Below are 57,671 nucleotides of genomic sequence, written 5' to 3'. Positions count from 1 at the left end.
CTGGAAAGCACCGTGATCGGGATCTTGTGGACCTCTGTGGTCGCCAGGATAAAGATTACATAGGACGGCGGCTCCTCCAGTGTCTTTAACAGGGCGTTGAACGCGCCTGTTGAGAGCATATGAACCTCATCGATGATGTATACGCGATATTTTCCCTCCGTCGGCGGGTACTGGACCTGCTCACGGATCTCACGGATGTTCTCAACGCCATTGTTGGACGCAGCATCGATCTCCACCACGTTTAACGAGGTTCCCGCCGCGATCTGCCTGCAGCTCGGGCATTCTCCACAGGGACTTCCGTCCACCGGATGTTCACAGTTTACCGCCCTGGCCAGGATCTTCGCCACCGTTGTCTTACCGGTTCCGCGGGTTCCGCAGAACAGATACGCATGCCCGATCCTGCCGGAACCGATCTGATTCTGTAAAGTTTTAACGATATGGTCCTGGCCTTTTACATCCGCAAAGACCTGCGGACGCCATTTCCTGTATAACGCTTGATATGACATGTTCTATCAGTCTCCGAAACTGATTCCGATAAGCTTCGCTTCTTTTACAATATCGGACTGCGGATCCACATATTTCAGTTTGCCGGCAGATTCTGCCAGCGGGATATCCGTGATCACATTGTTTTTTACAACGACCAGCTTGCCGAATTCATTATTTTTGATCATGTCGGCGGCATGAGCGCCGATCCTTGTGGAGAGAACGCGGTCATACGGGACCGGAGTGCCGCCGCGCTGCATATGGCCCGGAACGGTCACACGGATCTCCTGTCCTGTCATCTCCTGGATCTTCGCGCCGATCTCATACGCGACGGACTGGTATTTCGTTGCGCGTTCCTCCAGATACTTCTTATACTCCTTCTTGGAAAGAGCTGCCTGTTCTTTTGAGATCGCACCCTCAGCCACCGCAAGGATCGAGAAACGGCTTCCGTTCTTCGTCCGCTCTTTGATCTTCTTTACGACTTTATTTAAGTCATACGGGATCTCCGGGATCAGGATGATATCCGCTCCGCCGGCGATGCCTGCATGAAGTGTGAGCCAGCCGACTTTATGTCCCATGATTTCCACGATGAAGACACGTCCGTGGGAGGACGCGGTCGTGTGGATACAGTCGATCGCATTCGTCGCGATATCCACAGCGCTCTGGAATCCGAACGTCATATCCGTTCCCCAGAGATCGTTATCGATGGTCTTCGGAAGTCCGATCACGTTGAGTCCTTCCTGGCTTAAGAGATTTGCCGTTTTCTGGCTTCCGTTTCCGCCGAGGACGACTAAAGCGTCCAACTTCAATTTATAGTAGGTGTGCTTCATGAGCTCCACCTTGTCGAGTCCGTTCTCGTCCGGTACACGCATCAGCTTGAACGGCTGTCTGGAAGTGCCGAGCATCGTTCCGCCTTTTGTGAGGACGCCTGAAAAATCTGATTGTTTCATCATCTGATAATTTGCATACATCAGACCTTTATATCCATCTTCAAATCCGATAATTTCCACTTCATCTTTGTAGATCTGATACAGACCTTTTGCGACTCCGCGCATCGTTGCGTTTAATGCCTGGCAGTCGCCGCCGCTCGTAAGGAATCCAACTCTCTTCATCGTCTTGTCCTTTCTCCGATTTCTTTCAGTCGAAATGTGAATGCATGTATCCAAGATAAGATTATAATACAAAGAAAAGAGACGGGCAAGAAAAACTTGTCTCCTCTCTCTTTTCTAGGCATATTAGTTACTGTACACGGTAGGAATTTTCTGAACTGAAAATTCCGTACAATGCAGTTGTGGCAGCAGATTTTGCCGATTCGGAATGCGAAGCATCGGCAAAATCGTGTTACAGTGCGCGGGCATAGAGTGTCCGTGTACTGTAACACATATTATGGACAAAAATAAGGTCCTCATGCAGACCGGCAGACGGTGCGTCCTCTCTTTTTTATTGTTCCGGGCGTTTCAAACGGACCGGATTCGGGATCTCGGCATGGTTATTTGCCGACATCGTGTCGCGCATCATTCCGTCGAGCTGGCGGAACTCAACGCTCGGATCCATGTAGCGGACCCAGAGGCCGTATCCGAACTCGTTTTTCTTCTCCGAATAACTGATCGGCACTCCGGCATAGTAATCCTTGTAGATATCCGTATAAAAGTCCGCCATAACTTCTTTTAATTCTTTCGGCACATCCTCCAGGGTTTTAAAGATCTGATTCTTGATGACCGTCTGCAGATAATCCGCTGCATAGGCTGAGAACTCAAGAAGGTTCGGATCCGTCTCCCCGTTTGCGGCCGCCCAGGTGGAAACATCCACGGTCTTTGCGAGATAATCGATGCTGCCGTCCGTGTTTAACGTTACAGTCCCGTACTGACATGGCGGCAGGATCAGGGAATTGCTCACGATCTCCCAGATTCCGTAAGTGTCTGAGCCCATTCCCGGCTCTGTCAGGTGTTTCATGACCTTCTGCGTGTGGAGATGGCCGCTGAAGTACACAGGCGTCAGATAACGTTCAAAGAGTTCCCGGACCTCGTCACAGTTCTCGATCACGCATTCCTCCACATAGACACGGCTCAGGCGCTGGAGATTGTGGTGTCCAACCGGGATCACGGTGATTCCTTCGGCATACGCCTCTTTCAGGCATTCTTCCATCCATTCCAGCGTTCCCTCTTTAATCTCACCGTACACCTCATTTTCCGGCTCGCAGACCGTCGTATCAAGCATCATGAGCCAGGTGGTATCATTCAGTTCCACCAGATAACTCAGGGAATCCGGTGCTTCGCTCTTTGCCTCATTGTATCCGAAATCTCCGTAAATCTCCCGGAATTCTTCCGACGTCACGCTTTCCACATCCGTTCTCTGATCCCCGAAGTATTCTCCGGCATTCGGCTTGTTGATATCGTGATTTCCGGGGATCACATAGACCGGGATCCCTGCGTCTTTGATCTTCCGGAGTTTTTCCGCAAATTCCAGGTGGTTTGCCTTTTCTCCATTTAAACTCAGGTCGCCGCTCAGGATCAGGGCATCCGGATGTGCCTCAAGAACTTCCGATTCAAACGCCTGCCATAACTGTGGCTGATAGCGGATCACTTTTCCATCACTGCTGTTTACAAGCTGGTCAAATGCTACGCCATAATCCGTCAACGACGGTGACATGTAGTGGGTGTCAGACGCGATGATCAGATGCGTCTCGATCTTTTCCCGGTCCACCGGATCTCCGGGACCTTCCGTCTCCTCTTCGGTCGGCTCCTCGGTTTCTGTCCCAGTCTCCGATTCCGTTTCCGTCTCTGTCGGCGGTTCCGACTCGGTTGTTGACGGTTCTGTCTCTTCCGCGGCACTCTCTTTTGTTTGATCCGGAACATGATCCCGCACTGCGGGCAGGACAAAGATCACCCCGGCCAATAAAAAAAGAAGCGCCAGCAATAGCAGAAATTTCTTTCTCATTCACTGTCACCTCTTAAGATTTCTTTTTTATCCGCACGCTCTGCTTTGAATACGTCTCATAAACGTTACCCTGGCAGCCAGCTCGGTCCCGGCTCCCTCGCGGCACATGGAAGGTTCTCCTTAATGCTGCTGCATTCCTGCCCTGACATGGTTCAGAGAGTCCCATTGCGCGAGACCAAAACGTCAGCGCCGCTTACCAGGGGCAGCTTCACAAGGAAGTACCCGCGGCAGAACATCACCCCTGCTGTAGCGGATTGCAGGTACAGGGCACCGCTATCTCCCCGGCTGTGCGGACCAGTTAAGTATACATGGACGGGGGCATTTTGTCAAGTTGCGAAATCCCCCGATGACAGTGAACTATCTGCAAATTTCTTCCCTGATTTCACTAAATCGTATTCATCTGCTTATTTGAACAGCGGCATTTTTGTGATCGGGAATGTCTGGTTCTCTAACGGTGCATGCCAGATCCCGTACCAGATATCTTCCAGGTTATCGCCGTCGGCTGCCAGAAATCCGTAAACTTCACTGTCGTACTCCGGGATTTCCACCGGACCGTACAGCAGCCTGCTGCCGTATTCCTTATAAAGATCCGCAGCCATCTCATTTAACCGGTCATCCGCCAGATATGCATCCTTGAAAGCACCTTTTTCCTTATCTTCCCTGAACACTTTGCAGACTTCTTCCGGAAGTTCCGTCACATCCCCATAAGTGTCAGAGTAAAGGTACATCGGGTTCTTTTCCTTCGTGTATGCTTTCGGTGCCACCACGCAGCCATCCGCATCTCCGACAACCTCCGTGTAATCATCGCCCTGGGTTACGATCGGTCCCGCTTCCTCCAACGTGTAGGCTGCAGCCGGCTCCAGCGTCGCAGGGTCATCGGAACTATTGATATTAAATGAAATGTATCCGAAGGAACCATGCAAAGAGATTTTGTCTTTGCTCACATAGTCAAGTTCCACGACATCCCCATAGGACTGCTTTTTCGCGGTTTCAAGGTCCAAAACAGCCGCTTTTGTTTCTTCGTCAGGAGAACCGATTTTCCCGGCCAGAAAGATCTTCGTTGGTCCGTCTGCTCCGCCGATGATTCCGATAGATGCTGCCTCCTTTTTATCTCTATTCTGGATATAACACACTGCGGCAACTCCCGCAAGCACCAGAATTCCTGCAGCCGCCAGGATCTTCTTTTTATTTTTCATACTTTTTCTCCGTTTCTGAATTAACAGGATCTGTGATCATAACTGTGTCATATGGAATCTTCCATTCCGAAATTTTCTGCCCATGAGGTTCATTGATCAGAAAGACCATTTATCCGTTTGCACCGCCCGGGATTGCCGGGAAGTCGTCTCTGCCAAATCTCATGTGCATCCTCCGGATTTATTTCATCTTACCATACAGTTATTACTTCTATATATAAACTTTCTTAACTTTCCCTGTCCATTTCCAGGCATTTTGTGCGGTGCGCAGCGCCCTTTTACTCTATTCACACTTCACCACGTTCTCTTGCATTCCATGTCCGTCCAGTATATACTGGTGAGGCAAAATGATTGTTTTCCGCGGACAGCAGCGAATTTCCAAACAGGAAATCCTACCTGATGCTGTACACGGTAACGCAAATGTCTCTGCAGGAAAGGATTTATTATCATGAACAACAAGGGGTTTATCAAAGAAGTGCTTGTCATGACCCTGGCTGATGCGATCACGGCCATCGCAGTCTACTTTTTTCTGGTGCCGAGCCACACCTCGATCAGCAGTATCTCCGGTCTCGGGATCGTATTGACCCACTTTATTCCGCTTCCGCTCTCCGTGATCACGATGGCCTTCAATGTCATTTTACTGATCATCGGGTTTATCCTCTGTGGAAAAGAGTTCGGAGCAAAGACCGTGTATACAAGCGTCATGCTGCCGGTATTTCTGGGAATTTTTGAGAAGATCTTCCCAGATTTCACCTCTCTCACCGGGAGCCAGGAGCTGGATGTTATCTGTTACGTCCTCGTCGTCAGTGTCGGACTTGCGATGCTCTTTAACATGAACGCATCATCCGGCGGACTTGATATCGTTGCGAAGATCATGAATAAATATCTGCATATGGATCTTGGAAAGGCCATGTCCCTCTCCGGCATGTGCGTGGCGCTCTCCTCCGCACTGGTTTACGACAAAAAGACGGTCGTGCTCAGTGTCCTCGGTACATATGTGAACGGGATCGTCCTCGACTACTTTATTTTCGATCAGAACGTCAAGAGACGTGTCTGCATTATCACTAAAAAGGAAGAAGAACTCCGCAAGTTCATCATCGACAACCTGCATAGCGGGGCCACGATCTATGAAGCCACCGGTGCTTACAATTTTGAGAAACACAACGAGATCATCACGATCGTCGATAAGCGCGAATACCAGGCGCTCATGAACTATATCAGTTCCAGTGATCCGGAGGCGTTTATCACGATATATAAGGTTTCGGATATCCGGTACCGGCCGAAGAAATTCAGCGCGTAACATGCATGTAAACGCTTCCATTGCCAGTTTTCTGTGATTATATGGAGACAGAAAAGACCGTCGCCAGATCTTATCTGATATGTGTCCGGAATTCCGGGTATCTATCATATCAGATCTGGCAGCGGTCTTTTATTATAAGTAATTCTATTGCAACTTTTCTGCCTTCAGAACCATCCACTGGCATTTTTCGGTTTCACGGCAAAAACCGATTCTCCGTTTGTCTTTTATGCATTTTCTGAGGTTTCTTTCTCCGCCTGCTCCAGCTTCTTACGTTTTCCTTCTTCCCGCAGTGCTTTAAAGAAATCCTTCAGCATCTGAGAGCATTCATCCCCGCAAAGTCCGACTTCCGTCTCCACCTGGTGGTTAAATCCGTCTTCATGCAGCATGTCGAGCACGGATCCGGCGCAGCCTGCCTTCGGGTTCATGCAGCCGATCACGACTTTCGGGATCCGCGCCTGGACGATCGCACCGGCACACATCGGACATGGTTCCAGCGTCACATACATCGTACAGTCCTCAAGCCGCCAGTCCCCGATGATCCGGCAGGCCTTCCGCATCGCGATGATCTCCGCGTGGGCCAGCACGTTCTTATCCACGGTCCGCCGGTTATATCCCCGCGCGATGATCTTCCCGTCATGCACGATCACGCAGCCGATCGGCACTTCTTTTAAAGCCGCCGCCTTTTTTGCCTGGCGGATTGCTTCTTTCATATAGTGTTCTTCTATTGTCATCTTTTTCATATGTTTCTCCGAATTTCAGGTAATGTTGTCTATGGTCATGGATCAGGAAATGGTTCCAGATCCTCGCCTTTCATTCCTTTTTTATTGTACCTTATTTTTTATTTCTGGCAAGATAAATAAATATGAAAGACAATACAAAGCAGCCTGTCTGTTAAAACTCACCGTATCTTCAGATCCGTATACCAGTACCCAAACCGCCCGTCCCCGACCGGCTGGCGCCTGGAGAGGACGAAATTCGGGAAACCGAACATGGTGGCCATGTATTTTTCGCTGCTGTAGTAGTGCCCGGGGACTCCCAACAGGTAGCGGGATTTCTTTTTGTTCCCGCCGAGCTTTACGAGGATCAGATAGCGGAAATTATAGTAGCCGTGGAGCAGAAAGCTGTTGTTTCCATAAACCCAGCACTCTCGCGGGAGTTTTCCGATATCCTGCGGACGAATCGTCAGGATATCGCAGCCGTCCTCATACTCGAACGGCTGGATCTTCGGGTATGTCCTTTTAAATTCCTCCCACAGTTTTTCCGGATCGGCCGCAGGATCTTCCGTCTCCTGCAAGTAACGCAGAACCTCCGGATTTTCAAGCTCCGGGGAGACCATGGGCGCTGTGGGGGCAGTTGAATGTGCTGCCTGTGAAGCTGCACTTTTGGGGGACTGCGCCGTCATACCGGAAGTCTGTACTGGATTTTGTCTGAACTTCTGGCTATTCGGCCGCTGTACTCTTTGAGCAGTTTTCATGTAAAACGGCAGGTCTGTTCCCTGCGGTATTCCCTGCTCCTGCTGCGCTGTTTCCACCTGTTGTTTTTCTGTTTCCGACTCAGAAGTTTTCTCCGGATCCAGGTTCGCCGTCTGATCATTCTCCTCTTCATCCCCGGAAGTCTCTTCCATTTTCCGCTCTATCGGTCTGTCTTCCACGTTTCCGCATGTGTCATCCGATTTTTCATCGATTTCATCGTCTTCCCCCGACAAGTAGAACCTGCCACGGTCTTCACTTTGTTCTTCCTGCTGCTGTACTTCATGATCCGCAGTGTCTTCCTCTTCCGCTTTCCCATCATATGCCGGCGCTTTCTCCGTCTTTAGGTCTCCCTCTGCACCGCTCAGCTCTGCTGCATGCGCCGTCTTTTCTCTCTCGTCTGATTCCACCGTATGCATATTCCGCTTCTCCGGGGCTCCGCTTTCCTCTTTTTTCCCCGGTCCCGGATCATGTACGCTCTTTTCCTCCTGCTCTCTCCGCTCTTCTTCCCTGGCGATCTCCTCCTCGATCTCTTTTACCACCTTGGAAACCGCCTGTGTATCCATTCCTTTTTCCGCCTCCGGCAGCATCTGGGCAGTAAATTTCGGAACCGAGAGGACCGGATTCTCCCCGGTATTTCCCTCCTCCGCTGCCAGCGCGTCCTCCCAGATCGTCTTATAGCACCGCCAGGAATTCTTTACATCATGGACCGACAGGCCGAAATATGTATCAAGTCCGGTACCGCTTCCCTCCACGTTCTTCGCGTCCACATTGACCCGGAACTCCCCGTTTCCGCCGCGCACAAAAACGTTTCCAAGAAATGTCTCACGACCGCCTGTCCCTAAAAGATACGCGCCAATGGCATTGCCGCCCATATAGATCCGCTTCACATTGACATTGATCCTGCACTGCCCGTTCCGCGCCTCCAGCTTCGCAAATCCCACATTTTTCCCTTTCTTTTTTCCTTCGTACTCGTAAATATAAGAAATCAGTCTGCGATAATCTGCCATAATCAAAAACACTCCTTCTGCACTTATGTATATGCGGAAGGAGTGTTTCTCATAACTATTTTTTAATTGTCATTTGCCATCAATGATCTTATCCGGAAATATGCCGATCTTTCAGAGAGATCTATTATTTGCGGATCGCTCCGGATTTTACAGCCGCCTCAGCAACACGTTTTGCAACATGCTCTGCAACGCCTTCTTCGAGCGCACCCGGAATGATATACTCTGCGGAGAGTTTGTCCGGTGTTACAAGCTCAGCGATCGCCTGGGCTGCAGCAACCTTCATATCGTAGTTGATATCTCTTGCGCCGCAGTCTAATGCGCCGCGGAAGATTCCCGGGAATGCAAGGACGTTGTTGATCTGGTTCGGGAAGTCGGAACGGCCTGTTCCCATTACCTTTACGCCTGCTGCCATCGCCTCATCATACATGATCTCCGGATTCGGGTTCGCCATTGCAAAGACGATCGGGTCTTTCGCCATCGTCTTGATCATCTCCGGCTTCAGTGCACCTGCTACGGACACGCCGATAAATACGTCCGCTCCGACGAGAGCGTCTGCAAGAGTTCCGCGCTTGTCCTCAAGGTTTGTGATCTCGCAGAGCATCTTCTTGTGGTCTTTGATGCCGACTCCGCGGTCTTTGTAGAGGATTCCGTTTTCGTCGCAGGCGATGATATTTTTCACGCCTGTCGCAAGCAGCATCTTGATGATCGCAGTTCCGGCAGATCCCGGTCCGTTTAATACAACATGGATCTCATCAATCTTCTTTCCGACAACTTTTAATGCGTTTAAGAGAGCTGCTGTAACGACAACTGCTGTGCCGTGCTGGTCATCGTGGAATACCGGAATATCAAGCTCTTTCTCCAGACGTGCCTCAACCTCGAAGCATTTCGGGGAAGCGATATCTTCCAGGTTAATGCCGCCGAAGCACGGAGCAATGTATTTCACTGCCTTGATGATCTCCTCGGTGTCTGTCGTATCGAGACAGATCGGGAACGCATCAACGCCGCCGAACTCTTTAAAGAGGACTGCCTTTCCTTCCATGACCGGCATAGCAGCTTCCGGTCCGATATTTCCAAGACCTAAAACTGCGGTTCCATCAGAAACAACTGCTACCAGATTGCCCTTTGCAGTGTACTTGTAAACATCTTTCTTATTATCATGGATCTTTCTGCATGGCTCCGCAACACCCGGTGTATAGGCGGTGCTTAAGTCATCTCTTGTCTTTACCGGAACCTTGCTCGTAACTTCGATCTTTCCATGATGTTCCTCATGGAGCTTTAACGCTGCTTCATTGAAATTCATTGCGCTTTCCTCCTGCAAATTCATTATCATTACCAGACTGCCCTGCGGTCTCCTGTCTCCAGATGATCTGTATTTTCCCATTTCCGGCGGTCAGATCCTTTCCCACAGTTTTCGTATTCTTTTCCGGGCAGTTCCTGATCTGCTTAATCTCGAGTTTACCACACTCACTCTGAAAAGGAAACTGCTTTTTATTTCTCTCCGCACATTGCCGCCAGGTTTTGGTTACAGTACACGGGCACTCTATGCCCGCGCACTGTAACAGGTTTTAATCATCTACCACGCTGCCACCGTTCCGTCTGCCCGCGGTTCGGTTGCTCCGCAGAGCACATCGTTTTCATCTCTCCAGATAATCTGTCCTCGCCCGAAGGACAGGGAACTCTCAAGGACTTCCATCTCATGTCCCCGTTTTTTCAGCTCTTCCACGATCCCGGCCGGGAATGTCTTTTCCACCTGGATCTTCTTTCCACCGATCCACTGCCATCTCGGCGCGTTGAGCGCATCCTGCGGATTCATCAGGAAGTCCACTGTATTCATGATGACCTGGACATGGCCCTGCGGCTGCATGAAACCGCCCATAACGCCGAACGGTCCAACTGCTTTTCCTTCCTTCATCAGAAATCCCGGAATGATCGTGTGCAGAGATTTCTTTCCCGGTCCCAGACAGTTTTCCATTGTCTCATCCAGTGTGAAGTTCGCCCCGCGGTTCTGCAGCGTGATCCCTGTTCCAGGTATTACGATCCCGGATCCAAATCCCATGTAATTGCTCTGGATGTAGGAGACCATATTGCCTTCCCCGTCCGCTGTGCAGAGATAGATCGTTCCTCCGCGGAACGGATTGCCTGGCTCCGGTGTGAGCGCCTGTTCTCCGATGAGCGCCCGTCTTCCGTCCGCATATTCATCAGAAAGCAGCGTCTCCACCGGTGCTTTCATATAATCCAGGTCCGCAACATACCGGTTTCCGTCCGCAAATGCCAGTTTCATCGCCTCCAGCTGTTTATGCACGGTATCTGCATTGTCCCGCTCCGCAAAGGAATACCCCTTTAAAATATTCAATGCCATCAACGCAATGATCCCGTCTCCGTTCGGCGGGATCTCGCAGACATCATATCCCCTGTAATTTATGTGGATCGGTTTCACCCACTCACACCAGTAATTTTCAAGATCTGATCTCCGGAGATATCCGCCGGTTTTTCTTGAAAATTCGTCGATCTGATCCGCAAGTTCTCCACGATAAAACGCTTTTGCATGAGTCTGCGCGATCATTTCCAGCGTCTTTGCATGAGCTTCCGACCTCCAGATTTCTCCCGGCTGCGGGGCATGTCCGTCCGAGGCGAACGTTTCAAACCATGGCCGGAAACATTCTTCCGTCAGCGTTTCTGAAAACTCTCTGTATGCATTGTTCCATATTTTTGATGTCACCGGACTCACCGGATATCCCTCGCGTGCATATGTGATCGCCGGTTCCAGCACCTTTTCCAGCGGAAGTCTTCCAAACTTTTCCGAGAGTTCCGCCCATGCGGACGGGGCGCCCGGGACCATCACCGGGATCCAGCCTCGTTTCGGCATTTCGGTGTATCCCTGTTTTTTCACTTCTTCTGCAGTGATCGCCATAGGTGATCTTCCGCTGGCATTCAGCCCGTGAAGTTCTCCCTTTGTCCAGACCAGGGCGAAGGCGTCGCTTCCGATCCCGTTGGACGTCGGCTCCAGAACTGTCATGCACGCCGCTGTCGCGATCGCCGCGTCAACTGCGTTTCCGCCCCGTTTTATGATGTCGAGTCCCGCCTGGGCCGCCAAAGGCTGGCTCGTGCAGACCATACCTTTTTTCCCGTACACAACACTTCTTCGTGATGGATAATCATATTTCTGCGCATCAAATTTCAGCATATCCATTTCCTCCTGATCAAGCCATTTATTCCTGGGTTGTAAGTGTACCGCAATAAACAGAAAGTCCGTTTATTGCTTTATCATGCTGGAATCGTATCACTTGAAAGTATGAAATGTCAATAAAAAAGCAGCCTAAAAAACGGCGTAGAAATTTCTCTCGTTACTGTAACTTTCTCTCCACGCCGTATCTTTTATTCCAGTATAAAATTTTCCACCAGTTTTTTCGTGAACTCCATCTTCGGATGTCCGATCACATCCTCCGTCCGCCCTGTCTCCACGAACTTTCCTTCTTCCATCACTGCGATCTCATCGCAGAACCAGCGGACCACATCGAGGTCATGGGAGATAAACAGATAGCTCAATCCCAGCTTTTCCTGGAGTTCCTTTAAGAGTGTCATGACCTGGGCCTGCACGGAGACATCTAACATGCTGGTCGGTTCATCCAGGATCAGGATCTTCGGATCCAGTGAGAGTGCCCGGGCGATCATGATCCTCTGCGCCTCACCTCCGCTGATCTGGTGCGGATAGCGGTCCAGAAGTTCCTCTCCGAGATCTACCAGATCCAGAAGTTCTCTGACCCGCGCTTTTCTCCCCGCTTTGTCATATATCCTGTGGATGATCATCGGCTCTTCCAGGCTGTATCCGATCTTTTTTGCAGGATCCAGGGATGTCTCCGGATGCTGGAAGATGATCTGGATCGTTCCATCAATCTCGATGGTTCCGGAGTCCGGCTTTATCAGTGACAGGAGCATGTTCGCGATCGTCGATTTTCCGCAGCCGGAATTTCCTACGATTCCGAATGTTTTCCCGTCCTGTACCGTAAAAGACACGTCCTTCACCGCTTCCACGCGGGTCTTTTTAATGATCCCGCCAGTAAATGTCTTGCTGATATGGCTGACTTTAAGCATACCGGACGCACCTCACTTTCCTTCCGTCCGGAAGTTCCGCCTCCGGGATCCGTCCATTTTTGCATGCGTCCACTGCATGCGCACATCTCGGGTAAAAACTGCAGCCGGAATTTCCCTCTTTTTTTCTCACTGCGCGCCCGATCGGGTTCATTCCCTTCCCCGGGAGCGATGCGATCAGTCCTTTCGTGTATGGATGTGCCGGATGTTCAAGGATCGTCTTTGTCTCCCCGGCTTCCATGATGCTCCCTTTATAGAGCACCATCAGCCGGTCACACAATGCCCCTGCCAGGGCAATATCATGGGTGATCACGATCATGCCTTCGGTGTCCGTCTCTGATATCTCTTTCAGGACCCGGTAGACCTGGCGCCGGAGAATCGCATCCAGACCTTTTGTCGGCTCATCGGCGATGACCCATTTCGGCCGGTTCATGAGTCCCATGGCAGAGATCACTCGCTGGTTCATGCCGCCGCTCAGCTGGAATGAGTAAGCGCGGTTGATCCGGTCCGGATCTGAAAAGCCAAATCTGCGGAGAAACTCATCCCTCCGGGAATCGGCAAGCTCTTTGTCCTTATTTCCGTGGACTGTCATGCACTCCGTGAGCTGTTTTCCGATCCTGCGGATCGGGTTTAAGGATTCCGTGGGATTCTGTGGGATCAGGGCGATCTCTTTTCCACGGATCTTCTGCATCTCTTTTTCCGGCAGCCGGTACAAATCCATCCCTTTATACATACAGCTTCCTTCCACCCGGGCCTGCCCGGAGAGAAGTCCCAGGATGGACATGCCTAAAAGCGATTTTCCGCTTCCGCTCTCCCCGATGAGTCCTGTGACACTGCCCGACGGAAAGTATGCGCTGACATCTTCCATGGCATGGATCATCTCGCCGCCGTCCTGGAAGGTGACGGAGAGGTCGCGGATCTCAATGTCACTTTTTTCTTCTGTTTTCCATTCTTTTTTATCTTCCATCTGATCTTCTCTCCTGGCTGTTCCGTTTTTTCACAGTTACAGGCAAAAATCTGTTCCGGCTCAGCTATGCTAAGGAAATTTTGCCTTTTTTTGCATGCTTTCCGACATCACATCGTCTTCATCACATCTTTCCGCACATCCAGCCGGTCACGCAGTTCATCTGCCAGAAGGTTGATGCTGAGGGAAAGAAGCAAAATACAGAGTCCCGGAGCGATGACGAGCAGCGGTTCCTGGCGGAAATACTGTCTCGCATCGTTGATCATGACGCCCCAGTCCGGTGTCGGGGGCTGAAGTCCCAGACCAAGATAACTCATGGACGCCACCGAGATCACATTTCCGGCGATCCTGGTGGCAAAAAGGACGCTCAGAGTTCCTAAAATATTCGGAGAAATATGCAGGAACAGGATCCGGAGGTCTCCGGCTCCGATGGTTCTCAGTCCTTTAATAAAGCTCTCCTGTTTCAGTTTCATGACTTCACCGCGGACGATCCTGGAAAATCCGACCCAGGAATTGATCACGATCGCGATCAGCATGCTCTTCACGCCCTGTCCAAGAAGTCCGGCCACCGCGATCATCAGCGTCAAGCCGGGAAGTCCCTGGAAAATGCTGGAGATCGTCGTGATGATCCCGTCGATCCAGCCGCCGAAATATCCCGCGAAAAGTCCCAGTGCAAAACCGAGCAGCATCGAGAGGACGGTCGCCGCCAGGGCGAGAAGGATCGACTGTCTTCCGCCGTAGAGAACACGGCTCAGCGTATCTCTTCCGATATTATCCGTGCCTAAAAGATGCGCGGCAGACGGTTTCTGAAGCGCTTCCGACAGGTTCGAGACCAGCGGATCATAGGGAGCAAGGACCGGCGCGAGTACGCTGGTCAAAAGGATCAATAATAAGATTACCAGACCGGTCTTTGCTTTTCCTGACAGGTGGAGTTCCTTTAATTTATTCATGATTCCACCGCCTCTCCCGCCCGGATCTTCGGATCAAGTGCGATATAGATCAGGTCGATCAGAATGTTTGTCAGCACATAGATACAGCCTGAAAACAGAACATACGCCTGCACCACATAATAATCCTTCGACTGCACACCCGCGATCGCGTAGCTTCCGATCCCGGGGATCGCAAAGATCGTCTCCACGATCGAGGCGCCGCCGATGATGCCCGCCATATGGGTTCCCAGGTAGGTGATGATCGGGATCAGCGCGTTTCCGAACGCATGGCGGACCACTGCGCGGCGGCGGCTCATTCCTTTTGCATCCGCCACAGTCATGTACTGTCTTCCGATCTCATCGAGGATCGCGCTCCTTGTCAGTCTCGCACAGACTCCGATACTCGGGAGTGCCAGCGTGACCGCCGGGAGAATAAAGCCGGATCCGTCGGAGATCCCGCTGCTCGGCAGGATCTTCCACTGTTCCGCAAAGATAAAGATCAGGACAATGGCGATCCAGAACCCCGGAACGGACAATGCAACCGTTGAAAATGTTCCCAGCACATGATCCGGCAGCCGGTCTTTTCCCACCGCCATCAGGACTCCGAATCCCACACCGAACACGATGGTCAGGATCATGCTGAAACCCGCAAGCTTCAATGAGATCGGGATCCGCTTTGCGAGCTGGTCCATGACACTTTTGTTCGTGAAAAAGGACCTGCCCAGATCGCCGTGAGCCAGGCCGTCGACCCAGTTAAAATACTGGACGACGGCAGGCTGGTCCAGCCCCATCTTTGCAGCCATGGCATCATATTCTTCCTGCGTGTAGGATTCGTTTCCGTTTGGATTTAACACCTGGTCCACCGGATCCCCCGGTGACATGATCCCAAGTGCAAATGCAATGATACTGATCCCGACGAGCACCGGCAAAAGCATCAGCATTTTTTTCAGGATGTACTTTAAAAGTGACATATTGATTATTTCACCCAGGAAATTGTCGGAAGTCCAACACCGAAGGTCTTTCCTGCATAGTGTGTGATCGCCTTGTTGTGGATGTTTACGTTGATCTGGTAGCAGATCGGAACGCACGCGCTGTCATCGAAGAGTTCCTGCTGGATCTCATCATAGATCTTGCTGCGCTCGTTCACATCAGCGATCGTCGGAGCTTTTGCGACAAGTTCATCGATCTTCTCGTTGTAGTAGTTGTAGTTTAATGTCGTGTTGCTGTTTCCTTCGCTTGCGAAGTACTGCTTAAATGTGGAAGTCGGATCCGCATTGTTGATACCGAATACAGTAAGTGTCATGTCGTAGGTGCCTTCCTGCTGTCTCTCTTTGTAGAGGGAGGAGTCCACGATCTCAATATTGATGTTGACGCCAAGCTCCGCGTAAACCTGCTTTAAGTATTCTGCAACAGCCTTGCAGTTGTAATCGGACGCGGTGCTGGAACGGATGATCATGGTCATGTCGGCCGTCTTGTCTCCGAGAACTTCTTTTGCGAGAGATTTTGCCTTCTCCATATCATAAGTTCCCTGGATGTCCAGATGGAAGGTGGACTGGGTGCTTAAGAAGGAGTATGCCGGCTGTAAAAGTCCTCCGTAGATCACACTGCAGATGCTGTCGCGGTCTGTCGCAAGGTTGAACGCCTCTCTCATGCGCTTATCCGCAAGGTACTCGTTTTTATCGTTGAACATGATGTACTCAGTCATATGGCTCGGAGTGCTGTCCATCTCAAAGTTGGAGTCTGTGTCGCAGAGATTCTTTGCAGCATCCATGGTGATCGCGCCGTTGTCTGCAAGTCCCATGACTTCGCCGGATTTTAACGCGGATACACGAGTCTCGGCATCCGGGATGCAGCGGATCTTGAAGGTCTTTACCTTGCCGTTCTCGCCATAATAATTGTCATTTCTCTCAAGTGTCACATACTCGGACTCCACATGGTCAACGATCTTATATGGACCGGTTCCGATCGCATAGTCGGAGATCACACCTGTCTCCTCGTCGAAGCAGTTCGGGCTGTACATCGGGCTGCCGTAGTCGGAAAGGACATACTCAAGTGTTGTGATCGGCTGTGTAAATGTGAACTTTACAGTGTAGTCGTCGACTTTCTCCATCTTGTCGAGATTCGGGAGAGATTTTTCGATGCTGAGTGTTGTGTATGTAGAATTGATCCCATGGCCCCAACGCTCAATGTTTTCCAGGCACACATCGGCATTAAACTGAACACCGTCTGTAAAATATGCGTCATCGCGCAGGCTGAAAGTCCACTCGGTACAGTCATCGTTGTGTTCCCAGGATTTTGCAAGCCACGGATCGATCACACCGCCGTTGTTTGCTGTGAGAGCTTCCCATACATAAGCGCCTTCCCAGCAGTAATACGCATCGCCGCTTCCCTGCACAGCATCACGCGGAGTCGCGATGACAACCTCATCTGTCTCGTTTTTCTCTGTGTCTTCCACTGCCTCTGCTGTGGCTTCTGTCTCTCCTGCAGCCGTTGTCTCCGCTGCAGCTCCTTCTGCTTTTGTCGTCTCAGCCGTGCTGTTATTCGCGCTGCTTCCGCATCCGGAAATTACGGATGCCGCCATTGCTGCCGCTAAGAGCAGACTTACATGTTTCTTCTTCATGTTGTCCTCCATGTTGTGTAAAGATTATAATGTTTTTTTTGCAACTGTTCACCAGGCCTGCGCACTTGCTGCGCCGACTGTAATAACCCCATTGGTTTTAAAGCAAAAGTCCTATTGGTTCAGCCATCTGAAATACATTTTTTGCCCGTAATCATGAAAGTTCTGAACAGTTTCATTGTTTTTACAATTTCGGAGTTAGTATGGAGATGTTCCATCTGAGAATTTTTTCGAATACCGAATGCTTAAGCATCAGAAAAAGATGTCCGCTGGAATCAGCCGACATATAAACGGTACGATCAATGCCTCGTGATCTGGAATTTTTCTTCCTGTACCAGCATTCCGGCAGGTTTCCTGACTCACAGATCATCACACAAAGCCGCCTTCCCAAATATTTCAAAACAGTCCTGTCAGGCTGCTCCGTTTTTTCAGTGACCGCGCGTTCGCGCATGGCTTTGTATTCCCTACTCACAGTGACGAGATCGCACAGGTCTTTCACCTGTTTCCCTTTTACCTGCTGTCCGCCCCCTTCAGGGCGGCAGCAGCACCGGATGCCTCTTCAATTGTTATGAGAGATATTTTAGCATCTTCGGGTTTATTATGCAAGGACCATTGAGACGTTTTTATAAACATTCACTATGATAAGCAGTTCCTTCCAGTGTTTTCCAGATCACTTTCCCATCCTGAAGGAGCATATAGCTATGTTCACTTTCCGCTTTCGGGATCGACACGGAACCCGGATTCAGGTACAGATTTCCATCCCCGAACGGTTCCCACGCCGGAATGTGCGTGTGGCCGTGGAGGAGAATGTCTCCCGGCTGGAGAGGCGGGAGCTGGTTCATATGAAAGTGATGGCCATGAGTAGCGTAGATCAGGCGGTCTGCCGCCGGAAATACCGCGTAATCCGCAAGGATCGGGAACTCCAGCACCATCTGGTCAACCTCCGTATCGCAGTTTCCGCGGACACAGAAGATTTTCGTTTTCCGCTCATTTAACATTTTGATGACTTCCTTCGGCGCATACTCTTTCGGAAGATCATTTCTCGGTCCATGGTACAAAATATCGCCCAAAAGCAACAGGCGGTCTGCCTGTTCCCGGTCAAATGCCTCCAGCATTTTCCGGCAATAGTATGCGGAGCCGTGGATGTCGGACGCGATCATAAGTTTTTTCATTCTCGGGGTTCCTTCTTTCTTTTAAGTCGAGCACACGTAAGACTTGGCGTTTAATTCCTGTCAGCGCAAGCTGACAAATTTCTCTCAGAATTACTGCGCACCAGATAACTTTCTATGCCTGTCAAGAACATACACATGCTCTGTAACTGTCCTGTTCAGTAATTTCCACTCCAGGTTTTCATTCGTGTGATGATAGCTGAATCCGCATTTCTCCGCCACGCGCTTTGATTTTTCATTCCCATCAAAAAACGCATACCAGATCCGTTTTAATCCCAGATCCTCAAATCCATAACGGATCAGCTCCTGTACTGCCTCCGGGATGATTCCCTGTCCCCAGTACGGAACGCCGAGCCAGCAGCCAATCTCACCTTCATCTTCCGGAAGCTTTAAATTGCTGGCAGCTCCCACAGTTAATCCCGCGCAGCCGACCGGTTTTCCGGAAGCTTTTAATACGACCGCATACGTTCCATCGGCCGACAATACGTTTTTAATTGTCTCTCTGCTGTTCTCCACACTCGTGTGTACCGGCCAGCCGGCAGATGGACCGACCTGCGGGTCTTTCGCGTATTCATAGCAGCTCTCTGCATCGCTCTCCTTCCATGGACGCAGGAGTAGGCGTGTTGTCTCTAATTTCATTTTCTTTTCTCCTGTAATCTCCGGCAAGTTCTTATACAGCCGGTTCTCCACAAATATCACCTGATCCCCTTCATTGATTTCCTGCTCATAAAGCCAGTCATCTTCCTGACGGATCATGTGCTCATTTTCCTCTGAGTCCCTTAAGCGGACAAGAACCGTTCTTTTCGAACCTTCCGACCGTTCCTCACAGCCATAATCATCTTCCTGGATCTGAAGGATCGTGTATTGTAATTCAGGTTGCATGGTTTCACCTCTTCTTCAATAACCTCACGCTAATCTGCCTTAGTCAGAAGCGCCACCGTTTCCACATGTGTCGGAGCTACTATGTAAATACAATTTATTGCCCTCGTCACTTGTATAAGAATACAATTCTGTGCCGCTATGTACAGCCGCAGCGTTTTTACGCTTTGGCTTAAAATCTTTCGCATTAAAATTAGAGTGGATACCTGTTTTATACACAAAGGTTATCTTCAAAGGCTCTTCCACTCCTTCTTCATTATAACCTCCGATGATGATTTTTTCAATTACACTTTCAAAGACCACTCTGTCGAAGCTCTCCAGTATTTCGCCCGAACTCAATTTCTTTCTGAACTCTCTTAACCGTGTTTTTGTACTTTCACGATTTTTGTTCAATTCAATCAACTGCGACTGTTCATCTTGGAGCTTCTCCAACTGTTCGGATAATTCCTGATTTTTCTTTTCGTATATCTCCCTGTCGATGTTGTTGTCGAGCCGCAAATCAAGTAGTTTTTCTTTTCTCCTATGCAAATCCGCCATTTCCTTTTCTATTTTCGGCGCACGTTTTTTGCAGGTGTCATCCTCCAATACCTCCTCGACTTTTTGCAGAAATTCATTTACAACCTCATGTTGGTCAGAACATAAAAGCTGATAGCTCTTTACAAAGGCATTTTCAATAACTTCTTCTGGGATACCTTTACAATACGGACAATGCTTCTTTCCATTTTTGGTAGCTGTCACACATTGCCATATTGTCTTGGTATAGGCAGAACTGCTATGCCAATTTCTTCGTGTCAAAGTGCCTCCGCAAAATCCGCATTTTATCATGCAGCTAAAAGCATATTTTCGGCTAAACTTATTTCGCTTCTGCCCATCCTGATGAACACCCCGATTGACATTTCTCTTTGCCAATATCTTCTGGGCTTCTTCAAATATTTTTTCACTGATAATCGGTTGATGATGGTCACGGATATAGAATTTATCTTCCTCCCCAAAATTCTCTAACCGTCTTTTTGAAATGGGGTCAACGGTAAACGTTTTTCCTAAAAGCAAGTCGCCTTTGTACTTCTCATTTTTGATGATACCGATTACTGTGGACTGTACCCACCTTGAACTGCCATATTTTGTTTTATAACCGAGATTTTCAAGCTCATTTGCTATGACTGTACAGCCTGCCCCCTCAATATAGCGGTTAAAGATATAGCGCACAATCTCAGCTTCTTTCTCATTAACAGCAATGCTCTTTGTTTCCTTGTTATAATCATATCCAAGACAGCCCTGAAATCCTACAAGTTCTCCTCTCTGCATTTTCATCTTCAACCCTTTTTTAACATTGGAAGATATATTCTCGACTTCCTGCTGTGCAACGGAACTGAGTACTACTAACAGCAACTCGCCATCCATTGTTAAAGTGTTGATATTTTCATCCTCAAAGAAAACAGCAATTCCTTTTTCTTTTAACATACGAACATATTTCAAAGTATCCAGTGTATTTCTGGCAAATCTTGAAATGGATTTTGTAATTACCATATCAATCTCTCCATTCATACAATCGTTAATCATCCTTTGAAAATCCTCACGCTTTGTTACCTGTGTTCCCGTTATGGCTTCATCAGCATATATATCGGCTAACGACCATTCTGGCTTTTTCTTAATCAAATCTGTGTAATACATAACCTGTGACTTATAACTATTGAGCTGGTCTTCGCTGTCTGTACTGACACGACAGTAAGCAGCAACTCTCAAAATCTCAACTTTTCTGCCACGAATGCGGTTTTCATTCCTATTTGCTTTAATTACCTGCACATCACTCATAAAATTTTACCTCCGATATTATTGATTGATAAGTGTCAAGCCGCAAGATTGGAAACGACATTAAAATCACTCATAAGCCGTTTTTTTATGGCTTCGTACTCATCTGCCGTAATTAAACCGTTTTTCTTCAACTTCTGCAAACATGCAAATTGGATACTATAATGTGCAAATTTCTGTCCTTTATTTTGTTCCATTGAAGTATCCCTTTCTTTCCATTGCAAGACTAATGGCAAGAGCTTTATCAACTCTTGCCATTATGTTGTCGGGCAACAACCCTATATACTGTTTTAACCGCTGTCTATCAATCGTCCTTATCTGTTCAAGCAAAATAACTGAGTCTTTGTCGAGTTTTTCAAAATCTTCTACTTTGGTATGTGTTGGGAGCTTTGCCTTTGTGTATGTGCGGCTTGTTATCGAAGCGATAATGACCGTCGGACTATGCCTGTTTCCTGTATTGTTGGAGATAATAAGCACGGGTCTCGTGCCACCTTGTTCGGAGCCGATAACAGGATTAAGTTCTGCATAGAAAATATCTCCACGCTTAATTATTCTTTCCATAGTATTTGACCTCCTATCTGGATTTAGGCAAGCAATGCTTACCTATGTAACAGCCAGACACAAGGAAGTTTTTAAGGTCAGGAGAATATAAACAATTCTCTGTTTCTTTGACCGCCTTGTATCTGGCATTATATATAGAAGCATCTCTATTTGTCCCCGACGCCCCGAAATGCAATGTGTTCATTGAACACTGGGAAATCGCCAAACGGTCAGCAGCGAACTGACGCCACAGGAGTTCCACCTCTCTGACGGTCTGCCAGAGCCGCCCTCATTGCCTGCGACGGATTGAGTACCGTTCGGACTGTGACTGGACGGGAGTACCATTGTTCTCTTTGTGCGTCATGGCGAAATCGGGAGCTGTCCGATATTTTCAGTCGGCAAAGATAGCACCACCACCTTTCATCGCTCGCTGCCTTTAGACAGGTCTTGGCGTACCGCCGCACACGCTTATGCTTATCGCAATCACAAAGAGGAAGTATTTGGCGAATGAGTATTCGGTTGTCAAAGAACAATCCCGTTTTCGCCACACAAAGGAAAACGGGGCGAAGGTTTTTCATGCCTTACACCCCATAGTCCTTGAGAACCCTCAATTTTCCCCTCTACTTAATAAACTTTTTTAATTTTTCCTTGAGCCTGTCCATTCTTCTATAAACTGCTTTCTCTGTAATATCCAGATGTGATGCAATTTCACGGGTAGAGAAACCGTGTATTTTCAGCAAGACAATTTGCAATGTCAGCCTGTCCACCTTAATCAAAACCTGATAGAGCCGCTGATTTTCAATGTTATCCATAAAATCCTCAACTGTTTTTATTTCGGGCTGTATCGCTTCCTCTGCAACGCTTTCAAGATATGTATCTATATCTTTCAGTCTGCGATAGAATCTCCTGTCAGAATTGAATACTGCCCAATCATGTGTACGGAGCTTTTCAATGGTATCTTCGCTGACTCCCAAACTCCGTAATTTCTTTTCCTCTGCTTCTTTCCAGAGCCGCCATTTCTTTTCTTCTCTGCCATAATTAAATGACATTCTATTTACCTCCAATCTGAATTTTTTGAAAAATCCAGATTGGTCGGCGGAGAACGGCAGCCTACGTTAAAAAAATGCTGTTTACAAAGTTCTTCAAAAAACGACAAAAGAAAAACCGCAAAGGCGGTCAAACCTTCACGGTAATACGAAAAATAACTGCTATATTGTAGATATTTAACTTCTGCTTTTAGGGTATAAAATTCCCATATGCAAGTAAGAATTTTTTTAACAGGTTATCCTCTGTAATGCACGATACTATGTATGTAACTGCTGCTTCGTATAAACAGCAGTACGGCAGTCTTAGACCAACGCATAAAAAAGTCCCTCCAAACTCTAAAAACGGGTCTGGATGGGAGAATAGCTTGCTTATTTAGGCATAATGAAGCCGCCCACCGAAAGTACCGTTTTTTTTATTCAGTGGGCTTGTCCTGCTTCAAGTAAATCGTCATATTTTTATAAGACCGCTACGCAGATAACTTCTGTTCCGCTTTCCACATAGCAGCATATTTATTTCCTTTTTTCAAAAGTTCTTCATGTGTTCCATGCTCAATAATCTGTCCGCCTGACACCACTAATATTTTGTCGGCATTTTTTACAATGGATAGAGTATGCGCAATCATTACAACAGTCTTTTTCTTTTTCAGAAGATTACTAATCGCTTGCTTTACAGCCAGTTCATTTTCAATATCCAGTGATGCTGTTGCTTCATCAAGAAGCAATATAGGACTATTCTTCAATATTGCACGAGCAATGGAAAGCCGTTGTCGCTCTCCGCCCGATAAAAGATTGCCGTTTTCGCCAATCGTTGTATTATATCCCATTTCCATTTTACAAATAAATTCATCGCAATTCGCTTCTTTACAAGCATTTTCAATTTCTTCATCTGTTGCATCTGGGCGTGCGTGCCGTATATTCTCACGAACAGTATCATCAAACAAAAATACATCTTGGTCTACCATTGAAATTTCTTCCAATACTCGCTCTGCTGCGGTATCATTTATAGCATATCCTCCGATAGAAATTCCTCCCGCATCTGCGTTATAATATTTTGAAATCAAATTTAGGATAGTAGATTTTCCAGAGCCAGAATCCCCGACAATCGCAGTAAGTTTCTGATTTTCAGCGCAAAAATTTATTCCTTTCAAAACAGGCTCTCCCTGAACATAGGAAAACTGCACGTCCCTAAAGCAAATTTCATGGGTTGTCGGATTGAAATTTTCCATAGTTCCATGTTCTTCTGGCTCATCTACGACTTTCTGAATATTTCGCTTTGAAATCATCATATTTTTGTAGCCGAACAAGTCTATCGAAATTGTCATATACATTTTCGCAAGCAACATAGGCATCATACAAACCATTAGATAATCAACTCCTGCCAATGTTCCTGCAAGCCACGGTTTCGATGCCACTAACATTACCACTGGAAGTGAAATCCAATTAAGAATACTAAAACTAAATGCAACAGGAATGCCCATAGCTTCATATTTATAACTTATATAACTGTAATCTTTCAGAACACTCGTTGTCGTTTCATTCTTAACTCCACTCATATTGTAAACTCGCAGAGTTTGTATTCCCGTTATGTATTCCACAATACTGCTGACAGCTTCTGCACATATTTTATTTCTCGTCGTTCCATATTTTTTTACAATCCGAAAAGATAGCCACAAATTAGGAATGAACAGCAAACTTACCGCAATCAAAATTACCCCTGCGGGGAGATATAAATAGCATAAAAACACAATCAATATTACCGAAAGAGAGATATTCTTTACAAGATTTCCGATTTTATGCGTTAATATCTGCTCATATCCTTTTACATCACTTGTCATCGTATTTACATAAGTACCTACTTGACCCTCTGTAAACCTTGCAAGCGGAATTTTCTTAAACTTATCTCCAAGATAAAGTCGTATTTGTTTTGATACCGCACCACCGCCAATTTGCCCCTGCGTATATCCAAAACCATACATAACAAGTCGTACCAAAAAAATTCCAATAATCAATAACGTAAGATTAAGTAAGTTTTGACTGGTAACATCATTATGAATAAGCATATCAATCAACATATAGAGTGTCATATAAACACAAGCAGACAGTATTCCCTCGATTACGGTAAAAACAATCCCCAAACCAAAACGCAAATTTTTTTTGAACGGATTATTTACTCTCATTATCTTCAGCTCCTTTCAATGAATACGTTACTTCTCTGGCAGCATTGTAGTTATCCCACGCTTCTTTATAATAAGCGTTACTATTTAAAACCTCCGCATGTGTTCCAAATGCAGTGATTGTATGCTTTTCTACTACAGCGACTTTATCACACATTTTGACTGCTCCCAGACGGTGTGCAACAATAATAACGGTTTTTCCTTTACAAAGATTTGCAATAGCCCTGTCAATCTCCACTTGATTTTCTGGGTCTGCCGCACTTGTCGCTTCATCCAAAATTAAAATTGGAGCATTTTTCAAAATTGCCCTTGCGATTGCAATGCGCTGACGCTCTCCGCCAGAGAAACGAGTTCCGAAGCTGCCAACTTTTGTATCATATCCATCTGGCAGCGACATAATAAAGTCGTCAATCTGTGCCTCTTTAGCTGCCTGCCGTACCTGCTCTAAAGTAGCGTTTCCTCCCATTCGGATATTTGCTAACACGCTGTCACGAGTAAGAAAAGTTTTCTGAAAGACAATAGAAACATTTTGCAACAACTGTTCATAACTAATATCCTTCACATTTATTCCGCCTATCAGCACCTCTCCATTTTGCACATCATAAAATCTGGAAACCAATTCAACAATCGTGCTTTTGCCTGCTCCAGACGCACCGACGATAGCTATCTTTTCTCCCTCCGCCACATGCAAATTGCAGTTTGATAGTATAGTGGTTTTTCCGTCATAAGAAAACTGAACATTTTTCATTGATATATCACAATGACTTGGGAAATCTCCTTTACTTTCATAAATGGGCAAGTCAAGAATTTGCTTCGCTTTCGTAACACCATTCAATGACTGAGCCAATTCCATACTAAACTGCTGCAATGGTAATAACTCTGACAAATATAGTGAGCCTATGTATGCAAACAGTAGAAAAATGCTTGCGTTAATAGAACCGTTCAGGAAAAATCTCCCTCCGATGGGAACAATCAGAGCCATGCCACATTCAAGCACAATAATAAATGCTGCATATAAAGCTCCTGTTCTTCTGGAAACTTTATTCCAGATATTATTTTCTTCCTCTATTGCATCTGAAAATTTCTGAAATGAGCGACTTCCCATATTATAGGCTTTTATCAGTTTCATTCCACTGATATACTCAATTATGACAGAATTAAAGTTTGCCATTGATGTAGTAACTCGCTGCATAATTCCAGACATAAATGCAAAAACAAATCCCATAATAATTACAGTAAGGACAAGTGGAATAAGAGAAATAAGGGCTAACGGAACATTAACTGTCATCAAATAGACAAAGATAACAACAGGCGCAGTTGCAAATCCGACAAGCTCTGGAATATTATGAGCCAGACAAAGCTCTAATTTTTCAATATCTTCATTTAATACAGTTTTAATATCCCCCGTTCTGCGTTCGTCAAGAGAGCCGAGAGGCACTTTTGCCAAATGCTCTGTAATCATACATCTGACACGGAATAAAGCCCCGTATGCCCCCTTGTGAGAAAACACACCAGAAACAGCTTGAAACACTTGCCGTATAATGACTGTTGCTGTGATTAAAACTGCATTTTCTATAATAACCTGTTTCGTACAAATACCCGATAAAATGGCATCCATCAGTCTATAAATACCTATGTAAGAGCCGATTGCAAACAATCCCCCTAAAAAAGCACAAATAACAGACGCCACTAAATAAATCCTGTCTTTATCTGCCCACTTTAATAGAAGCAATATTGGATTTTCCTTTTTAACCTTCATTTTCTAACTCCTTTCTGGTCATTCTTCATTTATTCCAAACATCGTGCCTATTTCACTTTCATGCTCAATAGACACTTCTAAATCTGCCGTTACCGTTCCATTGTCGAAAAGGATAATTCTTGAACACACCCGACTAATAAACTCATAATCGTGCGATACCACAAAGACAATTTTTCCCTCAACTACCTTTCGGATAAGTTTTGCCACCTGTTCCATGCTGTCAAAGTCAAGTCCGCTTGTCGGCTCGTCAAAAACAAGAAGCTCTTTTCCGCAAATCATACTTACTGCAACAGCTAAACGCTGTTTCTGACCGCCAGACAGCGTATTTGGATGTCTTTCTCGGAATTCCGCTATATCAAGGTCTGCAAGTGTTCGGTTTATCAATTCATAATCTGGATTTTGTATTCCAATCATACATTCCATTTCAACTGTTTCTGCAAAAAGCTCATAATTAACATCCTGCATAACCATATAAGAACGCTTCATGCGGTCTTTTGTATTCTGAGGTTTGCTTTCCCAAAAGAAATCTCCTGAATACTCTTTGTGCAGACCACAAAGTGTTCTTAGAAAAGTGGTTTTTCCTGCTCCATTGTGACCGACAATCCCTATAATTTCTCCTTTTGCGGCTTTAAAACTGATATGTTCCATAACTGGTTGCTTGTTATAATACAAGGATACATTTTTTATTTCTAAGACCATAGGTAAATTCATTTTCTTCTGTGAACACAAATGAATACTGCTTAGATTTGCAGCCCTAAGTCCCATTTTTTCTCTCATATAATCGGAAAGTTCCATAAAGGATTTTGGCGTGTAAATTTCTTCTATTTTCCCGTCTGATAAATATACAATTCTATCAGCTAAATCCATCAAATAATAAAGCCGATGTTCCGCAATTAAAACAGTTTTTCCCTGTTCTTTAATGAGACGCAGGTTTTCTTTTAAGCCGTTGATAGCGTCCATATCCAAATTGGAAGATGGTTCGTCTAAAAGGTACACTTCTGGATTCATAGCATATACGCTGGCAAAGGCAATTTTCTGTTTTTCTCCTCCAGACAATCCAAAGATGTTTCTGCCTCTCAAATACTCAACATTCAGTTCTTTAGCTGTCGCATTTAATCTCTTATGTAATTCTTCTGGCGGTAGAGCTTCATTCTCAATGCCAAAGGCAATTTCACTATCTGTATCCACATTAAAAAACTGTGTTCTGGGATTTTGAAAAACACTTCCGACACATGATGAAATTTCATACATTGGCATTTCTGATATTTTCTTTTTCTCTATTGTTACTGTTCCTTTTAACTCTCCTGTAAAGAAATTTGGAATAAGCCCATTTATCAGCCTTGTAATTGTCGTTTTTCCACATCCTGAACGCCCGCAAAACAAAATAAATTCGCCCTTTTTTATGGATAATTCTATATTCTCAAGACTTCCATTCATTTCATCTGGATAGGAAAAACTGATTTGTTTCAATTCAATCATTGATATGTCCTCCTATACAAACAAGCCCACGACAAATAATGCAGAAAAACAACCTATTATCAATATATCTCTTATCCTAAAGCGTATCTGAACAATACAAGTGCGCGGCAAAGGATTTTCAATTCCCCTTGTTACTGCTGCAATCGAAAGCTCATCTGCTGCTTTAGAAGCTGCCATAAGGAGAGGAACATATACACACTCTATTGCCATACTCGGATTTTTTATAAAACTCCTAAATGATGGCGATACATCTCTTAGCCGCATTGCATCCTTTATGTAGCGCCAATCCTCCCGAACAGTTGGGAAATAACGAAGCATAACCGCAAAGGGAACAACCACCTTTTTAGGAATATGCGCTTTGTTCATGGCGGATAAAAATTCATTTACTCTTGTTGTCGAAAGCACAATCCCCGAAAGTAAACCGCAAGGATATACCTTGAAAAACAGGCTAAGCCAAGCAATAAACATTGTATGAGCTGTACCTACCCCATCCTGTAAAAACAGCATCGTAAATCCATATAAAATAGAATAGAATGCCGTTCCGATTATGGTATATCTAATTTTCCCAGATAAAACGCCATATACGGCAATAAACGCAATCAGAATACACTCATACTGCAATGTGGGTGTTGTAGTTGCTGTTAAAGCACAAAGACCTATCAAAATAATTTTTGTCCGAGGGTCAAAATTAAGAAATCTGGTTTTGTGTTCTAACTGAAGGGTCATGCTGTAATACCTGCTTTCTCAAATTGCTTTTTCAACATTTTGCTTCCAACATATCCACTAATGCCTGCTACTAAAATCGTTCCAATATACATAACAACAAGTACCCACCAATCTGCGGCAGACTGCATAGCATCAATGTAATCCTGCGTAGTACCGTTTTTCAGCATTGTACCCGCCCATGCTTCTGGATTGATAAAATAAGCAAGATATGTTCCTGTTGAGCCTAATGAATATACAATATATGCCAAAATATTCACTTTTTTGCTGTGATACCCTTTCAGTCCCGCAAGAAAATCTGCAAGAACAGCTCCTATCAAACCGCCGAGACACATTGCCCAGTGCATTCCTAATATAAAACCAATAGTCGCTAATAATATACCAATAATTGTAAGTGTTCCTCTTTTTGGCACTTTAGCCATTAAAAGCAGAAAAACGGGTCCTGGCAGCAAAGCTGCTCCAATTGGGTAATAAAAAGTAAGTGTCGGCGTAACAGCAAAGATTGTTCCTCCTATCATGGAGCATACAGACAGAATAGCCGTAAATACTCCAATAACAATCAAATCCTTAACCGTCAGTCCTTTTTTCGCCTGTGTTTGAATAGACATATTAAATTCCTCCATTTTCTGATTTTTTCACGAATTGACTTATATTTTCAGTCGTGATATAATCGTGTTAGTTATTTCTAACTTTAATATTCATTATACTCTTGACGGTGCCTTCCTCCAATATCTTTGCACAAGGAAAGCCCAAAACGTATGACAAAACGACCAAAATGTATGAAAGAATGGTGAGACATGTTGGAAATTGGAAATTACTATCACGAAGAACTTATCAAAAATGGATTTCGTGAAAAAGCAATAAGCAACGAATTTAATCCTATCGGCAAACTATATTCCATTCCATCAGAAATGGGAAATGGTGTTTTTTGGATTTATGGTCAAAAGGACTTATACGACATAAAAATCCACGATTTCTATTTTTTTGAAGATTCTTTTTACGACTTAGAACAAAGGGAATGTTTAGACATTTGTCTGTATGAGTCAATATCGGGCGAAGAAATTTCTCCTTATCGCCGCCTGACAGCAGGATGTGTGAAATGTTTTATAGGTGGCAACAAACCATGTATGACCCTCATACATAAAAATATACCTATCCGCACTATTGAAATTGAAATCATGCCTGCTTATTATGAAAAGTATCTGCAAGAGAGTTTCCCGAATGAATATGTTGCCCCACACGAAGCATTCCATAATATTTCTTGGACTGATAATTTTCCAGAAATGATTAGTCTGTTACATCAGATATGGAATTATCGTGGCGAAGGTATAGCGGCAAAACTTTTTTATGAGGGAAAGGTTGCAGAAGCAATTTCACTTGTTATTGACTACAATCACAGGCAAAAACAGGTACAGGAAGTGCAGATTTCAAAACAAGATATGAAATCTCTTGAAAATGTTATCGCTTATATCAACGACCACTTTAATTGTGATATTTCAGTTGATAATCTTTGCCGTATTGCATGTATGGGCAGAACAAAATTTAAAACATTATTCAAGCAGATTTATAGCTGTACCATTACAGATTACATTAGCCAAAGACGGTTAAGCCATGCTGAAAATTTGCTCACAACTACTGATTTTACGGTAGAACAGATTGCAGTTGCTGTTGGATACAGTAATGCAGGGCGTTTTGCTAATATATTCAAAAAAAGTACAGGATTGTTCCCAAATGAATATAGAAAAATGGCTCAACGAAGATAATTTTTACAGATTACAGGACAGAGAGAAAATTCTCTGTCCTTTTTATATATCTGCATTTTATCTCCTATTACAAGAAGTTTTATCTCTTATATCAAGATATTGTATCTCGTTTAATAAGAATTCCTGTTTCCTTAAAATATATAAGTAATATTTCACGGAAAGAGGGTGTCTATTTTGAATGAGATTGATGCAAATTTTGACTTTATGCAGATAGGACAAGCTATCAAGGCAGCCCGTGAACGAAGCGGGATAACAAGAGAACAGTTAGCCGAACAGCTTGATATTACACCACGCCATCTCCAATCTGTTGAAAATGAAGGGCAGTATCCAAGTTTTCAGTTATTCGTTCAACTTATCACAATGTTCCATATATCGGCAGATGAATACATATTTTTAGATAAGCAAACGAAAAAAAGTTCTCTACGCAGACAAGTCGATGCACTTCTCGATACCTTTGACGATAGAGAGATGAGAATTATTGAGGGAACCGCGAAAGCTATATGTAAGGCAAAAGAGCCAGAGGAATGACCTCTGGTTTTCTTTCGCCTTTTTTAATAGGCAGGTGTTCCATATCCAAAGATAAAACTGCTGCCAATAGAATAGCTGTGCTGTGCGACCACATCTCCATTCGGATGAGCTGCATCGCTCGTATTTCCTTCCACTGTATAAACCATTCCATTTTCAGCTTTCTCCACAATTCCCACATGGTCGGTTGTCCCATCTCCGTTCCAATCGTAAAAGATAATGTCGCCTGCCTGTGGCTCATAATTCTTATCCTGCCATTGTCCGTTGCTTTTAAACCAATTCACACCGTTCGAACAAAGGGAAAATTTTGGAAGAATGCCACTCTCAATATACCCACATTGATTAGCACACCATGACACAAAACAAGCACACCATTCCTCACGGCTATCAAATCCGTACCATGACCAGTAGGGCTGACCACCCTCATTGCCAAGCTGCGTCAAAGCCACCTCTACAATCGCCTGATTGCCTCCGCTTGTAAACGCCCGCCCGTATGGATAATACCGAAGCACATGGGAAACATACTGGGTATCGCCGTAGCTTTCCCATCCCAACCGTTCTGCCTGTATGGTAGAAAACTCTACCGCATTGGCATAGGAGTATCCGCCATAGTTGGTTTTCGCCCATGAGATATATCCATTTCCAAAATTGTAACCCTGCAAAGCAAGTTTGATACGCTCCATATCAATCGGGTTTTCCACCTCTGCCGCAGATAAGCAGGCGGCTAAATTCTGGATGCCTACGTTGATAGAATACTCTGGGTCGGTAATGCCATTGGGTGTGTTCGGATAACGGGTATTATAACCGCACTCAGAAGCCTGCATCGGGTCATTCCCACGCCCTCCGCTTTCCTGCATCATCACGGCTTTTATCAGCTCCACATATTCGGGAATGCCATGCTGTTTTGCGTATTTCTGTATCAAAGGCTCATAGGCTTCCACCTCTGCGCTGACAGGCGTATAGGAATTGCTTTCGCTGTCGCCGCCAAATAAGGACACGGCACATCCGAGCATGACAACAATCAGGATAATCAATACGGCAATCCAACCGCCTGCGATAATGGCAGAAATCAACGCCTTTGTTCCTGCGATAATCGCCCTGACTGCGGATACTGCCGCCCTGACCGTCGCCTTTGTCGCTTCGGCTGTGGCTTTTGCCGTGACTTTCGCCGCCTGCGCCGCTTTCTGGGCTGACATTGCAGACGCCTTTGCTGCCGCCTGCGCTGATTTAGCGGTCTGCTGCGTGGTCTTAATCGCCGTTTTCGAGGTTGCCTGTGCGGTTTTTACACTTTTTTCTGCCGTCTTGATTGTCCCTTTCGCTGTGGATTTGACCGTTTTTTCTGCATTTTGGGCGGTGGTCTTTATTGTTTTTCTGCCTTGCCTTCGGGTCTTTATCAACTGGCTTTTCCCATCCGCAGAAGTATCGGGAGCAGAAGAATGGCTCACTGTTCCGTTTCGGAGCTGTGAGCCGTTCTGTTCTGCAGAAGCCCGTGCCTTTTTCTTCTCAGCGGCTTTTGCTGCCCGTTTCTGCTGAAACTCTGCCGCCTTTTCCTTTGCCTTAACAATATTTCCTTTTGTCGCCTGAACAGATTTCTGCCCCTGCTTATTGAATTGATGGATACCCTCGTCTTTTACACGGTCTGCGGTATAAGAGAGTTTATCTGCCGCATATTCGGTGGCAGAGCCTTCCTCCGCATAATACCCCTGCTCCGCCTTATCCTTTGTTTTGGCATAGACGGACTTCATGCGCTCACTGGCAATGGCGGCTTTGTCTATGGTCTTTATCGTGCCTTTGACTGCATCTCTGGTCTTTATATCAGCCATGCAAAACCTCCTTTCCCAGAAGGATTACAGCCAAATCACACGACCTTTTTTGCCACCACTGCAAGCCTGCCATTTGGGGCGGAGTATTCGCAGGTGGAAAGGGTAATGAGCTTGTCGCCGTATTCGGCGGTCACACCTGTGTCATAAAGAGCAAGCTCTTTACATTTTCCGATATAAGCGTCAAATTCTTCCTCATTTTCCGCATCCGCAAAGTCATAGTACCGATAGCCCTCGGCACTGTACGCCACAGTCTTAAACACAGCAACGATTTCATACTCCGCCTGTTCCGTAAGGGTATCAAATTGGATAGTCCTGTGTTCCTCATAAAAACCCTTGTCCTTGTAGTTCTCCAATGCGCCGAACATTCTCTGCCCTGTGATGTGATGACCGTAGATAATCAGATTGTCACTTGTAAGGATGTCGCAATTCTCTTGGATATACGGTACACCTAAATCACTGTATTCTTTTTCAAAATTGTGCTTCAGATAATAGTTGGGATTATCCTTCGTCTGCATAACGGGATAATTGATGTTCGTACCATCAATGGAAATCCAACCGACCATATCTTCATTCTGCAAATAAAGCTCCTCATATTGGGCAAGTATATCCTCTCCCTCGCTGACGGGCGTATCTTCTGGCGTTTCTTCCTTCACAGGGGCATTTTCCACGAATTGGGAAAGCTCCCCAAACAATTCCGCCTGCTCGTCCATCTGTGCATAGTGGTCATAGATATGCCAACCACAAAAAGCCGCCGTACCTAAAAAGGCAGCGGCGGCGATAACACAGAGAATAGGTTGATATTTTTTCAATTTCATAGGCTTACTTTCCTTTCACTCATTTGATTTTCTGATTTACCGTGTATGCTCGGTCTGCTTCTTAGGCGTGGGTAAATCCCTGCAATATTCGGGATACCTGACCTTGATGCCCTCTACAAAGTACGGGGCAAATTCACAGCAGAATAAATCCTCTGGGGTAAAGCTCTGCTCCCGTCCTTCTTCTACATAGTTGTTCCAGAGATTAAAGGCAAGGCGGCAGACCTTGACGGTTCCGCTTGTCTGCCATCCGCCGTGCATCCCCTCTGGTATGATACAGTCATTTTTAAAGTCAAACATCCGATTGATATTCGCCCTCGTTTCTCCTGCGATACCCATGACATAGAAAAATGCCCTGTGATAACAGTCATTTACCCTGCATTTCATCATGTTGTCCAGAAAGAAATCTCGATGGGCTGCATTGCGAAACCTAATATCCGCCATTTTCCAATACCTCCTTAATCCTTTTTTGTGCAACTGCAAAATAGTTTTCGTTAATTTCCGCCCCTAAATAGCTCCTGCTGTTCATCATCGCCGCCAGAGCCGTGCTTCCTGTCCCCATAAAACCGTCAAAAACAAGCTCTTGGGGTAGACTGGAAATCTGTATGAGCCATGATAAAAACTCCACATTCTTTACCGTCGGATGATATATCTTGCTTTTCTTCTGCCAAATAGAATTATAGGTTGACTTTGGATATTCCTCTCCAAACCAACAGGCTGGAAACCGTGTTTTATATTTTTTACTCGGCTCCCGCCCTCGCTGAAATTGTGTCCCTTCTTTTTTTCGATTTTTCAGCAGACGGGTTTGCTGAAATACCCGCCGTCCTTTCTGGCAGAAGATAATCCATTCCGCATTGTTAGCGTAACTGCCTTTCAAGTCACCAATTCCGCCCACCACCCCTTTTTCCACTACCAAACAATTCTTTACCGTAAATCCTGCCTGTTTCAGACATTCATAATGATACGGGTAGCAATCAAAACGGGTAAAAAAATAAGCGTGGGAATTTTCACGCAAAATACGGTAGCTTTCCCATGCAAACCTTTCATAGTCTATCCCTGTATCTCCCTCCAATATCTGGTGTTTCCTTCTCGTAAAATGGTTTTGGTAGGAGATACCATAAGGCGGGTCAGTCAGGATAAGTGACACATAATTATCGGGAATTTGTGCAAACAACTCCATACAATCGGCATGATAAATCTGGTCATGCAATCCCCTTGTTTCAACCTGCGCCCGTAAAAGTTCCGCACTGCACATCGGGTTAAACCTCCCCGAACTTCGTCGTCATCAGCTTATAAAGTTCCGTATTGCGTGGGAACTGATTGACAAACGGTACAAGGGAGCTGCCGACTTTCAAAAGTCCTTGTCCTGCGCCCACATTTGTGATATAGCCCATCTGCAAGTCAGAGATATTCAGGAGCTTGGCAAGCTCAATCCTGTCCGTGGATGCCTGATTCAGCATGATGATAAATTCACTGTTGGCAAGCATTGTCCTTGCCGTATGGCTCTGCAAAAGGTCGTCCACATTCTGGGTAATTCCTGTGCAGTATGCACCATATTTCCGCACACGCTTCCAGAGCGTAAAGAGGAAATTGGCGGAATACTCATGCTGAAAGAGCAGGTAAATCTCATCAATGAAAATAAAGGTATTTCTGCCTTTCGCCCTGTTCATCGTGATACGGTTTAAAATGCTGTCGAGGACAACAAGCATACCGATGGGCTGCAACTGTTTTCCCAAGTCTAAAATGTCATAGCAGATAAGTCGGCTCTTTGTGTCCACATTGGTGTTCTTAGCAAAGGTATTCAGAGAACCGTCTGTAAAAAGTTCAATGGCAAGGGCGATTTCCTGTGCTTCTGGCTCATTCTGCTTTAACAGCTCCTCACGGAAGTCCTGCAAGGTGGGCGGCGTTCCCATATAGTTGCCCTGCTGATAGTAACGGTAAACGCCTGCCGTACAGCGGTCAATAATGGATTTCTGCTTTGCTCCCAGACTTGCGCCGCCGATGAGCTGCTCGCAAAGGGATAAAATAAACTCCGATTTTAAGATAACGGGGTTTGCACCGTCACCGTAATCAGAATTCATGTCCATAGCGTTGATATGATTTTCACTCGTTGCGGAAATGTGGACAACCTCGCCCTGCATGGCTTTCACAAGGGGCGAATATTCTCTCTCTGGGTCTATGATAATCACATCGGCGTTAGGGTCTGTGAGAATGATGTTCGTCATTTCCTCCTTTGCCGTAAAGGACTTTCCTGCGCCAGACACGCCGAGGATAAAGGAATTTCCGTTCAGCAGGTGGCGTCGGTTGGCGATAATCATATTTTTTGAAATCACATTCTGCCCGTAGTACACACCCTTTTCGTGATAGATTTCCTGCACTCGGAAGGGAATAAACACCGCAAGGCTCTCCGTTGTCAGTGTCCTTAATGCGTCAATCCGCCTTACGCCAAAGGGCAGGGCTGTGTTCAGACCGTCCATCTGCTGATATTTCAGTACGGCGAACTGGCATAAATTCTTCCGTGCCGTAGTCAAAAGTGCTTCCGTATCGTTGTCAAGCTGCTCTTTGGTATCGGCGGTATGCACCATCGTCAGCACTGCAAACATCATTCTCTGGTCACGGGTCGTCAAATCGTCCAGAAACTCCTTGCTCTCCCTGCGCTGCTGCTCCAAATCATAGGGGATAACAGCGGAAAAATTGTTGTTCTGGTTTTGCTTCCTCTGCCAGTTCGTTATATTTGTTTCCACACCTAAAAGACGGTTTTCCACCTCCCTCACGGCTTCGTCCGTGGGAACGGGAACAACGTCAACGGACAGCATCATGTTCCTGTTCAGCTCGCAAAGTTCCGCCACCATGCTGTCTTTGATATAGGCGGCATATTCCCTTAAAAAAATCACACGCCCGTACCGATTGCCCATCTTAAAACAGTCCTTTTCAAATTCAAAGGTATCGGGGCAGATATAATCCTTAAAATCGTGACCTTTCCGCATGGACTGCACCATGTCAAACGAAAAAGCGGTTTCCTCTCCCGTGCGGTAAAAGTCATGGAAGATACGGAGCTTTTCCCCTGCGTCAAGTTCCCTGCACTTTGAGCCAAGACGGTTGAAATGGGAAATCAGGTCTGCGCCGACACGGGCAAAATAGTTTCTCGCTTCTTCGATATTCTTCTTGCAGACAGATACCGTCACATACTTATCCTGCACGATGGAGCTTGCGCCCGTTACCTTGTCGAGCAGCATTTTGTTGTATTCCTTACGGTATTTGTCCAGACTGTCCTGCGCCATCGGGATTAAAATGGTCTGTTCAAAATCCGCCTTGTTCAAACGGCGGTTGTTGATTGTGATTTTGGTGGTCGCACCGCTGTCAAGGGCATTGAGAAGCTCGGAATATTCCAAAAACATCGCTTCCTTGTCCTCACGGCTCGCCACCGCATAATTGATGTCCTCAAACTGAAAGGTCTTGGCATATTTGTTCTTTCCCACAAGGAAAATACCGTCCTCCCAGACCGTTTTCATGGGAATGACCGCCTGCACCGATTTCGGTACAGCAAATTTTTCCTTATCCTGCTTGAACAGGTTTCTAAGCGTCTTTATCATGGCTTACCTCCTTACGCTTTTTTGATTTCTTTTCTTTCCTTTTCTCTGGTTTCTGTTTCTTGGACGGAACGGGCAGCCCCTTTTCCCTTGCTTCCATGTTCGGCTTCAACGCCTCATAGTAGAGATTATCTGGTGCAAATAGAATCTTCTTTGGCATGAGAAATTCCGATTTTATCCACGCCCAGACAAACTGCTCTGCACTCATCCCGTTGTATCTGATGAAACCCATAGCGGCAAAGGGGAACGCCCCTAAGATACACACCCAACTAAGGGTTTCCGTTCCGAACTTCGGGCGGAGCAGGAAATATAGCCCCACCGCCACGCCGCAGGCAAGGACAGAAAAAATGAACTGCCGAAGCGACAGTCCAAAAAACATACTCTCCGTATAATTGCGGATTTCCTTATTTATCTTGACTTCCAATCAAATAGCACCTCCTTTTGGACATAAAAAAATCGCCACCTCTTAGAAGTGACGATTTCCAATCATACTTTTTATAAAATTTCTGGCTCTGGCACTGTTTCCTCAAATAGCTGCATTAAATCATGGTTTGCACCGATATTCGTGACTTCAAAATGATTTAAGCAGTAGGGAAGCCATGTTAATTCACGGCTCATTTCACGGATAAGGTCAAAAATCTCCAAATCCGTTGTCTTGTACTTAGAGTGATACCCTGAATACTGTTCATGGGAAAAATCCCGTTTCAAAAGATAATCCCGTATCTTCCCATAAGCGCCATTCGGATTCGTTTCCGAAAAGTGTTCTTTTAAGTCTTTGACACGAAGGTCAAAATAGAGTGCTTTTAAATGCTTTGCTTCCCGCCTTGCCATTATGCCACGCTTAACCTCTTTGTATAATGATACAAAACATCCTCTACGGCAAAATCATCTTCATTTTCCCCATCGTCGCTATTGTACCATACCCACTTTGTTACATAATCCATGAACCACGCTTTTTCCTTCAGGGACGTAATGATGCTCCCAAACGCCCCATAGTCTTTTGGATTTCCATTGCCTGTAAAACAAATCGTTCCGTCAGCTTCCTGTGTCTGGTTCAGCTTATATCTGGAAAACGCCTGTTCCAACGCCTGATAGATACTTTCCACACGGTACTTGCGCTCCGCCAGTATCTTTTCCTCATCCATTTTTATCTCTAATTTCAGCATAAACAGCCTCCTTTAAAAATGCTATTTCTTTGCCTGCTTTTTATTATAACCGATTGGCTAAGAAAAATCTACCCTTTTACAAGCCCATCATTTCCCGTACCACACGGTCTGCCATTTTAATTGCCCCGACTAAAACAAGCATATTAAAAACAAGCTCCCCGATATAGCTCCATACCATAGATACCGCCGCCGCATCTGGATTGACCACTGGCGGGGAAGCCGCAAATACAGAAAATATGATGCAGGCAAGTACAATGATAGCCCCCTCAAGGCACACAGCGGCATAGCTCTTGATAAAGCTCTTTCCTACGCTCTGGCTCGGCTCTCCTGCGAAGGCAGAAAGGGGAACAGGGGCAATGGCGGTATAAAGGTAGAGCTTAAAAAATCTCCCGTACACCGACATAATCATAATGAAGGAAAGTACTGTAATGAACAGACCGCCGATAAGCGTGACCGCCCATAGCGGGATACTCTCAAAAAATCCGCAGTCCTCAACCGCCGTAACGATTTCCTGCGGTAATACGGTCTGTTGTGCCGACCCGAAGCCTGCGGCGTTCATAATCGTAGATATGATACCCTGCACAATCCGAAACAGAGCCATCATCAGCTCCAGCCCATAAGTGACCGCACCTTTGGCAAGGGCGAAGCGGATAAACAGCTTCAACGCCTGCTCTGGTCGTTTGACCTCCGCAAAGTTGCCGCAAGTGCGCATCACGCCTGTCACAAAAAACAGTACCAAAAGGGCAAGCCCTATCGCCTGCAACGCCCCATGAATATCTACAATGACATCCCATATCGCACCGCCCTTAAAATTTTCTGGGGATTGGGTAATGAGCTGCCATATCTCGGCTAACTTCTCATTCCAAGTGTTTAGGGCGTTCTCTAAATTCTGCACCACCCAGTTATCAGACATTCGACCACCTCCTTACTAAAATCGGCTTACGGGGAAGCCGTAATATAAAGCTGCCCCGCAAGTCCTGTCTTGTGTCTATGGGTTGTTCTGTCTGCTGCTCTTTTATCAGCCTGTGATGAGCGTCAAAATCTCCTTTGCAAAGGTAATGACAACGCCGCCCGCAAGGGTCAGGAACCCATTCGCCCTCTGGGAAGGGTCGTGGGATTTCAGCGACAGACCAATCTGCACGATACCGAAGCCGAGCATAATCATTCCCACAGCCCTTACCAGACCGAAAATAAAATCGGAAAGGTTATTGACTACGGTAATCGGGTCATCGGCTGCAAAGGCAGTCGTGGAAGCTGCAAACAAAAAGGTCATCGCCATGACCATCATACAATAGAAACGGAAACCTTTTTTCACTTTTCCAGTCATAGGCAGCTTAGTAGTTTCTTCTTTTTTCTTGAAAATTCGCATAGATAAAATCCTCCTTATAAATGGAATTGTTCTTCTAAATCCTCCTCGGACAGAAGCTCGTAGGAAGTGCTGACAGCCGCAACGCTTACAGCGTTTTTCGGAATATCGCTGTCAAACACAAGGGTTGCGACAGCCTGCGTCGGCTCGCCGTGAAGATAAGGCGGCTGTCCTCCGTCTGCTGTCAGTTTCACATTGGGGTGTTTTAAAATATCATACTTAAAGTCCATCACGGGACGTTCCCCGCGCACAAAAAGAAGTGCGTAGCGGTTGTCAAGCATACGCACCTCGTCTGGCGTTAAAAGTTCACGCCCCGATATTTGATAGTTGGTAGAATAATTCCCACTCCGTCCAGAGCTTTTCCCATAGGTGTTGGTATCAATGGTTTCCTTTCCCAACAGCTCCGACACATATTTGTGGGTACTCTGTTCATTGCCGCCCAAATATAAGAAGCTGTCACAATTCCCCACAATGCTTTCCCATTGCTTTTCAAACAGGGCTTTCAGCTGCGCCAGATTCTGAAGGATGATACTGGCCGACACGCCTCTCGACCTCATGACCGAAAGTATCTTATCGAAGTCATCGGGCAGCGAAACATTGGCAAATTCGTCCATGATGAAATGGCAATGGACGGGCAGGCTTCCGCCGTACCTGTGGTCGGCAAGGTAAAAAAACTGTTGGAATAGCTGCGTGTATAAAATCGACACAAGGAAGTTAAAGCTCGTATCATTGTCTGGTATCAGGGCGAATAAGGCGACTTTCTTTTCCCCCAGAGAGGGCAGGTCAAGCTCATCGGTAGCGGTAAGTCCCGCAAGGCTCTCCAGATTGAATTTTTCAAGCCGTGCGGCAAGGGTTATCTGGATGCTCTTTAGCGTCTTGGCACTTCCGCTGTGGTAATCGCGATAGTATTTCAGTGCGATATGCTCTGGATTTTCCATCTCAAGGCGGTCAAACAGCTCATCTAAAGGGCTGATATAGCTGTCGTCATCCTCATGGACTTCGCCTGCCCGTAAAAGCTCCATGACCATCGGGAAATTCTGCTCGTCAGGCGGCGCTTCGTATTTCAGATAGAACACAAGGGAAAGAAGCAGCATACTCGCCGCCGTATCCCAGAACGGGTCTTGTGACTGACTCCCTTTGGGCGTGGTCGCCTTAAAAAGATTAGTCACAAGACGCTGCACATCGTTATCATTCCTCAGATACACAAACGGATTGTAGCAATGGCTCTTATGCATATTGATTAAATCAAGCACCCGCACCTCATAGCCTTTCTTTTCCAAAAGACCACCCACATCCCGCACAATCTCTCCCTTGGGGTCTAAAATGACCATTGAAGTATTGCACTGCATGGCGTTGGGCTTACAAAAAAAGCGGGTCTTACCTGCCCCAGAGCCGCCGCAGACTAAAATATTTAAGTTGCGGCGGTGCTTTTTCCCATTCAGACCGATACGGACATTCTGGGTCAGCAGCTTGTTCTGGGTCGGGTCTTTATCACGGTACTTTTTATTCAGCACACCTGCGCTGCCCCATTTTGCCGAGCCGTGTTCCTCCCGCCTGCGGTAGTTCCTGCGTGTGGAAAGAAAGATGCCGATACCCATCCCATAAGCAAGCAAAAAAAGAAGGACAGTCCTTATGCTGTCCTCACATACCGTTATGGAAAATGGCTGACTGATTGCGGCGGATAAACCGCTGATTATCTCCACGATGCCGCCGCTGACATAAGGAGCTGTCAGCAGGGCAAGCCATACAACAGGAATCATTCCGCATACGGCAAGGATTAGGCTCGTCTTATTCTCATCGCTCCGCATAGCACCTACTATTCACAACCCTGACTTTCTTGGTCGGGGCATGGGCTACCGTACTTATCAGTTCATCAACAGGGTCGGTGGGGCGTTCCTCCTGTATCTGCTGTGTCCGCAGGGTATTGAGTGCGTTCAGCACGATATTCTTATCATACTTATCGAGGGCGATATAATAGCGTTCCTCTTTCATCGGCTGCACCTCCCCTTAGCGTTCCTGCTCTTTAGACTTCGGCGGCTTGTTCTTCTCCATGCTCTTATACATATCGCTCTGGATTTCGCCCATGACATCACGCATCGAGCCAAGCTCGCCTTTGAACGCCTGCGTGTCCATTCCCTCATACTCTTTAGGCAGCTTTCCAAACTGAAACCCTCTGGTGTCTACGCCGTAACGGGAGCTGACCATATAGGCGACACAAAAGGATTTAAACTCAGAAGCGTCACGGCTCTCGTTATATTTAAAATCAAAGACTGCCGCCGCAACTTCCTTTGACATACTCACAAAAAGCTGTTCCTCGGAAAGCCCCGTCCTGATAAAAATCGTCTGTTGGGAGCCGTCATAGAAAGCAGGAACTTCCAATTCCTCCACAGGCTGAAAACCGACAGGGCTTGCGTCAATCAGCGCCGACACAAGCTCACGGATAGATTTCCCCTCCTGCAGCTGCTGTCTGTCCTTTGCCGAGGTTTCGGAAACGTCATAAACCTCTTTGGCATTATAACCTACCGCTTTCGTGCCGTCGTCACGGGTATATTCCTTGCTCGGCTCAAGGATAACGACCTTTCTCGCCTCCTTATTTACATAGGTTCGGCTCTGCTTCCAAGCCGCCTTTTCCTTCAACTGCGTCGCTTTAGGCATTTGTGCTGATACTAAAATGGCATTATTCACAGAATAGCGGTCAAACCGTCCCTGCACATCAAGGTACTGGCGGAACGCCTCTGTGTTTCCCATCATTTTTTCGCAGGTATTGTCAATCAGCTCATAGGCTTCCTGACGCTGCGCCTGCTTCTGTGCAGCCCACTCCTCTTTATTAAAAGGACGGCTGCCATTATTGAAAACATCATAAATACTCATTTATCTCGCTCCTTTCGCTCTTTTTGATTTCTTCCGCTTCGGCGGCTGCTTATGCTCCGTCTTTCCCACACGCTGTTTCTTCGCCTTATCGGAAGATTTTTCTTTGCCGACAGAGGAAGTATCGGCTTCCTGTTCCTTTCGGCTCTCCTTGATTTTCCGCAGTTCTTCTCTGACTGACGGCTTCTCTGTCTTAGTCATAATAGCCCCCTCTGCGGATTTCTTTGGCTGCTCTGAGGTAGGCTCGGACAGAGGGGATTTTTCTGTCTTTGCCACCGAGGGGTTTGGGGCGTTCTCCTCCTTCTGGACAGGCTTTCCCATAAGGGCGTCCATGAGCTTGTCCTTCTCCGCTTTTTCCTGCACGCCGACATCTGGCTCTGGCTGACCGTCCTTTCCTTCCTGCGATACCACTTTTCGGTCTTGGGATTTCTCTGCCTCCTGCACAATGGCGGCGGTATCTACCGACGCCAAGTTAAAGCGTTCCACGATACGGCTGATTTTCGATGCGTCCTCGGCTCTGGCAATCACGTCCACCTCCGCATTGGGGTCTTTGTTCTTACGGTCTGTAAGGACACAGTAGAGAACACCATACTTTTTCGCTTCCTGCGTAAATTTCTGCAAATCGCCTTTCCTGACCGTAAAGACTTTCAGTTCTTTCCCAGAACGCAGCATACTCGTCAATCTCGCCTTACCTTTTGTTTTCTTTTCCTCTTTGAGAATGGAATATAAGAGGATAGCAATATTTTTCGCTCCCGCCCCCGTGATTTTGACAGCGACCTCAAATCCCTCCAAGCTCATTCGGACGATTTGTTCCGCCGCTTCGCCTCCTGTGTTCATCCTTTATCAGCTCCTTTCCGTTCTGTTCCTTCTCGTCTGCCCGTATCACTTTTAATTTTTCTCTGAGAGTATCGCTGCGGGCTTCAATACCCTCGCACAGTCTGACCTCCTTCCGTAAAAATTTCATGCGCTCTGTAATCTTTGTAAGCCGAGCCCTGACCGCTTCTTTTTCTTGCCCGACAGATGTTCGGGATTTGGAATAAAGCCCCTTTCGCTGTTCGGTCAGCTCGGTCATTTCGGATTGCAGAGAGTTTTTATAAACACAAAGCTGCTCTGTGGTATCGATGTGACAGCGGCAGAGCAGCCTTGTTTCCTGTGTGATAGCTTCCATCTTCATCAAATCATCTTTCAGCAGATAGTGAAGCCGTGCATAATTCTGTTTCCTGTTTTTCGGCAGGATACCGAGCTTATAGCAGTAATGAAGATACAGCCCCCGCAGCCCGCCGATTTTCTTAGCGTTCTTCAAAGTGCCTTTGACACGGTATACTCTTGTCTGCGGCTGCGCTCTGGAAAAGCTCTGGAATTTGACCGCATAGGAATTTTCCCTGATACGCTCCAATATCCTCTCATTGGTATAGTCCTCTCCGAGCTTATAAAGCCGCTTCGGTCTTTGCCACCCTTTCCCGATAATCGTCCAGTATTTGCGGTTGGGGTCAAGGTTTATCCGATAACCCATAGACGCAAGCTCACGGTCAAAGTCTTTCAGTGTAAAGGATTTGGAAACCGCTTCGTCTACTGCCTGACGTGCCACATTGTCCCTCGTAGGTCGCCCCTGCTTTTCGGCTTGGTAAAGGGCGTATGGCTTTTTCCTGCCGCTTGGGTGTTCAATGACAGACAGGGCATATTCCCTGCACAATTCATCAGAATGCCTGCGGAACAGCCGCAGATTTTTCTTGTTGTCGTGATAATGTTTCCCGTCCGCAAAAGAAACAGAATTTACGACAAAGTGGTTATGCAGACACTCGGTATTTAAGTGGGTGGCTACAATGACCTGAAATCTGTCGCCCCACATCCTCTCCGCCAACTTTACGCCTACCTCATGGGCAACCTCTGGCGTGACTTCTCCATGCTTAAAGCTCTGGAAGCCGTGGTAGCATACAATCTTACTCTCGTCATTCCACTGATGCTTGGCAATCATCATCTCCTCCCTCGCTATGGCGGGGTCGCAGTTCACGCCTGTGACAAAGAAACGTTGTTCCGCCTTATCGTCAGTTATCGTCTTATTCTTATTCGTGGCATACTCCATCACATCTACCAGTGCCTGTAAATCACTTTCACTGTATTTTGGATTGGCGGTCTTTTCTGGATTTTGGGCATAGTCGATAGGATGGTCGAGCCTGCCTTGCACATCCCATATTTCGCAGACCGCCATCAGGACGCTTTTATGGGAAGCAGGTATTTCTTTCGGACAGCGACTTGAAATTCATGCCACCGCTTGGCTTCCTCACGGAGCATAGGTGCGTCCACAAAATCAAGGGCGTTGGCTTTCGCCGCAAGCTGGTTGACACGGTTGCCGATGGCAGACAGCTCTCGCATCATCTTATAAAACTCTGGGTCAGGCTTCTCGCACAGGCGGTATCCCTTTACCATTTCTCTTAGGAACGCTTCTCTGGTACGCCCAGAACGCTCCACAAGGATTTGGAGCTGTTCGGCTTCCTCGTCATTCAGTCGGAAAAGTATCTGCACGTTTCGGTTTCTCACTTTTATCTACCTCCTTTTCGGAGAGCCTGTTTATCTGCATCAGGCACATGACGACCACACCCGTCAAGCCGCCAATCATTGTACCGATGATAAAGCATAAAAACTCGCTCATTCTTAAAAGCTCCTTTCTTCATTGGGGTATTAGGGGACAGCCCCTAACAAGCGAATTTGCGTTCCATCGCCAGATGGATAATCAAATTCAGTGCTTGGTAAGACTTATTCTTCACACTCGTCCTCATACATACATTCTTGGCATACGGGGCAGAAGTACGGACAGTCCGAACAATCCTGCTCCAGACACTCGTCCTCTCCCTCAGTCTTTACCCCGTTTTCTTCCATACCATCCTTGTCAGCGTCCTGAATATCGGCTTCTCCGCAGACAAAATCCTCATCGGAAAACTCGATAAGGTCGGTGTCAAAGAGAATGGTTTTAACTTTTTCCGCCGCCTGTTCGGTGCTGTCGGCATAGACGGAAATGGTCTTTTCATAGTGTCCTGTGAGCGTTACATCATACTTTTTCAATGGTTCATTCCTCGCTTTCATTCTAAAATTTAGGGTGGATTGACTGTCTTTTTCTTAAAAATCTGCTACTTGGTCAACGGACATCACTCCTTTCACGGGTAGGTTTCTGCTTTGCAAGCCCCAGATAAGACATTAAAAAATCGTTGACATCCTTGCCGATAGGCGGCGGAGCGTCAACGATTTTGTAGTCATCTTTCAATAATTCAGTTAAAGCGGCAGTACAAAGCCTGCCTGTCTTGTCATTATCCAAGTGCAGGATAACGGTCTTGATTTGCGGGTTTTCCCGCAGATAAGTGGAAAGGGCAATGGGGATTTTACTGTCCTTTATCTCCTTTTTAGGCTGATAGACACCCGAAAGGGAGAGCAGGTTTTCTTTCCGATAATCCTTTCCCTCACACTTGAGATAGGTGGCATAGGACAATAAATCAATGGCAGCTTCAAATAAATGCACCGATACGCAAGGCTCTCTTGCCAAAAGTCGGAACGAATACCGCTTGTCGCTGCCTGATGCGTCGCCCTTAAAGGAACTGCCGAGGGTACTGCGAAGCGCCGCATACTTTGGCATTCCGCCTGCGTCCTTTCCCACAAAGACAGCATTGTGGTACTTCTTACCTTCATAAATAATGCCCTCGGCAATACATTCCTGTATCAGCGAATAATCAATACCACGCCCGAACAGGTAATCCGTCACACGGTCTGCGCTTGGATTTTTCTCTGGCAGAAGCAGCACCTTTGGCTCGTCTTTTTTTACCGCAAGAGACGGTGGTTTCCAATCCGCTGTGATACCAGTGAGAGCTTCAACGGCTTCTACGAAACTATACTCCCTGACTTTAATAAGATAATCAAGGGCGGATACGCCGCCAAAACCTCTTGACCACCAGTACCATTTACCATTGGAAATCTTCAGGCTGTCATGCTCTCTGGTACAGTACACGTTGCCTGCCACACGCTTTAGATTGCTCGGCTCATACCGTTGCAGATAAGAAAGCAAATCCATCTGCCGTGCCTGCTCGATAACCGCAGGGTCAAGCTCCACATAAGGTCGGTTACTTCTCATCGAATAGCTCATCGCTCCTTTCCTGATATAATCTTTTCCGTCTTGACCATATAGTCCTTAAAATCCGTTATGGTCTGGCGTAAATCTTCCATGTGGGAATAGTCCGTTTCAAGCCATTCCTCATAGACTTCCTGCAACAGATTAGGCGACTTCATCAGGGCTTTTGCCTCCTGTGGGGAATAATCCGCATTAGAAAAACACTCGACAATATCACTTTTTAAAACAATTTGATATGCTGCATCATAAATCTCCTGCGGCGGCTTGCCCAATATTTCCTCCCGAAAAGCAGAAAGTTCCCTCTGCACCTTATCGGTCAGCCTTTGGTTAAGTGACTGCTTATACTCCTGATAGTTCAATTTTGCACCTCCTTGAAAATAAATTAAGCCGAAAAATTTTCCATAATAGAAAACCTCTCGGCTATGTAAAAATACAACTATTTAAAAGCAATGAAACCATAAACCTTTCTCTATCTTTGATACAACTATATAAAATATTCTCGTATTGGACATTGAAGATTGTTCTCATCTGACAAGCAGCAATCTTCTATCGGCTCGTAGCAATCATGTGTATAAAAAGGGCATTTTTCGCAAATACCAGTAGAAGCTGTATCTTCTACTCCATCAAATTTTTCTGGCGGCATAAACCCGTCTGGAAATTCAACCAATATATATTTTTTCATACCCAATCCTCCATTTCTTTAAAATTCAATCTCTCTATAACACTCTACTTACACTATCTTTTTAAATTATATCATTCGCATTTCGCTTTTACAAAGATACGATTTTACTTCTCCCTCTTGATTAACACCTTTTTAAATTTGATAAAACACCTTCTTTCTATCAAGTTGTGACAGCAGTGCTGACACAACCTTCAAATCCATATTTTATTGTATCCTGTAATGATACTCTTTTCAACTTGCCATTTTTTCATTCTGGCTATGTAAAAAGGCGGCATCAGCACTCACGCCAACGCCGTCTTTTCTTCGGTCAGACCGTTATAAAATCCCCGCCTTTTTCAGATACCCTACACCGTCATAGCATCCACGCAGGTAGACCGACTGCAATTCCATATCCACAAGCTGACTTTTCAGCTCCATCACATGAATAAGCGCCGCACATTCTTCTTTTGTCAGCTCCGCCGCCTGTTCGCTGTCACACACGCCTAAGACGGCAGGATACTTATCGTACAAGCTCTCTATCTCATCCCGCAACGCTTGATATTTCTCATTTCCCTTACTTAGCTTTGCGACGACAGAGCTTAAATATTCACTGAAGATATTGCTGTGGACATCTACAAAGGTTTCAAATCTAAACGTATCAGACACCGCTATCACCTCCGACATTCCTGAAAGTCTATACCTATTATACCGCCTGCTTTTTGGCAATACAAACGTGCAAAGGAGATTATCTTTCCCTGTCTGCGGATTTTCTTTCGGGCTGTTCCCCGTCCTGCTCTGGCTCTGTATCCAGAATGGAAGTGTCCTTTTCGTCTAAATTCAGTTCGATATTAAGGGCGTTCAGCCGTTCCGTTTTCTCTTTCAGCTCATCTTCATAGGCAAAAGGCTTCTGCATTTCATTCTTTGCATTGGAAAGCTGTTCCTCCGTTTCCACCTTTTTGGTCTTTGCCGCTTCCAGTCTGGCAGGGAGCTTTGCAAGCTCGTTTTCAATTCGGGTCAGGTTTCCCAGAGCGTCAGAGCCTAACTCTACCTTATGCTTTGCTGTTCCACACAAATTTAAGCAATAATGCGTATTCAGCGTATCATAATAGACTTCCATTTTAAACCCTCGGTAACTACCGATTTCCACGGGATTTGCAAGGGGATTTTCCTTGCAGACTGCTAAGAGCATCTCGCCTGCGTCCGATTTTTCCTTATAAGTCACACCCTTTATGGTCATAGAGCAGAACTTTTCTTCGCCCTGCGGCTTATGCTGTTCGGCAAGGGCGGCGTCGTTTTCATAGCCTGCGATACGTTCCTCGTACTCTTTTATGGTCTGAGGAAAATATTTCAGTATCCTATCCTCAAGGTCGTAATGCTCGGACAGATAGCTCTGCTTCAATACCTTCAGTTTCGCCACCTGCATATCCAAATCCATTTTTTCCTTGAAACGCTCGTCCCCCGTGGCAAGCATCTTGACCTCCGCAAAGGAAAGAGCTACCTCGTCCACATCCTCGGCGGAACGCACGGGGCTTTTACTCGTCATTATCTGACTGATAAATTTCTGCTTGCTCTCCACCAACTGGTAGAGGTATGCGTCAAAGGTCTGCTCCGTCACATAGCGGTACACCTCTACTTCTGGGAACAGATTGCCCTGCCGTTCAATACGCCCCTGACGCTGTTCAAGGTCAGAGGGTCGCCACGGACAATCGAGGTTATGGATAGCGATAAGCCTGTCCTGCACATTCGTGCCTGCACCCATTTTCTGTGTAGAGCCTAAAAGGACACGCACCTCTCCGCTTCGTACCTTTGCGAAAAGTTCTTTTTTCTTGGCGTCGGTAGCGGCTTCGTGGATAAAACGTATCTGCTCGGCAGGAACGCCACGGGCAATGAGCTTTTCTCGGATGTCATCATAAACATTGAAAGTACCGTCATTTTTCGGAGTGGAAAGGTCGCAGAAAACAAGCTGTGCCGCCTTTGTGTCCGTGTATTCCTCCCAGATACGGTATACATTGCCTACGCAGGCGTTGACCTTACTGTCGGGGTCGTCTGGCAGCATCGGGTCTATCATCCTCTGGTCGAGTGCCAGTTTCCTCCCATCATTGGTTACTTTCAGCATATTGTCAACCTGCGGCTCGACGAGCCTTGCACGGATTTTCTCTGCCCGTTTCGCAAGGGAAGCCACCATTTCGCTCTGGATTTCGCTCGGCTTGGTTTTGATGTTGTGGTAATTGACCTTCGGAACAGGGAGCTTTAGCATATCGGCGGTCTGAATATCCGCCACCTCACGGAACATCTGCATCAGCTCTGGCAGGTTATGGAACTTGGCAAACCTTGTTTTAGCTCGGTAGTTTGTACCCTCTGGAGCTAATTCTAAGGCTGTAACGGTTTCTCCAAAGGTAGATGCCCAACTGTCAAAGTGCTGCAAGCCGTTCTGTGCCAAAGTATCGTACTGCAAATATCTCTGGACGGAGTACATCTCAACCATAGAGTTTGAGATAGGCGTCCCCGTTGCAAAAATCGTGCCGCGGCTGCCCGTGATTTCGTCCAGATAGCGGCATTTCATAAACAGGTCGCTAGATTTCTGGGCTTCGGTCTGGGCGATACCTCCGACGTTCCGCATCTTTGTGTAAAGGTACAATAGCGATAGGTAAGGTTTTGAAGTCATCTCCGCCTTTTCCCCCGCTTCACACCGAGCGTGCAACTTTCATCGCACTCGGCGTTCCATCAAACTAACTTACTACCCTCCATCGGGTTTCAACACTTTATGCTCTCACGATACATATCGTACTTACAAATTTCACTTTTGTTTATACTTTTGAATCTTCTTTAATGCCTTTTTGTCTATATCTGGCGGTATCGGTCCATTGTTGACCATTCGGTAACAGTCATTGCATAACCATATGAGATTCTGCACTTTATTTACTTTTTCAAGCGGAAGTTCCCCTTTGATGTGATAACAAAATTTTCTGTCATCTAAAAACAGCGGTTTCTTACAGCACTTACATTTGCCTTTGTCCCTGTTATACGCATATTCCCTGTTCATAAAATATTCAAAGTTGAATACCGTTTTTGCATAGACTGATAACTGTATGTCCCTTGCGGTATTAACGGACGGTCTGTCGCATGGAAGCGGCTTGCTTTTACTACGGTAGTAGCTGAAAATCCGCCTGCCTTCCTCTGTATAGGGTGTCATGCGTTGGTCGAACGGTCTGGTTTCATATTTGCTGTGCGTGATAAACGCCATAGTGATTCCAAACCATTCTCCCTCAATCGGAACCGCAAATGTTTTGCTTTTATATCCCTCATGCCTGTGTGGAAGATTGCAGAGTTTTTCCAGTGGTATCTGATACTTGTTGTAATGTTTTGGAAATCTCCTTTTCCACGCTGCCAAAGCAGTATTGTTAATTCTCCTGTCAATAGCGTGGAATGCATGGGAACAAATCGAGGGCTGTAAATATTGCGCCAATCCTACTATCATGGAATTGACACGTTGTATCTGTGCCGCCTGCACGCTCCTTTCTGTGATTTCCCCTATCACACGGACTTCTTCGGCAATCTTCTGAATCTTCTCTTTTAACCGTTCCATATCTGGCAGAGGCTTTCCTACCAGATTCTCTGTCCATGTCTTTTGGTCTGGAGTCTTCCTCTTTTTCTCCGCTTTGACTACAAAACCGAGGAAATGTATCCCCTCTGTCCGTAAGTCTGTTACGAAAGTCTTCTCCTGTGACAGTTCCAGTTTCATTTTGCTCTTGAAATATTTAGTCAGCATACGTTTTAACCTGTATGCTTCTTGTTCTGTTGATGTCAGGATTACCCAATCATCAGCAAAACGGAAGTTGTACTTTGGTGTAACGCCAGACCATTTCAGCCGTCGTGTATCATTCCTCTTATGCTTGCATTGTCTGTGCGGCTCCATATACATTCTTCCTACAAACCAGTCAAAATCGTTCAGATACACGTTTGACAGCAGCGGCGATAAAATTCCACCCTGCATAGTGCCGAGCTTTGTATCATTCATCATTCCGCTTTCAATATACCCCGCCTTTAACATTTGCTGTATCATCTTGATTACCCTCTTGTCATGGATTCCAATGCGCCATATCTTCTTTAGCAGGATTCTGTGGTCGATATTGTCAAAGCAGCCTTTGATGTCAACCTCAACCGCCCATACTGGTTGGTCTGGAGAATGTGTCGCTGAATTTATCACGTTTACAATGTCACGTATTGCGTGTTTCTGCGCCCTGTAAGGACGGAAACCATAACTATGCGGATAAAACCTCGCTTCACATATCGGCTCTATGACAATTCTCACACATTCCTGTATGATTCTGTCCAATACTGTTGGTATACCCAGTGGGCGTTGTTTTCCATTCTTTTTCGGGATATATACCCGTCTTGCGGGCTTTGGTCTGTAGTTACTGAAACTGTTTCTTATCAGTGCAATCAATTCTTCTCTTGGCATTTGCAGATATTTGTCCATTTTCACTTGGTCAACGCCAGATGTCTTACTGCCTTTGTTCGACTTGATGTTATGGATTGCGGTAACAATGGTGACTTCATTAACCATTGCTTCAACAAGACCTGTAAAGCTGATTCCCTCTTTTGATTTCTCATAGAGAAAATCTAAGGTCTGCTTCATTTCCGCTTCTGTTGAAAATCTGACGTTCAAATGCACAAGGCTATCACCTCGCAGTTCGTCACCCATATTTCAGGGAGTTGTTCTTTTCTTGCTTTGTGAAATTTGTAAATTAGTTTGACTAGTCCCCTTTGCCATGAGCATTTCAGCTCTTGTGATTGGCTTTCCCAATCTCAGACTACTATGGGACTGCTGACTTCTTGTGTTTTCATCACTCTGTATAGCTCCCACACAAGCTCTCAAACGTTCCTAAATCTCTATCCTTTTGTAGATTTAACTACTTGAAGACCTTAGGCTGCTACCTTACACCGTAGGGACAAATACACTTTGAAACATAGTTGTTGTGTACTCTGTATGATATTTCATTCATACAGGAATGTATTGAAAAACCAGCAATACATTCTTCCCTAATCTTTCGTCCTTTCGGACGCCTACTACTCTTACGATGCTGCATAGCTTCTTCTGCGTGTAACCATAGTCTTCGGAAGACCGCACTATATATTCCATATCCATAAGGACTTAGGACTTCAAGTTACGACTTCTTCACGCTTTATACGTGGGTGGATACAGCCACCTCGCATAGTGAAGTATTATCTCGCACACCACCTACTGCTTTGATATGCTATCATCAGTGTTGTTTCCGTGTGGCAAGGGTAATTCTCCCTTGATTTCGAGATTTAAGTTCTAACAGTTCATTCTTATTTCTAAGTGATTTCTGTCGGTCGGTTTCGGTAAGTTCATCAGACTTACCTTATGCGACAACGTTTCGCACAATTCTTGTAAAAATGGCTCTCATCAATAAAAAGCCTGTCCACGCCTAACTGTTCAAAGTCTATGACCGTATCCTTTCTTTTCGTATCATTGAGCTTTTTTAACTTGGCTTCAATCCCTTTCCTCGTTTTCATAAGCTGCTTGACTGTAAACTGCTCGCCGCGGGATTTCTGTACTTCTTCTATTCCCCTCTCTATATCGTCAAGCTGCCTTTGAAGCTGCTCCCTCTGGCGTTCCACGCTCATCTGGATTTTCTCAAACTGAGAATGACCGATGATGACCGCATCATAATCGCCTGTGGCAATCCTGCCGCAGAACTTTTTGCGGTTGGCGGTTTCAAAATCCTGCTTGGTGGTTACGAGGATATTGGCACTCGGATAAAGCCGCAGATACTCGGACGCCCACTGCCCGACCAGATGATTTGGCACAACAAACATAGATTTCTGGCATAAGCCTAACCGCTTGCTCTCCTGTGCGGCTGCGACCATTTCAAAGGTCTTGCCCGCCCCTACCTTATGGGCAAGGAGCGTGTTGCCGCCATAGAGGATATGGGCAATGGCATTGACCTGATGGGGTCTTAACGTAATCTCTGGGGAAATTCCGCCAAACGTGATATGCCGTCCGTCATACTCACGGGGGCGTTTGCTGTTAAAGGTATCATTATAATGCCGCACAAGGCGGTTTCTGCGTTCTGGGTCTTTCCATATCCAATCCTGAAACGCCTGCTTGATAACCTCCTGCTTTGCCTGTGCCGCCATTGTTTCTTTCTGGTTCAGTACCGCTTTCTTATTGCCATTCTCATCATAAAGATAATCGAATACACGGGTATCTTTGAGATTCAGCGTATCCTCTATAATCCGATAGGCGCTTGCCCTCTTTGTGCCGTAGGTGCTTTCCGCCTTGACATTCCCAAAATCAGAGGTCTTATTCTCAATAAACCAGTCCCCGTTGTATGGGGTATATCGTACCTTTATCCTGCCTGCGGCATAGCTCGACGGCGTTAGAAGCTCCATGACAAACTGCTGTATATCGGTTTCTGGTATCCATGTCGTTCCTAAACGGACAGAGATTTCCGCCGCACTCAAATCCTTTGGGATGACCTGCTTTAAGGCATCTACATTTAAGGAGAGGGCAGGGTCAGACTTTGCCGCTATCTCTGCGATTTTCAGCTTTTCCCGCACATCTCCCGACAGATATTCATCTGCCGTCACATACCTTGCAGGCTCTGAGTTTGGCACACGGAAGATGACGCCCCTTAGCTCCTCTGCGATTTCCTCCTGCGGCTTGCCCGTAAGCTGCGCCATATACGGTAAATCCACACGGGCTTTTTCTCCGATAGATAAGGCAAGGGCTTCGCTCGCTGTTTCAACAGAAGTCACTTCCCGATTGGGCTTTATTGTCCGTTTGTAGAACATATCCGCCTTGCGTTTAAAGTTCCCCTCATCGTCAAGCACCTCTAAAGAGCATAAGAGGAAGTAACTCTCATCCGACGCAAAAGCAAGATAATTCCCTCGGTTGTTGATAAGACCATATTCCTTTGTAAACGCATCGTACAAACGGTTAAGGTTTTCCTGCTCTGTACTTATCAATTCATCTGGGCAATCATTCGTCTGGTAGTCTATCAGCCTCCGCACACAATCCCTGATTTCAAGTAGCCCTTTCACACGGTTTTTCGCTGTCATGGACAGCGTGGCAGGGGTCATACGGTCATTCTCCCGAAAATAAATCTGACCATCTACCAGAGCATAAGAAAAATTCCGTACATTGGGGTCGGCAGGAATAGAGGCTTCCTGTTCATCAGAGATTTCGTCTATCTCGGTTTCATGTTCTGGTATCCCGCCGTTTATCCGCTGCATGGCGACCTTCAGCAGCTCGGCAAGAGGAATATCCTTTTTCGCTTTACAGGCAGCATCCATCTTGCCGAAACGTGTGCTTTCCATTACCATATCGCCCATAATCATTTCTGGATGCTGCACAAAATAGCGGTTCATCGTAACACCGTTCTCGTCGGTATCAAGGTGTACCCAATCTGGTTCTGTATCAATCAATCGGTCACGCTTCTGCAAAATGAGAATATCGCTCGTGACCTCTGTACCTGCGTTGGCTCGGAACGTATTATCTGGCAGGCGGACAGCTCCCAAAAGCTCGGCTCTCTGGGCGATATACTTCCTGACCTCTGGATTTGCCTTATCCATTGTTCCTTTGGAAGTGACAAACATCACAATGCCGCCCGTGCGTACCTTATCCAGAGCCTTTGCGAAAAAGTAATCATGGATAAGGAATTTCTGGGCGTTGTAGCGGCTATCCTCCACCTTAAACTCGCCAAACGGTACATTGCCAAGTACCACATCAAAGTGATTATCTGGCAGCTTCGTGTCCTCAAAGCCCTCCACAGCGATATTGGCTTTTTGGTAGAGCTGCTTCGCTATCTCTCCCGTCAACGGGTCAATCTCCACACCGTAGAGCTTTGAGCCTGCCATGCTGTCGGGGAGAAGCCCGAAAAAGTTGCCTGTGCCGCAGGACGGCTCCAAAAGATTGCCCTGCGTAAATCCCAGACGGTCAAGGGCTTCATACATTGCCTTGATGACAACGGGCGGCGTATAAAAGGCGGTCAGCGTGGATTCCATTGCCGCACGGTATTCCTCTGGGGAGAGGGTGGCATACAGCTCCCTAAATTCATTTGCCCATGCCGCATTGTTCTCGTCAAACGCCATAGACAGACCGCCCCAGCCGACATACCCTGCAAGGATTTCCTGTTCTTCAGGTGTGGCAAGACGGTTTTCAATTTCAAGGTCGTGCAAAAGGTTGACCGCCGCCATATTTGCCCTAAACTTTTCTTTTGCCCCGCCAATGCCAAGCGTATCTTTGGTAATGCGGTAGTTATTGCGTTCAGCGATAACGGCAGGGGCTTCGTCTATCCGCTTTTTCTCTGGCTCATCAAACTGTATCTTCTGAATGGTAATGTCATACGGCAGACCGTTTTCCACGGCAGGATATTCCGCTACGGTTTCTGTGGTTGCCAACATATCCGTTTCGGGTTGTTTTTCTGCCTGCTCCAAAAGCCTGCGGACATAGCCGATTTTCTCCACACGGTTAATTGGGAAGCCTGCATTGTTCTGGAATGTGATGTCACGCATAGAAACATCGCCGCTGATTTTATTAACACTTTCAATGAGATAGCGGCGGTTATCAATCGTGATTTCCTTGCCGTTCACATCATATCCGCTTACCATATAATCGGCATATCCAAAGGTATCAACGGTGTGCTTTGTTGGGTCGGTTATACTTTCAAGGTGTACTTCATCGTCAATGCCTGTGCCGACAACCTCAATCACACGGTAATCGCCGTCATCCATTGGAACAATGCCACCTATAACAGAATTTGCCGCCTGCTCGTTACGGATAATCGGGGTATCTTCATTGAGCCTGTCAGCAACTTCCTGTGCTTCTTTCTCGCTGTTAAAAGTCTGATAGATACCGTCAATAGCGTAATACCTGCCGCCCTGTGTATCGGAAACAAAATTGTTATCACGAATGATAAACGGCTCGTCAAAAGCATCGGAAGTCTGCTCCACGGTAAAGCGTGGCTTATCTTCGTATGGTTCTTTTTCTTCGGGTACTTTAAACCACTCGTCCGCCGTTGCCATAATCTCGGCAAGGAGCGTTTCATCCTCTTTCGTCAGCTCGGTGTGCTGTTCCAGATAGGGGATAAACACATCCCGCCCTCTTTTCAGGCTTTCTATCTTCTCACGATAGTAATCCTCGCCCTGTTTCTTCCATTCGGGAATAAACGGGCAGTTCGGGGACAGAGAGTATTCGTAAAAGTTTTTGATATGGGAGATAAGGTTGCCCTCGCCATCGCCAATGTCAAACCTTCCTTCATAGTGGAAATCTTCGCCACCGATAACAGCGGAAATCTGAAAATCAGTCTTATGATACCACCCGACATGATTGTCCTCGTTCTCCCGTTCCCGATGCTGCTTTTCGTCCAGAACGCCAAGCAGCCTGTTTCCCAAAGCAAAGCTCAAATCGGTATAGCGGTCATTCATTTCCCTGTCATAAAAGGCAGGATGTTCAGAAAAGCCAATGGAAAGTGAGATACTATCCTCCTGCTTTTCGGACGGTATTTCTGTTTTCTGGCTCTCGGTAATGATAACCTTTAAATGGTCGTTGGCAGGATTTTCTTTCAGCTTTTCTTCAAAGTCGGCTCGGCTGAACTCTTTACCAAACAATGGGAACTCCACATTCCGCAGGGATACCGCATTTTCATTAAAAGCGGCAATTTCGTATTTATCCGCCCCGATATACACCACATCCTCCTCGTGAAAAAGGTAATGTATCGGGTGCAGTTCCATCAGTTCCTGAGAAAAGCGATAAGCATTGCTGCGGCTGTAAGTGTCAGCGGTTTTAGCCTGCACGGATTTCAAAAAATCGGCAAGCTGCTGCACAGCGGCAGGATTGGCAAGTTCTGCTTCCATCTCCACGGCGGTCATATCCGCAAAATCAGTACGCCCAACCTCTGAAAGCAAGCCTTTCTCATAGCCATCCAAGTCGTGGAGAAAGTCGGAGAGCCGCAAAGAGAGGGTATCCCGTTTGTCGGCAGGCGGCAGCTCCCGTTTGCTTTCAATAAATCTCTGCCTTTCCAACTTTCTCTGGGTGTCGATTTCATACTGCGGAGCTTTGATGCTTTCCAAAAAATCAGCATAATGGTCTTTCTCTTTGGTATTTAGATAACGGTTGTCCCTGATAAGCTCACGCAGCCGTTTTTCCACCTGCGACCATTTGAGTACGAGGTCATGCTCCAGTGAAATCCCCTGCTTATCTATGGAAATCCCCTTTGTGTCATGCCACCAATGCCCTTTATTCCCATCTGGAAAATAAAATGTGCTGCTCCCTGTGCCGTATTCTTCTTTCAAAAATTGGATATTGCTTTTTTTATCCTCCCGTTTCTGAAACTGACGATAAATGCGGTACTTGCCGCCCTGAAAGCTTCTCCCTTCCACAAGA

Annotated in this window: 50 protein-coding genes, 1 other RNA gene, 2 pseudogenes and 1 riboswitch (2 of these 54 cut by a window edge); of the genes and pseudogenes, 3 read left to right on the top strand and 50 right to left on the bottom strand. The window is 46.3% G+C overall.

Annotated features, from left to right (window positions below; all coding sequences use genetic code 11):
- The 5 genes and pseudogenes from dnaX to ACI3EW_RS00815 all read right to left on the bottom strand — a co-directional run.
- A protein-coding gene (gene dnaX, locus ACI3EW_RS00835) for a DNA polymerase III subunit gamma/tau (RefSeq protein ID WP_405578816.1) crosses the window boundary here: on the bottom strand, positions 1-506 show its start. The gene continues 1,222 nt to the left of window position 1, outside the view; 506 of the gene's 1,728 nt are visible here — the first part of the coding sequence; its start codon is at positions 504-506; its stop codon lies beyond the left edge, outside the window.
- A gap of 6 nt (positions 507-512) precedes the next feature.
- Positions 513-1,595, bottom strand: a complete 1,083-nt coding sequence (locus ACI3EW_RS00830) for a 6-phosphofructokinase (RefSeq protein ID WP_118532281.1) — start codon at positions 1,593-1,595, stop codon at positions 513-515.
- A gap of 328 nt (positions 1,596-1,923) precedes the next feature.
- Positions 1,924-3,420, bottom strand: a complete 1,497-nt coding sequence (locus tag ACI3EW_RS00825; RefSeq protein ID WP_215702028.1) for a metallophosphoesterase — start codon at positions 3,418-3,420, stop codon at positions 1,924-1,926.
- Positions 3,421-3,451: 31 nt separating this feature from the next.
- Positions 3,452-3,713: signal recognition particle sRNA large type (gene ffs / locus ACI3EW_RS00820), an RNA gene on the bottom strand.
- A gap of 738 nt (positions 3,714-4,451) precedes the next feature.
- Positions 4,452-4,616, bottom strand: a pseudogene (locus ACI3EW_RS00815) (sodium ion-translocating decarboxylase subunit beta); the annotation flags it as partial.
- Positions 4,617-5,061: 445 nt separating this feature from the next.
- On the opposite strand from ACI3EW_RS00815, the gene ACI3EW_RS00810 reads away from it, so the two are divergent.
- Complete coding sequence (locus tag ACI3EW_RS00810; protein ID WP_118532261.1) at positions 5,062-5,913, top strand: YitT family protein; 852 nt, start codon at positions 5,062-5,064, stop codon at positions 5,911-5,913.
- Between the two features lie 224 nt (positions 5,914-6,137).
- Here ACI3EW_RS00810 and tadA read toward each other — a convergent pair whose 3' ends face one another.
- The 20 genes from tadA to ACI3EW_RS00710 form a co-directional block, all read right to left on the bottom strand.
- Positions 6,138-6,653, bottom strand: a complete 516-nt coding sequence (tadA, locus tag ACI3EW_RS00805; protein ID WP_405578821.1) for a tRNA adenosine(34) deaminase TadA — start codon at positions 6,651-6,653, stop codon at positions 6,138-6,140.
- A 158-nt stretch (positions 6,654-6,811) separates the two neighbouring features.
- On the bottom strand, positions 6,812-8,392 hold the full coding sequence (locus tag ACI3EW_RS00800) for a DUF6128 domain-containing protein (RefSeq protein ID WP_405578824.1): 1,581 nt from the start codon (positions 8,390-8,392) through the stop codon (positions 6,812-6,814).
- 124 nt (positions 8,393-8,516) lie between these two features.
- Positions 8,517-9,692 carry an NAD(P)-dependent malic enzyme gene (locus ACI3EW_RS00795; protein WP_118532259.1) on the bottom strand — a complete coding sequence of 392 codons (1,176 nt, stop codon included), beginning with the start codon at positions 9,690-9,692 and terminating at the stop codon, positions 8,517-8,519.
- A 273-nt stretch (positions 9,693-9,965) separates the two neighbouring features.
- Positions 9,966-11,573 carry a gamma-glutamyltransferase family protein gene (locus tag ACI3EW_RS00790; protein WP_405578892.1) on the bottom strand — a complete coding sequence of 536 codons (1,608 nt, stop codon included), beginning with the start codon at positions 11,571-11,573 and terminating at the stop codon, positions 9,966-9,968.
- A 194-nt stretch (positions 11,574-11,767) separates the two neighbouring features.
- Positions 11,768-12,484 (bottom strand): ABC transporter ATP-binding protein, encoded by a 717-nt coding sequence (locus ACI3EW_RS00785; protein ID WP_405578828.1) that lies wholly within the window; start codon positions 12,482-12,484, stop codon positions 11,768-11,770.
- Positions 12,477-13,448, bottom strand: a complete 972-nt coding sequence (locus ACI3EW_RS00780) for an ABC transporter ATP-binding protein (RefSeq protein WP_215702024.1) — start codon at positions 13,446-13,448, stop codon at positions 12,477-12,479. The genes ACI3EW_RS00785 and ACI3EW_RS00780 overlap by 8 nt, the downstream gene beginning before the upstream one ends.
- Positions 13,449-13,555: 107 nt before the next feature.
- Positions 13,556-14,395, bottom strand: coding sequence for an ABC transporter permease (locus tag ACI3EW_RS00775; RefSeq protein ID WP_118728184.1), 840 nt, complete (start codon positions 14,393-14,395; stop codon positions 13,556-13,558).
- A complete protein-coding gene (locus ACI3EW_RS00770) occupies positions 14,392-15,345 on the bottom strand; it encodes an ABC transporter permease (protein ID WP_118298207.1) in 954 nt (317 codons plus the stop codon). Before ACI3EW_RS00770 ends, ACI3EW_RS00775 begins: the two co-directional genes overlap by 4 nt.
- A 5-nt stretch (positions 15,346-15,350) precedes the next feature.
- Complete coding sequence (locus ACI3EW_RS00765) at positions 15,351-16,994, bottom strand: ABC transporter substrate-binding protein (RefSeq protein WP_405578833.1); 1,644 nt, start codon at positions 16,992-16,994, stop codon at positions 15,351-15,353.
- Positions 16,995-17,318: 324 nt separating this feature from the next.
- Positions 17,319-17,558: riboswitch (cobalamin riboswitch) on the bottom strand.
- A gap of 56 nt (positions 17,559-17,614) precedes the next feature.
- Positions 17,615-18,163 (bottom strand): phosphodiesterase, encoded by a 549-nt coding sequence (gene yfcE / locus ACI3EW_RS00760; RefSeq protein WP_118532245.1) that lies wholly within the window; start codon positions 18,161-18,163, stop codon positions 17,615-17,617.
- A 90-nt stretch (positions 18,164-18,253) separates the two neighbouring features.
- On the bottom strand, positions 18,254-18,799 hold the full coding sequence (locus ACI3EW_RS00755) for a GNAT family N-acetyltransferase (protein ID WP_405578895.1): 546 nt from the start codon (positions 18,797-18,799) through the stop codon (positions 18,254-18,256).
- 282 nt (positions 18,800-19,081) lie between these two features.
- Complete coding sequence (locus ACI3EW_RS00750) at positions 19,082-20,851, bottom strand: recombinase family protein (protein ID WP_405578837.1); 1,770 nt, start codon at positions 20,849-20,851, stop codon at positions 19,082-19,084.
- Between the two features lie 35 nt (positions 20,852-20,886).
- Positions 20,887-21,045 (bottom strand): SHOCT domain-containing protein, encoded by a 159-nt coding sequence (locus ACI3EW_RS00745; RefSeq protein WP_156519929.1) that lies wholly within the window; start codon positions 21,043-21,045, stop codon positions 20,887-20,889.
- Positions 21,032-21,409 carry a type II toxin-antitoxin system PemK/MazF family toxin gene (locus ACI3EW_RS00740; protein WP_405578840.1) on the bottom strand — a complete coding sequence of 126 codons (378 nt, stop codon included), beginning with the start codon at positions 21,407-21,409 and terminating at the stop codon, positions 21,032-21,034. The genes ACI3EW_RS00745 and ACI3EW_RS00740 overlap by 14 nt, the downstream gene beginning before the upstream one ends.
- A gap of 599 nt (positions 21,410-22,008) precedes the next feature.
- Positions 22,009-22,437 (bottom strand): RNA polymerase sigma factor, encoded by a 429-nt coding sequence (locus ACI3EW_RS00735; RefSeq protein WP_405578843.1) that lies wholly within the window; start codon positions 22,435-22,437, stop codon positions 22,009-22,011.
- 464 nt (positions 22,438-22,901) lie between these two features.
- A complete protein-coding gene (locus ACI3EW_RS00730) occupies positions 22,902-24,611 on the bottom strand; it encodes an ABC transporter ATP-binding protein (protein ID WP_405578846.1) in 1,710 nt (569 codons plus the stop codon).
- Entirely contained in the window at positions 24,598-26,367 is a 1,770-nt protein-coding gene (locus ACI3EW_RS00725; protein ID WP_405578849.1) for an ABC transporter ATP-binding protein, read from the bottom strand. Before ACI3EW_RS00725 ends, ACI3EW_RS00730 begins: the two co-directional genes overlap by 14 nt.
- A gap of 18 nt (positions 26,368-26,385) precedes the next feature.
- Entirely contained in the window at positions 26,386-27,846 is a 1,461-nt protein-coding gene (locus tag ACI3EW_RS00720) for an ABC transporter ATP-binding protein (RefSeq protein WP_405578852.1), read from the bottom strand.
- Between the two features lie 12 nt (positions 27,847-27,858).
- Complete coding sequence (locus ACI3EW_RS00715) at positions 27,859-28,572, bottom strand: energy-coupling factor transporter transmembrane component T (protein WP_405578855.1); 714 nt, start codon at positions 28,570-28,572, stop codon at positions 27,859-27,861.
- On the bottom strand, positions 28,569-29,177 hold the full coding sequence (locus ACI3EW_RS00710; protein ID WP_405578858.1) for an MptD family putative ECF transporter S component: 609 nt from the start codon (positions 29,175-29,177) through the stop codon (positions 28,569-28,571). Before ACI3EW_RS00710 ends, ACI3EW_RS00715 begins: the two co-directional genes overlap by 4 nt.
- Before the next feature lie 189 nt (positions 29,178-29,366).
- Here ACI3EW_RS00710 and ACI3EW_RS00705 point away from each other — a divergent pair, with 189 nt between their 5' ends.
- Positions 29,367-30,332, top strand: a complete 966-nt coding sequence (locus tag ACI3EW_RS00705) for a helix-turn-helix domain-containing protein (RefSeq protein WP_405578861.1) — start codon at positions 29,367-29,369, stop codon at positions 30,330-30,332.
- Positions 30,333-30,506: 174 nt separating this feature from the next.
- Positions 30,507-30,860, top strand: coding sequence for a helix-turn-helix domain-containing protein (locus ACI3EW_RS00700; protein WP_463668442.1), 354 nt, complete (start codon positions 30,507-30,509; stop codon positions 30,858-30,860).
- 23 nt (positions 30,861-30,883) lie between these two features.
- Here the strand turns inward: ACI3EW_RS00700 and ACI3EW_RS00695 are convergent, their stop codons facing one another.
- The 25 genes and pseudogenes from ACI3EW_RS00695 to ACI3EW_RS00575 all read right to left on the bottom strand — a co-directional run.
- Positions 30,884-32,680, bottom strand: coding sequence for a lysozyme family protein (locus tag ACI3EW_RS00695; RefSeq protein WP_405578864.1), 1,797 nt, complete (start codon positions 32,678-32,680; stop codon positions 30,884-30,886).
- 35 nt (positions 32,681-32,715) lie between these two features.
- Positions 32,716-33,489, bottom strand: coding sequence for a class B sortase (srtB, locus tag ACI3EW_RS00690; protein WP_405578901.1), 774 nt, complete (start codon positions 33,487-33,489; stop codon positions 32,716-32,718).
- Positions 33,490-33,531: 42 nt separating this feature from the next.
- Positions 33,532-33,936, bottom strand: coding sequence for a DUF6075 family protein (locus ACI3EW_RS00685; RefSeq protein WP_405578867.1), 405 nt, complete (start codon positions 33,934-33,936; stop codon positions 33,532-33,534).
- Positions 33,923-34,747 carry a DNA-methyltransferase gene (locus tag ACI3EW_RS00680; protein WP_405578870.1) on the bottom strand — a complete coding sequence of 275 codons (825 nt, stop codon included), beginning with the start codon at positions 34,745-34,747 and terminating at the stop codon, positions 33,923-33,925. The genes ACI3EW_RS00685 and ACI3EW_RS00680 overlap by 14 nt, the downstream gene beginning before the upstream one ends.
- A gap of 4 nt (positions 34,748-34,751) precedes the next feature.
- Positions 34,752-37,085, bottom strand: a complete 2,334-nt coding sequence (locus tag ACI3EW_RS00675) for a VirB4-like conjugal transfer ATPase, CD1110 family (protein WP_405578873.1) — start codon at positions 37,083-37,085, stop codon at positions 34,752-34,754.
- A complete protein-coding gene (locus ACI3EW_RS00670) occupies positions 37,069-37,506 on the bottom strand; it encodes a PrgI family protein (RefSeq protein WP_405578876.1) in 438 nt (145 codons plus the stop codon). The genes ACI3EW_RS00675 and ACI3EW_RS00670 overlap by 17 nt, the downstream gene beginning before the upstream one ends.
- A 71-nt stretch (positions 37,507-37,577) precedes the next feature.
- Positions 37,578-37,913 (bottom strand): hypothetical protein, encoded by a 336-nt coding sequence (locus ACI3EW_RS00665; RefSeq protein WP_405578879.1) that lies wholly within the window; start codon positions 37,911-37,913, stop codon positions 37,578-37,580.
- Positions 37,913-38,248 carry a hypothetical protein gene (locus ACI3EW_RS00660; protein WP_066578250.1) on the bottom strand — a complete coding sequence of 112 codons (336 nt, stop codon included), beginning with the start codon at positions 38,246-38,248 and terminating at the stop codon, positions 37,913-37,915. The genes ACI3EW_RS00665 and ACI3EW_RS00660 overlap by 1 nt, the downstream gene beginning before the upstream one ends.
- 76 nt (positions 38,249-38,324) lie before the next feature.
- Entirely contained in the window at positions 38,325-39,161 is an 837-nt protein-coding gene (locus ACI3EW_RS00655) for a VirB6/TrbL-like conjugal transfer protein, CD1112 family (RefSeq protein WP_405578882.1), read from the bottom strand.
- 105 nt (positions 39,162-39,266) lie between these two features.
- Positions 39,267-39,617 carry a glutamyl-tRNA amidotransferase gene (locus ACI3EW_RS00650; protein ID WP_066578255.1) on the bottom strand — a complete coding sequence of 117 codons (351 nt, stop codon included), beginning with the start codon at positions 39,615-39,617 and terminating at the stop codon, positions 39,267-39,269.
- Positions 39,618-39,631: 14 nt separating this feature from the next.
- Positions 39,632-41,422 (bottom strand): VirD4-like conjugal transfer protein, CD1115 family, encoded by a 1,791-nt coding sequence (locus ACI3EW_RS00645; protein ID WP_416329954.1) that lies wholly within the window; start codon positions 41,420-41,422, stop codon positions 39,632-39,634.
- Positions 41,409-41,606 carry a hypothetical protein gene (locus ACI3EW_RS00640; protein ID WP_416329955.1) on the bottom strand — a complete coding sequence of 66 codons (198 nt, stop codon included), beginning with the start codon at positions 41,604-41,606 and terminating at the stop codon, positions 41,409-41,411. The genes ACI3EW_RS00645 and ACI3EW_RS00640 overlap by 14 nt, the downstream gene beginning before the upstream one ends.
- 15 nt (positions 41,607-41,621) lie before the next feature.
- Positions 41,622-42,485: a hypothetical protein gene (locus tag ACI3EW_RS00635; RefSeq protein ID WP_416329956.1), complete on the bottom strand. Its 864-nt coding sequence runs from the start codon at positions 42,483-42,485 to the stop codon at positions 41,622-41,624.
- Entirely contained in the window at positions 42,486-43,319 is an 834-nt protein-coding gene (locus tag ACI3EW_RS00630) for a PcfB family protein (protein WP_405582673.1), read from the bottom strand.
- A complete protein-coding gene (locus tag ACI3EW_RS00625) occupies positions 43,261-44,691 on the bottom strand; it encodes a relaxase/mobilization nuclease domain-containing protein (RefSeq protein ID WP_405582671.1) in 1,431 nt (476 codons plus the stop codon). The genes ACI3EW_RS00630 and ACI3EW_RS00625 overlap by 59 nt, the downstream gene beginning before the upstream one ends.
- On the bottom strand, positions 44,691-45,020 hold the full coding sequence (locus ACI3EW_RS00620; protein WP_405580510.1) for a plasmid mobilization protein: 330 nt from the start codon (positions 45,018-45,020) through the stop codon (positions 44,691-44,693). The genes ACI3EW_RS00625 and ACI3EW_RS00620 overlap by 1 nt, the downstream gene beginning before the upstream one ends.
- A complete protein-coding gene (locus ACI3EW_RS00615) occupies positions 44,980-45,132 on the bottom strand; it encodes a DUF3789 domain-containing protein (RefSeq protein ID WP_405580513.1) in 153 nt (50 codons plus the stop codon). The genes ACI3EW_RS00620 and ACI3EW_RS00615 overlap by 41 nt, the downstream gene beginning before the upstream one ends.
- Before the next feature lie 104 nt (positions 45,133-45,236).
- On the bottom strand, positions 45,237-45,542 hold the full coding sequence (locus ACI3EW_RS00610; protein WP_405580516.1) for a hypothetical protein: 306 nt from the start codon (positions 45,540-45,542) through the stop codon (positions 45,237-45,239).
- A gap of 73 nt (positions 45,543-45,615) precedes the next feature.
- Positions 45,616-46,599, bottom strand: coding sequence for a DUF3991 domain-containing protein (locus ACI3EW_RS00605; protein WP_405580666.1), 984 nt, complete (start codon positions 46,597-46,599; stop codon positions 45,616-45,618).
- An 8-nt stretch (positions 46,600-46,607) separates the two neighbouring features.
- Positions 46,608-46,955, bottom strand: coding sequence for a DUF3848 domain-containing protein (locus ACI3EW_RS00600; protein WP_405580519.1), 348 nt, complete (start codon positions 46,953-46,955; stop codon positions 46,608-46,610).
- Between the two features lie 125 nt (positions 46,956-47,080).
- Positions 47,081-47,278, bottom strand: coding sequence for a hypothetical protein (locus ACI3EW_RS00595; RefSeq protein WP_405580522.1), 198 nt, complete (start codon positions 47,276-47,278; stop codon positions 47,081-47,083).
- Between the two features lie 315 nt (positions 47,279-47,593).
- Positions 47,594-47,923, bottom strand: coding sequence for a DUF6664 family protein (locus ACI3EW_RS00590; protein ID WP_405580525.1), 330 nt, complete (start codon positions 47,921-47,923; stop codon positions 47,594-47,596).
- Positions 47,924-48,002: 79 nt separating this feature from the next.
- Positions 48,003-49,895, bottom strand: a pseudogene (locus ACI3EW_RS00585) (helicase-related protein); the annotation flags it as partial.
- Positions 49,896-50,054: 159 nt separating this feature from the next.
- Entirely contained in the window at positions 50,055-51,896 is a 1,842-nt protein-coding gene (ltrA, locus tag ACI3EW_RS00580) for a group II intron reverse transcriptase/maturase (protein ID WP_405580528.1), read from the bottom strand.
- 743 nt (positions 51,897-52,639) lie between these two features.
- Positions 52,640-57,671, bottom strand: partial view of an LPD25 domain-containing protein gene (locus ACI3EW_RS00575; protein WP_463668444.1) — the 3' portion only. It continues 1,361 nt past the right edge of the window; the window shows 5,032 of its 6,393 coding nt (coding positions 1,362-6,393); its start codon lies beyond the right edge, outside the window; it ends in the stop codon at positions 52,640-52,642.

Source organism: Pilosibacter rotomagensis, from assembly GCF_045062245.2.
Lineage (GTDB): Bacteria > Bacillota > Clostridia > Lachnospirales > Lachnospiraceae > Pilosibacter.
This window is presented reverse-complemented; position numbering and strand designations above follow the sequence as displayed.

Coding starts and splice junctions, on each gene's coding strand:
- ACI3EW_RS00640 (WP_416329955.1), bottom strand. CDS start 41,606: ATGAAAGAGGAACGCTATTATATCGCCCTCGATAAGTATGATAAGAAT.
- ACI3EW_RS00795 (WP_118532259.1), bottom strand. CDS start 9,692: ATGAATTTCAATGAAGCAGCGTTAAAGCTCCATGAGGAACATCATGGA.
- ACI3EW_RS00800 (WP_405578824.1), bottom strand. CDS start 8,392: ATGGCAGATTATCGCAGACTGATTTCTTATATTTACGAGTACGAAGGA.
- ACI3EW_RS00665 (WP_405578879.1), bottom strand. CDS start 37,913: ATGGCAAGGCGGGAAGCAAAGCATTTAAAAGCACTCTATTTTGACCTT.
- ACI3EW_RS00810 (WP_118532261.1), top strand. CDS start 5,062: ATGAACAACAAGGGGTTTATCAAAGAAGTGCTTGTCATGACCCTGGCT.
- ACI3EW_RS00680 (WP_405578870.1), bottom strand. CDS start 34,747: ATGTGCAGTGCGGAACTTTTACGGGCGCAGGTTGAAACAAGGGGATTG.
- ACI3EW_RS00625 (WP_405582671.1), bottom strand. CDS start 44,691: ATGGCGGTCTGCGAAATATGGGATGTGCAAGGCAGGCTCGACCATCCT.
- ACI3EW_RS00750 (WP_405578837.1), bottom strand. CDS start 20,851: ATGAGTGATGTGCAGGTAATTAAAGCAAATAGGAATGAAAACCGCATT.
- ACI3EW_RS00730 (WP_405578846.1), bottom strand. CDS start 24,611: ATGAGAGTAAATAATCCGTTCAAAAAAAATTTGCGTTTTGGTTTGGGG.
- ACI3EW_RS00740 (WP_405578840.1), bottom strand. CDS start 21,409: ATGGAAAGAATAATTAAGCGTGGAGATATTTTCTATGCAGAACTTAAT.
- ACI3EW_RS00630 (WP_405582673.1), bottom strand. CDS start 43,319: ATGAACACAGGAGGCGAAGCGGCGGAACAAATCGTCCGAATGAGCTTG.
- ACI3EW_RS00825 (WP_215702028.1), bottom strand. CDS start 3,420: ATGAGAAAGAAATTTCTGCTATTGCTGGCGCTTCTTTTTTTATTGGCC.
- ACI3EW_RS00780 (WP_215702024.1), bottom strand. CDS start 13,448: ATGGAAGATAAAAAAGAATGGAAAACAGAAGAAAAAAGTGACATTGAG.
- ACI3EW_RS00615 (WP_405580513.1), bottom strand. CDS start 45,132: ATGAGCGAGTTTTTATGCTTTATCATCGGTACAATGATTGGCGGCTTG.
- ACI3EW_RS00785 (WP_405578828.1), bottom strand. CDS start 12,484: ATGCTTAAAGTCAGCCATATCAGCAAGACATTTACTGGCGGGATCATT.
- ltrA (WP_405580528.1), bottom strand. CDS start 51,896: ATGAAGCAGACCTTAGATTTTCTCTATGAGAAATCAAAAGAGGGAATC.
- ACI3EW_RS00755 (WP_405578895.1), bottom strand. CDS start 18,799: ATGAAATTAGAGACAACACGCCTACTCCTGCGTCCATGGAAGGAGAGC.
- ACI3EW_RS00695 (WP_405578864.1), bottom strand. CDS start 32,680: ATGGCTGATATAAAGACCAGAGATGCAGTCAAAGGCACGATAAAGACC.
- ACI3EW_RS00645 (WP_416329954.1), bottom strand. CDS start 41,422: ATGCGGAGCGATGAGAATAAGACGAGCCTAATCCTTGCCGTATGCGGA.
- ACI3EW_RS00685 (WP_405578867.1), bottom strand. CDS start 33,936: ATGGCGGATATTAGGTTTCGCAATGCAGCCCATCGAGATTTCTTTCTG.
- ACI3EW_RS00710 (WP_405578858.1), bottom strand. CDS start 29,177: ATGTCTATTCAAACACAGGCGAAAAAAGGACTGACGGTTAAGGATTTG.
- ACI3EW_RS00605 (WP_405580666.1), bottom strand. CDS start 46,599: ATGAGAAGTAACCGACCTTATGTGGAGCTTGACCCTGCGGTTATCGAG.
- ACI3EW_RS00635 (WP_416329956.1), bottom strand. CDS start 42,485: ATGAGTATTTATGATGTTTTCAATAATGGCAGCCGTCCTTTTAATAAA.
- ACI3EW_RS00720 (WP_405578852.1), bottom strand. CDS start 27,846: ATGATTGAATTGAAACAAATCAGTTTTTCCTATCCAGATGAAATGAAT.
- ACI3EW_RS00765 (WP_405578833.1), bottom strand. CDS start 16,994: ATGAAGAAGAAACATGTAAGTCTGCTCTTAGCGGCAGCAATGGCGGCA.
- ACI3EW_RS00660 (WP_066578250.1), bottom strand. CDS start 38,248: ATGCTGAAATTAGAGATAAAAATGGATGAGGAAAAGATACTGGCGGAG.
- ACI3EW_RS00655 (WP_405578882.1), bottom strand. CDS start 39,161: ATGTCTGATAACTGGGTGGTGCAGAATTTAGAGAACGCCCTAAACACT.
- ACI3EW_RS00735 (WP_405578843.1), bottom strand. CDS start 22,437: ATGTCATTTAATTATGGCAGAGAAGAAAAGAAATGGCGGCTCTGGAAA.
- tadA (WP_405578821.1), bottom strand. CDS start 6,653: ATGAAAAAGATGACAATAGAAGAACACTATATGAAAGAAGCAATCCGC.
- ACI3EW_RS00770 (WP_118298207.1), bottom strand. CDS start 15,345: ATGTCACTTTTAAAGTACATCCTGAAAAAAATGCTGATGCTTTTGCCG.
- yfcE (WP_118532245.1), bottom strand. CDS start 18,163: ATGAAAAAACTTATGATCGCGTCCGACATCCACGGCTCCGCATACTAT.
- ACI3EW_RS00650 (WP_066578255.1), bottom strand. CDS start 39,617: ATGCGAATTTTCAAGAAAAAAGAAGAAACTACTAAGCTGCCTATGACT.
- ACI3EW_RS00675 (WP_405578873.1), bottom strand. CDS start 37,085: ATGATAAAGACGCTTAGAAACCTGTTCAAGCAGGATAAGGAAAAATTT.
- ACI3EW_RS00595 (WP_405580522.1), bottom strand. CDS start 47,278: ATGAAAAAATATATATTGGTTGAATTTCCAGACGGGTTTATGCCGCCA.
- ACI3EW_RS00725 (WP_405578849.1), bottom strand. CDS start 26,367: ATGAAGGTTAAAAAGGAAAATCCAATATTGCTTCTATTAAAGTGGGCA.
- ACI3EW_RS00830 (WP_118532281.1), bottom strand. CDS start 1,595: ATGAAGAGAGTTGGATTCCTTACGAGCGGCGGCGACTGCCAGGCATTA.
- ACI3EW_RS00775 (WP_118728184.1), bottom strand. CDS start 14,395: ATGAATAAATTAAAGGAACTCCACCTGTCAGGAAAAGCAAAGACCGGT.
- ACI3EW_RS00715 (WP_405578855.1), bottom strand. CDS start 28,572: ATGACCCTTCAGTTAGAACACAAAACCAGATTTCTTAATTTTGACCCT.
- ACI3EW_RS00745 (WP_156519929.1), bottom strand. CDS start 21,045: ATGGAACAAAATAAAGGACAGAAATTTGCACATTATAGTATCCAATTT.
- ACI3EW_RS00705 (WP_405578861.1), top strand. CDS start 29,367: ATGTTGGAAATTGGAAATTACTATCACGAAGAACTTATCAAAAATGGA.